Origin of the sequence: Aeromonas sp. R10-2 (assembly GCF_040908445.1) — a bacterium.
Taxonomy (GTDB): Bacteria; Pseudomonadota; Gammaproteobacteria; order Enterobacterales; family Aeromonadaceae; genus Aeromonas; species Aeromonas veronii.
This window is the reverse complement of the sequence record NZ_JBFODS010000028.1, coordinates 1-45,187: the sequence shown is the minus strand read 5'-3', so window position 1 is coordinate 45,187 and position 45,187 is coordinate 1. Positions and strand designations below refer to the sequence as shown.

Genomic DNA, 45,187 nt, shown 5'->3' with positions numbered 1-45,187 from the left:
GGGCCATCCCGCGGGATGGCCCTTCTGCATTCTGAATCACTCTGACGAGTGGTTATTCCACCACTCTGCGCATCCCCATATGGGGGATATCATCTTCGAGATAGCCTTCCCCTTCCGCCACAAAACCGTGCTGGCCGTAGAAGCCCTGCAGATGGGCCTGAGCACCAAGCCAGATGCTGTGGGTCGGCCAGTGTGCCTCGCACGCTTTGACCGCCTCGCTGATCAGCTGGTGACCGAGACCACCGCCACGCGCCTTGGGTGAAGTTACCACCCGGCCGATGGCGGCACCGCTCTCATCACCTATGCCGGGCGCCATGATCCGCGCATAGGCGGCCAGCAGCTCGCCCTGATAACCGAGCAGGTGCCAGACCCCCTCGCGGCGATCGAGCCCGTCCAGATCCTGAAAGGGGCAGGTCTGCTCCACCACGAACACCTCGGCCCGCAGCGCCAGCAACTCATACAACTCGTCAGTGGTCAGTTCAGACCAGGGTTTCAGGATCCAGTTCATCGGCAACTCCTTATCAGTTCGGCCTGCCAGCATAATCGTGGCGCCAGCGCCCCGCATTAACCTTTGTTAAGTTCTTTCAGCCGTTTGCGAATGCGGCTCAGGCTGATGGGTGTGATACCGAGATAGGCGGCGATCTGGTGGTCAGGCACTCTGGCATCAAGTGCGGGAAAGCTGTCCAGAAAGTGCTGATAGCGTGCCTGCGGGCTGCCGGTCAGCAGCAACTGCTCCTTCTCCTCCTTGATGCGCAGCTGCACCTCCAGCAGGTGCTGATACCAGCGCGGCCAGCCGGGCAGCTGGCGCAGGTCGGCCAGACTGAACAGCTGCAGACTGCAAGACTCCAGCGCCTCCACGCTGTAGCGGGCCGGCTCGCCACTGAGCAGGTGGTGGAAATCGAGAAACTCGTCCCCCTCCCAGTAGAACTCCTTGATGTACTCGCGGCCATCCTCCAGCACCAGCTTGGCCCGCAGCAGCCCCTGCTCCACCCTGACCAGCAGATCCGGGCTGTCGCCGGCGTGCCAGAGGCAGCTTTTCGGGCTGAGGGTCAGCGGGCGGGCAAAAGAGAGGAGGCGCGCGGCCTCCTCTTTATCTGCGACCTGCGCCCAATCGAAGGGGGGTCTGTCAGTCAGCATGATTAACCGCGACGCTGACGCACGGCTTCAAACAGGCAAACGCCGGTTGCCACCGAGACGTTGAGGCTGGATACCGCCCCCGCCATCGGGATGCTCACCAGCTCGTCGCAATGTTCGCGGGTCAGACGGCGCATGCCTTTACCTTCAGCCCCCATCACCAGCGCCATCGGGCCGGTCAGTTTGGCCTGATAGAGGTCGTGATCGGCCTCGCCAGCGGTGCCGACAATCCAGACGCCGCGCTCCTGCAATTCGCGCAGGGTGCGGGCCAGGTTGGTGACCTGAATGAGCGGCACCACTTCGGCCGCGCCACAGGCAACCTTGCGCACGATTGGGGTAAGACCCGTGGCCTTGTCCCGCGGCACGATGACAGCATGAGCCCCGGCAGCATCGGCGCTGCGCAGGCAGGCGCCGAGATTGTGCGGATCGGTCACGCCATCCAGCACCAGCAGGAAGGGCTGGTTCTGTTGTGCCGCCAACTCATCCAGCAGGCTAGCCAGATCGTGCTCGGCGAGCTTCGGCGCCTCTTTCACCCGGGCCATAATGCCCTGGTGATTGTTGCCTTCCGCTTTGTCATCAAGGGTCTTGCGGTTCACGCTCTGCACCTTGAGGCCGAGGGATTCCAGCTCGGTCAGCAGGGGTTGCAGCCGGTCGTCATCGCGCCCCTTGAGGGCCCACACTTCGATAAAGCGCTCGGGTGTGCGCTCCAGCAGCGCGGTGACAGCGTGAATGCCGTAGATCAGTTCAGTACTCATTTAGTGCTCTTGGCCTTATCGCGAGCCTTTTTGCTCGGTCGTCTGTTGCTGGGTTTGGCGCGGCCACCCTTGTCGGATTTGCCGTGATCCTTGCCCTCTTTACGTTTTTCGTGGCGCTGGGCGCTCTTGGCCTTCTCTTTCTTGATCTCGGCCTGCTTGCGCGCCATCTCTTTGGCGTTCTTGCCGGTGGCCTTGAGCGGCTCTTCCACCATCACGAAGTCGATCTTGCGATCATCCAGGTTCACGCCCATCACCTTGACCCGCACCTTGTCGCCCAGACGGTAGCGACGGCGGAAGTTCTCGCCAATCAGCTGCATGTGCAGGGGATCAAACTGGTAGTAGTCGTTGGTGAGGGTGCTGACGTGCACCAGACCATCGATGTGGATCTCCGCCAGACGCACGAAGAAGCCAAAGCCGGTGACGCTGGCGATGACGCCGTCAAACTCGTCACCCACGTGATCCAGCATGTACTCGCACTTGAGCCAGTCGGCCACGTCGCGAGTCGCATCGTCGGCACGGCGCTCGGTCATGGAGCAGTGCTCGCCCATCGGGTCCACTTCTTCCAGCTGGTAGTGATAACCACCGCTCGGGGTCCACTTGTGGCGCAGGTTGCCCTGCTGCTCCTTGGCGGTCTGATACTTGATCGCCCGGTGCAGGATCAGGTCGGGATAGCGACGGATTGGCGAGGTGAAGTGCGCGTAGGACTTCAACGCCAGACCGAAGTGACCGATGTTGTCGGCCTGATAGATGGCCTGACGCATGGAGCGCAGCAGCATGGTGGAGAGCAGCTCCGCATCGGGGCGCCCTTCAAACTTGGCGGCCAGCTCGGCAAAGTCTTTCGGCTCGGGCTCGAGTCCGCCTTTAAGCTCCAGACCCAGTTCGGCCAGGAAATCGCGGAAACCGGTCAGACGCTCTTCGCCCGGACGGTCGTGGACCCGGAACAGGGCAAAGGCTTCGTTCTTCTCGATGTAACGGGCAGCAGCCACGTTCGCCTGGATCATGCACTCTTCGATGATCTTGTGGGCATCGTTGCGCACCAGCGGCACGATGCGGTCGATCTTGCGCTGGGCGTTGAAGATGAAGCGGGTCTCTTCGCTCTCGAACTCCACCGCACCACGCTGGTGGCGGGCATGCTTGAGCGCCTTGTAGAGGTTGTTGAGTTCCTCAATATGGCCCACCAGCGGGTCATACTGCTGGCGCAGCTTGGGATCCCCGTCGAGGATCGCCGCCACCTTGGTGTAGGTCAGACGGGCGTGAGAGTTCATTACCGCTTCGTAGAACTTGTAGCCAGACATACGGCCAGCGGCGGAGATGGTCATCTCGCACACCATGCAGAGACGGTCAACTTGCGGGTTCAGGGAACACAGGCCGTTGGAGAGCACCTCCGGCAGCATGGGCACCACGAACTCGGGGAAGTAGACGGAGTTGCCGCGCTGATACGCTTCGGCATCCAGCGCCGTGCCGGGCTTCACGTAAGCGGAGACGTCTGCAATGGCAACCCACAGACGCCAGCCACCACCGCGTTTGGCTTCACAGAAGACGGCGTCATCGAAGTCGCGGGCATCTTCGCCGTCGATGGTCACCAGCGGCAGGGCGCGCAGGTCGATGCGGCCCTCTTTGGCTTTCTCCGGCACCTGCTCGCCGAGACCGGCAACCTCTTTGGTCACCTCTTCCGGCCAGGTGTGCGGGATACCGTGGGTACGCAGGGCAATTTCGATCTCCATGCCCGGCGCCATGTTCTCGCCCAGCACTTCCAGTACTGTGCCGACGGCATTGATGCGGGAGGTGGCGCGCTGATTGATCCGCACAACCACGACCTGGCTCTGACGAGCCCCTTTGTTTTCCCCTTCCGGGATGATGATGTCCTGGCCGATACGGCTGTCATCCGGCACCACGAAACCAACGCCATTCTCGACGAAGTAACGGCCGACAATATCTGCCTCACGGGACTTGAGCAGGCGCACCAGACGCGCTTCCTGACGACCCTTGCGGTCGATCTCGGTCGGTTGCACCAGCACGTAATCGCCATGCATCAGGCGTTGCATCTCTCGGTTGTTCAGATACAGATCCGGACCACCACCTTCCGGACGCAGAAAACCGAAGCCATCCTTGTGGCCGATTACATAACCTTTGACCAGATTCAGGCGATCCGGCAGGGCATAGCATTGGTTGCGAGTGAATACCAGTTGTCCATCACGCTCCATGGCGCGCAGACGACGACGCAAGGCTTCCAACGGCTCTTCATCTTTCAGCTTGAGGACCTTGGCCAACTCTTCACGGGACATGGGCTTTTCATGGCCCTTGATGAGTTCCAGGATCAACTCGCGACTGGCGATGGGGTTATCGTATTTTTCGGCCTCGCGTTCGAGGAAAGGATCTTTTTGAGACATAAGCAGGCCTTAGGGTAGGTGGTAACGGTGCCATTATATCGGAGGGGGGGGCGAATGGCATCCATCGGCTGCCTTTTGGCCAATCTCTCTGTCATACTATCTTCAGTTCGCTGGCATGATGAGACACAGAACTCATGAGTAAGGATACATTTGCCCAATCCGCCGCCTATCTCAAACAGGCGGTTCCTTTGATGATCAAGTACCAGATCCCCACGACGCCGGACAATTACCACCTGTGGTACAACTATGTCTCGGCCAGCATGCCCGAGCTCAACCAGGCGATCGATCAGGCAGTCAAAATGCAGGGAACCTGCTCGCTCACCACCTGCGAGCGACTCTATCACCAGTATCTGGCCGCTCAGGACGAGAAGCAGATGGAGGCGATGAAACTGAGCCTCGCCGCCATGGCCAACGAGCTCGGCCACTCCATGCAGGACGCCATCTCCGATACCGGCATGTTTCAGGAGATGCTCGACAAGAGTTTTGACAAGCTCAGCCGCATTGATGACGAGGGCTTCAGCCTGGAAGACACCATGGGGATCCTGCGGGAGCTGGTGCGCGAATCACGGGACGTGCGCATGTCCACCATGCACTTTCGCAACCAGCTCAGCAATGCGGAGAAAGAGATCAAGGAGCTGCGGGCGGCGCTCAACGAGACACGCAAACTGGCCAACGAAGATGCCCTCACCAACCTGCTCAACCGCCGCGCCTTCGATCTGGAGCTGGAGGGGTTGATCCGCAGCCAGCACCCCTTCTCGCTGATCCTTGCTGATATCGATCGCTTCAAGAACTTCAACGACGAATATGGGCACCTGCTCGGCGATCAGGTGCTGCGCGCCTTCAGCAAACGGCTGCGCGATGCCTGCAAGGAGGGAGTCACCGCCTATCGGCTGGGTGGGGAGGAGTTCGCCATGCTGGTCCCCCATCGCTCGCTGGCGCTGGCCAGACAGATGGCGGAAAGCATGCGCCGCGCTATCGAGCGGATGTCGATTCTGGATCGCAAATCGGGCCGCCGCATCGACCACATCACAGCCTCGTTTGGCGTGGGTGAGTTCAACGGTCAGGAGAGCGCAGACTGTCTGGTCGAACGTACCGACAAGCTGCTCTACAAGGCCAAGGAGCTGGGGCGCAACCGGGTGATGCCGCTCCCTTCCTGATTTAGTCCCCTGCCCGACCGCAATGCCAATGTAAAAAGCCAGTCAGATCAACTGACTGGCTTTTTGGTCTCTCTTGCTCCGACAGGGGCTGTTCATTCCAGTCCCAGTGGAACGCTGCTCAGTGTGAAGGATTACTCCTGCACCTCGCTAACACCTTCGACTTTCACATCAACACGGCGATCCGGAGCCAGGCAGACGATCAGCTCACGCTTGGACTTGCTGACGCAGCTGTCGCCGGTAACCGGTGAGGATTTACCACGCCCTTCCACATTGATCTTGGCGGCCGGGATCCCTTTACCAACCAGATAGTTGGCAACGGTCTGGGCACGCTGCTCGGAGAGCTTCTGGTTGTAGGCATCGGAACCGATACGGTCGGTGTGCCCAATTACGGTTGCCACGCCATCTTTGGGTCGTGCTTCTTCAATCTGGCTATAGAGGCTATCCAGTGCCTGACTGGCCTCTGGCTTGAGAGTCGCCTTGTTGAAGTCAAACAGCACATCGGAGCTCAGGGTGAACTGCTTCTCAACCATCACAGGTGCAGGAGCAGGTTCCGGAGCCGGGGCGGGCGCCACAGGGGCAACCTGACCAAAGCGATAAACCGCTGCCAGCGAGAGCAGGCCGTTATCCATTCTCAAACCGGTATCATCACGACTGCCATACGGGGTGGTGTACTGATACTCCAGGCGAGCTGCCCAGTCGAGGTTGAATGCATACTCGGCACCCAGCGCGCTGACAAAGTTGAACCGGCCATCACCCCCTTTCAGGTCACTGTTAGCGGCCGCATAACCACCGCCGATACGTCCGTACAGGTCGAGGCTATCAGTTACAGGGAAGCCCAGCTTCAATGATAAATGAATAAGTTGGGCCTGAACTTCATCTTGAAACGCTGCGCCCGTGGCTGAGCGGGCATCATATTTGTACTTACCCAGATAATCGTAGCCATATTCGATGCCCAGGTTCTTGTTAAGTTGATAGCCGGCAAATACACCAGCCCCAAGAGCATCATTGGTCTCATTGCCGAGGGTAAAGCTGTTGCTTTCATCAATGCCGTAGAAGTTGGACCAACCCAGTTTGGCACCGCCATACCAGGTGTTGTCTTGACCGGCAGCCTGGGCATTGGCCGCCAGCAAGCCGGTAACCAGCAAGGTAATCAATGATTTTTTCATGTTTGAGCCTCTGCAACTTTATGTAGGAGGAGGTTGATTGATATCACCTCGTCTTATAGGTGCAACCACCCAAAAGCGATCGCAGCATATCAACGTTAGCCTATTTTCAAGTCACTGATATCAATTAACAAAAAACACTCTAACGCAACCACGTTACAAAAACAGCAACAAACGTTTGTTATTTGAACTGAATGTGACGCAAAAAGACGCACAAATGAGGGCAGATAGGAGAAAAAGGCCAGCAACATGCTGGCCCGAAGCGATATCAGTGACGAACAAACTCGTAGTGCTGATCGATAAAGTCGGCAACACGCTGGCTCAGTACCTTGTGCACCGTCCTGGTCGGATGCACCTGATCCCAGAACATATGCTCATCGCAGTTGAAAGTCGCTGCTCGCCCTTTTGCCTGCCCGCTCACCACCGCCTGCGCCAGGATCGGGTTACCGGCAATAGCCACTCTTTCGGAGACGCTCAAAGCCGGGGTCGCAGCCACCTCGGCGGCGCTGCCGGAGAACGGCTTCCACGTATAGCCGCCACCGTAGCAAGCGTGTTCTGTGTCACTCAGCCCGAACTGCTGAGGATCGCGCATCATCTCGTCAAACTGCTTGTCCACTTCGAACAGCTTCACGATGCCAAGGGGAGCCAGCTCGCGAGTGAGGTTCTGCAACTTCTGGTTGTGGTAACTGGCCACATGGCGCACCTTCTCCACCACCTTCATGCTGCGGGCTGACGGGGTCTGCCCCAGATCAGGAATGTTGAACAGCAGGATCTGCTGCGCGCCGTTGAGCACCAACCGGTTGGATGCCAGCCGGATGGTATCGATCACCCGATCCGCATCCCGCTCGGTGTTCCAGCCATAGGCCAGATAGTCGTTGGCACCGACCCAGATCACCACCAGATCATCGGGACGGAACTTGTCCTTTTTCAGGAACTGATCGATCTCGTAATCGAGATTGTTGATCACCTGATATTTGGGATCCCAGGACCAGAAACCGAGCCAGCCATTCAGAGCCCCCAGATGGTTATAGGCCACCGCGGTTGCACCGCCTTCCGCCTCGTTGGCCACGACCAGACCGGGGAAACGCTCGTCACCCAACTGCTCCAGCCACACTGGGCCGTTGCTGAAGCGCCCGTTGAAGTAGGGTGGGCTGGAGGGGAGATACCCTCGCATCTTTTTGTACATCTTGCCGGTGTCGGAGAGGCTGTCACCAAACATCACAACCCGGGAAAAAGGTTGGCGTCCCTCTGCCGCTTGCGCGGTCAATGCCATTAACCCCAATAAACAAACAAGCCATTTTTTCATATTATTATGCTCTTCGATTAAGCAGGTGAGACCTGCGGACTTCTCCTCGAGTGGCGACAGGCATGGGAAGAGTCTGCTGCCACTGACTTCTGGTGAAGGCGACAGATTACAGTTCCAGATGAAATCACACATGTTCCGACACCGATGAAATCGCTTGCGCTCACAAAACAGACAATCACACCAGCCTATTTCTTTCACGCTTGTTTCACGCCCCCCCCGGCACAATGCACTCATACCAACGACAGGAGTATGAAATGAACAAGGCAAGCGCAAGCGTAATCGGACTGTTGACCCTGATGTCTGTCTCCTCTTTTGCCATGGCGGCCTATACCGGCCCGCAGGAGCAGAACAAGGTTTCCGTTGCTCAACTGAAAGATCTGGCCGATGACAGCTGGGCCACCCTGGAAGGGAAACTGGTCAAGCACCTGGGCGGCGAGAACTATCTGTTCCGTGATGCCAGCGGTGAAGTGGAGGTCGAAGTGGATCAGGATGTGTGGCGTGGCACCGAAGTGGGCCCGGATGATCAGATCCGCATCCGTGGTGAAGTGGACCACAGCTGGAACAAGACCGAAGTGGAAGTGAAAACCCTGGAGAAAGTGGGCGCGGCCCCGCAGACCAAGGGCGGCTTTATTGCCAAATAAGGCCACTTCAACGACGAACTGGCCAGACGTTAAAAGGGCGCTTGATATCAAGCGCCCTTTTGCATGGTTAACCCAGCGTCACCGCTTAACCGGCCCGACTTGCAAAGGCTCTCTTGAACCCCTTCTCGGCCTGATTGACCTTGTAGAGGTAACGGCGCGCCTCCTCTTTGGGATGCTGCTCGGTCAACACCTGATAGACCGCCTCGGGGGAGAGCCGGTTGATCCGGCCCGGCGCCGCCTTGCGATCGCTGGAGAAGGTATTGAGTACCCCGCCCGCACCACCGTTATAGGCGGAGATCACCGCATAGCGACGGGAGCGCGGATCCTGAATATCCGCCAGATAGACGGTCTGCAACAGGTGCAGGTAGGCGGTACCGACATCGATGTTGTAGGCCGGGTTGAACAGCTCCTCCCGGGTTGGCTGGCCGTTCTTGCCCTTGACCCGCACATAGACGTCACGACCGGCGGTAGCCGGGATCACCTGCATCAGGCCATAAGCGTTGGCATGGCTCACCGCATAGGGGTTGAAGCTGCTCTCGGTCTTGATCACCGCATAGATCAGGCTCTCCGGCACGCCGTATTTGCGCGACGCTTCCCGGATGATCCCCGCATACTTGTAGCCCCGTCGGTCTTCATGGTTGGCCACCATGGGAATATCGACGAAGAAGATGGTGCGAATCCCCAAAGTGCGCTTCTTCATCGCAGTGTTGAGCAGGTAATCGGCATAACGCTCGGCGCGCCAGGAGGCGCGGATTGGCTGGCGCTGATTGTCCAGCACCTGACCGTAGAGGAAAGGCTCGCCGCCGGTCAGAATTTCCCGATCGGAGTAAAGATCCACTTCCGCCGGATCGTCCGGGGTCAGCAGGGTCTCGATGATGGCGCGACGCAGGTGAGCGCGGGGATCGATGCCCGAGACCGTCTCCACCATGATGTGGCCGCTGGAGAAGTCGATGTGGGCCCGGCTCTTGTACTGATCCGTGTATTTTACGTAGTCAAACTTGCCCGCAAACAGCGCCTCCCGCCCCCATATCTCGTTCACGTTATGGGAGAGCGCGCTGATCATGTGTTCAAAACCGCGGATGTCCTTGCCGTTGACCAGATCGTCATCCTCACTCCCGCTGGGCTTGGGGGAAGATGAGCAGGCAGAGAGAAACAGCAGGGTGCACAGCAGCCAAAAAATTCGGCCCATAGGATCCTCAAACCGGGCAGCAGAGCTGCCCATCATTCATTTGCTGCGACTTCAGGAGCGGTAACGCCAGTGTGGCGCCATTCCCGCACCTGTTCACACGTACAACAGCCGGAGAGCTTACTGGGCAGGCGGGGTGTAACCTTCGATCTGCACTTCACCTGCATCAAACAGGTAGCTGACCATCTCTTTTTCCAGCAGTTGGCGATGCTCAAGATTCATCATGTTGAGCTTTTTCTCGTTGATCAGCATCACCTGCTTCTTCTGCCACTCGGCCCAGGCTTCCTTGCTGATGTTGTCAAAAATCCGCTTGCCGAGCTCACCGGGATAGAGTTGGAAATCCAGACCCGGGCCCTCTTTTTTCAGGCGTTGGCAAAATACAGTACGGCTCATGTTGACCTCTATGGTTGTAACTCTGGATAGGCGAGCAGACGGGCCGTGGCGGCCGCCAGCCCCACCTCGGCAGGATGGCGTAAGTTATACCAGAGTCGGTTATCTGCTTCCATGAGCCGCAGCGGCTGCGCCTCATCAATGTCAATCAGCAGCGGCTGAATATCGAGATGGAAGTGGCTGAAGGTATGGCGAAAACCGGCCAGTTCACGATAACCGTGATGGCTCAGGCCAAGGGACGCCAGCAGACCATCCACCTCCGCCAGCGAGGCCACCTGCGGGAAGCAGTAGAGCCCGCCCCAGATCCCCTGCGGCGGCCGCTTCTCCAGCAATAACTCGTCACCATGGCGGATCAACAACATGACGCCATCGCGGGCCGGAATGCTCTTCTTCGGCTTGCTGTTGGGGTAGGCAGTGGGGTTGCCTTGCGACAGCCCCTGGCAATCGGCCCGCACCGGACAGCGATCACAGGCAGGCTTGCTGCGGGTGCAGATAGTGGCCCCGATATCCATCATTGCCTGATTGTATTGCGCCACGCCCAGTTTGGGAGTCAGCCGGATGGCGATCTCCCACAGTTCGTTCTCCACCTGTTTCTGGCCGGGCCAGCCCGGCAGCGCCAGCCAACGGGTGAGTACCCGCTTCACGTTGCCATCAAGGATGGCATGAGGCTGACCAAGAGAGAGCGACAGCACGGCCCCGGCGGTAGAACGACCAATACCCGGCAGCGCCATCACCTCGTCAAAACGCTCGGGAAAGAGACCATAGTGATGATCGCGGATCTGCTGGGCCGCCTTGTGCAGGTTGCGGGCCCGGGCGTAGTAGCCAAGCCCGGTCCAGTGGTGCAGCACCTCGTCGACAGGGGCATCGGCCAGCGCCACCACATCGGGGAAGCGCGCCATAAAACGCTGGTAATAGGGAATCACGGTAGCGACTTGGGTCTGCTGCAGCATGATCTCCGAGACCCAGACCCGGTAAGGGGTCTTCTCCTGCTGCCAGGGCAGGGTTTTGCGGCCATGAAGCTCGTACCACTCCAGAACCCGGCTTGCGAAGGTTGATTGATTCACGTTGTTCTCATGTCGTTGATATAAGGGGAACTCTGCGGTTCCTTCGGCTCATCTGGCCTGCGCGGGCATAAAGTCATCCCGCAGCACAGCGCCAGCTGTCTGGTGCGGCAGCGTAAGGCCTCGTCACGCCCAAGTCAAAGCCGCGCTGACTGGCGCTGCGGGCAGGTGGTGCTCAGGCAGCAAAGCGGTAACAAAGACGATATACTCGGCCCCACGATTGATGACGGGAGAGACGGTTTGCAGACTTATCTGGTTGGGGGCGCAGTGCGGGATCGCCTGCTGGGATTGCCGCAGGGCGACAGGGATCATCTGGTGGTCGGCGCCACCGTGGAGCAGATGCTGGCGTTGGGTTTTACCCAGGTCGGTCGCGACTTTCCGGTATTTCTTCACCCCAAAACCCAGCAGGAGTATGCCCTCGCCCGTACCGAACGCAAACAGGGTCAGGGCTACACCGGTTTTGTCTGCCACGCCACCCCCGATGTGACACTGGAACAGGATCTGCTGCGCCGGGATCTCACCATCAACGCCATCGCCGAGGATGATCAGGGCCAACTCCACGATCCCTACGGTGGCATCGAGGATTTGGAAAAACGGCTGCTGCGCCACGTTTCCCCTGCCTTTGCCGAAGATCCGCTGCGCATCCTGCGGGTCGCCCGCTTCGCCGCCCGCTTCCACGCTCAGGGCTTTACCATAGCGCCGGAGACCCTCGCCCTGATGAGCGAGATGACGGCCGCTGGCGAGCTGGCCCACCTCACGCCGGAGCGAGTCTGGAAGGAGCTGGAGAAGGTGCTGCTGGGGCCGACCCCGCAGATCTTTATCGAGGTGCTGCGCCAGTGCGGCGCCCTCAAGGCGCTCTTCCCCGAAATCGACGCTCTGTTCGGCGTCCCCGCCCCGGCCAAATGGCACCCGGAGATCGACACCGGCATCCACACCCTGATGGTGCTGGAGCAGGCGTGCCGGATCTCCCCCGAGCTGACGGTACGCTTTGCTGCCCTCTGCCACGACCTTGGCAAGGGAGTCACCCCCAAGGAGTTCTGGCCAAGCCATCACGGTCATGGCCAGAAGGGGCTGCCGCTTATTCGCGCCCTGTGCGAGCGGTTCCGGGTTCCCAACGAGTGCCGGGATCTGGCGCTGCTGGTGAGCGATCTGCATACCCACATCCACATCGCCTTTGAGCTCAAGCCAGCCACCCTGCTCAAGGTGTTCGACAAGGCCGATGCCTGGCGTCGCCCCGAGCGCTTTGCCCAGCTGCTGGATGCCTGCCGCGCCGACTTCCATGGCCGCACCGGTTTCGAGGAGCGGGTCTACGCCGAGCCGGACTATGTGGCCGAAGCACTGGCTGCCGCCCAGGCGGTGCCGGTGAAAGAGATAGTGGCGGCCGGTTACAAGGGAGAAGAGATCAAGGAGCAGCTCGCCAAAAAGCGGACCGATGCCATCAGCCGCATCAAGGATGAGTGGACCTTTATCGAGGAGTAACCTCGGCCCCATAACAGACGGCCGCCCTGATGATGAGCTCCGCAAGGAGAGCATCGCCAGGGCGGCCGTTTTGCATCCAAGTTTATATGTAAAGGGGCGCTAACCCCTGCTGGTGCCGTTATGCCGGACCAATTCGCTCCATCAGGCTCATATGGGATGAGCCATCGTGACGCTTGAGATTCTGGCGATATTCGAACTGGCGCTGGCTCTCCTGCTTGAGCCCCAGCATCAGCGAATAGCACATCGCCAGCATGATCACCGAGAAGGGTAGCGCCGCTATGATGCTGGCCGCCTGCAAGGCTGCCAGACCGCCGGAGACCAGCAGGATGGCCGCAACCAGCCCCTGCCCCAGACCCCATACTGCGCGGTGCAGTACCGGCGGCTCCTGATCACCGATGGAGAGCAGGGTGGTGATGACCAGCGTGCCCGAGTCACTGGAGGTGATGAAGTAGGTGCAGATGAGCAGGGTCAGCACAGCTTTGGCAATCCAGCCGAAGGTATCCCAGTGCAGCAGCTCGACCGTCTTGTAGAGCGCCAGCGTCACATCCTGATTGACCGCAGCGACCACGCCGCCGCCACCAAACAGCTCCAGATTCATCGCCGTGCCGCCAAACACGGTGAGCCAGAACATACCGAGCAGCGAGGGTACCAGCAGCACGCCGAGCACAAACTCGCGAATGGTGCGCCCCTTGGAGATGCGGGCGATAAACATGCCGACAAACGGCGCCCAGGCAATCCACCAGCCCCAGTAAAACGCCGTCCAGCTCGACTGCCAGGCCGAAGTGCCGTTGGCCTCGGTGTTGGTCCAGAAGCTCAGTTTGACGATGTTCTGCAGGTAATCACCGATGTTCTGCACATAGGCGTTGAGGATATAGGTGGTCGGCCCCAGCACCAGAAAGAGTGCGAGTACGAAGACGCTCAGCCAGATATTGAGCTCGGAGAGAATTTTCACTCCGCGCCCGACCCCGGAGACCGCCGAGAGGGTCGCGATCAGACTGATACCGCCAATCAGCCAGAGCTGGTTGGACTGCGACACCGCCATGCCAAACATCTGGTTGAGGCCGGTATTCATCTGGGAGACCCCCAGACCAAGGGAGGTCGCTACCCCGAACACGGTGCCGAACACGGCCAGCACATCGGCCGCATGGCCCCAGAAACCGTAAATCCGCTCACCGAGGATGGGGTAAAGCACGGAGCGAATAGCCAGCGGCAACTTGCGGCGATAACTGAAAAAAGCCAGCGACAAGCCAACGATCACATAGATGGCCCAGGGGTGCAGGCCCCAATGGAAAAAGGTGAGGCGCATGGCGATCTGGGCCGCTTCCGGGGTCATCCCTTCGGTAATGAACGGATTGCCCTGCAGATGGTTCATCGGCTCGGCGATGCTCCAGAACACCAGACCGATCCCCATGCCAGCGCTAAAGAGCATGGAGAACCAGGCGAAGTAGCCGAACTCCGGTACCTGGTCGTCGTCACCCAGCCGGATGCTGCCAAAACGGCTGAACATCAAGTAGACAGCGAAGAACAGGAACAGGGCGACCACCAGAATGTAGTACCACTTGAACCCGGCAATAATTTGATCCTTGGCACCGACAAACCAGGCGGCCGCGGTATCGGGAACAAATACGCCAAACAGCAAAAACAGGGTGATCACGGTGAGGGCCGTCATGGCCATGGTGGGGTTGAGGCCTTTCAATAGCCCTTTGCTTGCTCGCATCCAGCCTCCTTAGTCGTTGTTGAAAAAGTCTTCGCCCACATGATCACCGGCCCCGCCGATGGCGCGATAGACCAGTTTGCCAGCAGCCTGTTCGCGGTGATCCACCAGCGAAACCGAGGGCTGGCCATTCACGGCGTGACGCTTGCCAAGGAAGATGGCCATGGGGACACCCAGATTGGAGACACCGCTGGTGATCCAGAGGCGGTTGAAGTCGTAAGAGCCGCCGATGAACTCCAGCTGGGCCAGGCCGGTATCGAGGCCGGTCAGATAGAAGTTCATGGCACTTTCGTCAGGAAAGAGGTGCACCAGCACATAGGCGTAGCGCAATTCGTTCACCAACTCCTTTAGGTTGAAAGTACCTGTCTCACTGCAAGAGAGGGGTAACTCACCATCATAGTGGTGTACCTTGAGGTTGTTCGGGTCTTCATCATAGGCAGGCTGATAGCGCACAAAAGCCGAGGTATCCGGCAGTTCATAGCGCACTCTGACCACACGTAACTCGGCCACCAGAGACTTGATATCCAGCTCGTCATTCATCATTTCGCTCCTCAAATGTCAGGGTGAATTCCGTGAAATGCCCGTCAACCTAACACAAAATTAGTTAGAGCAGAAATTATTACAGCAAAAACCATATTGACCTTGTGACGAATTAGGCGGAAAATTTTGCCCCTCTCCATAGCCCTCCAATGACGCACACCCCATGGAAAAACATGATGAAGTGCTGGTCGCCCTGCGCCAGATTATTCGTGCCATCGACATGCACTCCAGGCGCTTAATCAAAGAAGCCGGGCTAACCTCCCCGCAACTCTTGCTGCTCAAAGGGATCGACGAGTTGGGACAGATCTCCATGCGCCAGCTGGCCGATCACACCAACATGAGCCAGGCCACCGCCACCACCATCATGGACCGATTGGAGAGCCGCCAACTGGTGCAGCGCGTTCGCAGCAATACCGACAAGCGCAAGGTTCACGCGACACTGACTGACGCAGGCCGCGCCCTGCTGGCTCAGGCCCCGACCCCGCTGCAAGAGCGCTTCATCCAGCGTTTTCAGGCGCTGGAAGCGTGGGAGCAGACCCTGCTGCTCTCATCCCTGCAACGCATCTCCTCCATGATGAATGCAGACGAAATCGACGCGGCCCCGGTGCTGAGCGTCAGACCCCTGACCGAAGAGCAGGCATAAACTACTGAACAATTTCAGGCATAAAAAAAGCTCCCGAACGGGAGCTTTTTTCGATCAGGAGCCGCAGAGGATTACTCTTCCAGGCTGATCCCGATATTGGAGACGCCATCCTGAGAGGCGAATACTCTGATGGCCAGAATACGATCGCTGTCGCGTTCATGGGCAACCCGCTTGAGCAGTTCAACCTGGAACTCCAGCTCAGCTTCCATGTACTCGTGCTCGTAGAGCTCCTCTTCGGTCAGATCCCGCTCTTCCAGCAGCTCGATAAACCCGGCCACGGTACCCACTGACGCATGGCTGGCATCGTTGGCCTCTTCGCCGACCCGGCAGATCACCGAGTTATAGGCGCAGCCCAGCGCAACACAGGCATCCAGCGCCGGATAGGCACCGTAGGATTCAAACTTGCGGGGATCCGGAATGTGAGACTCGAACTCTTCGAGAATGGCACCCAGATTGACCCGGGATCCCTTGACGGTGAGGTAGACCCACATCTGATCCAGCGCATGCCGGAAAGCGCCAGCATTGCCAAAGCCGGAGGCCTGGCAGAATAGGGCATAGTTGGGGTACATGCGCTCTGCCAGCGCCAGGGTGTAGACGGTCTGTTGCCAAGGCTGTAGCTCGGCCAGTCGCTTATAAAACTTGTCACCAAACACTGGAGTCGGATCCTTTGCAAAATGTGGGGCAGATTGTAGCCCACGAGGCGCGCGGCGAAAACGAAAAAGCGCCCTGGTCGGCTATGTTGCGATATGAAGTCAGGTAAGATGAGTCGAGAGCGGCATCTTGTTGCGCCGCAAATTCTGATAAGGAACAAGAGTATGAGCCAACGTACCCTTCTTTTGCTCAGCCAGGATAATGCTCACTACGAACGGCTGCTCAAGGCCGCCAACCTCCCCCATCTGCGCATTCTGCGAGCCGATAATCCGGGCGATGCCGAGAAGCTGATCGGCGAGGCTCATATTCTTATGGCCGAACCGGCCCGTGCCAAACCGCTGCTGCCCAAAGCCAACAAGCTGAGCTGGTTCCAGTCCACCTATGCGGGAGTCGATGTGCTGCTCGACCCTGACAGTCGCCGTGATTATCAGCTCACCAATGTACGCGGCATCTTCGGCCCGCTGATGAGCGAGTATGTCTTTGGTCATCTGCTCAGCCTGATGCGCCAAATTCCCCTTTATCGGGAACAGCAGAAACAGCGACTGTGGCAAAGCCACCCCTATCAGGGCCTCAAGGGGCGCACCATGCTGATCCTGGGGACCGGCAGCATTGGCCAGCATATCGCCCATACCGGCAAACATTTTGGCATGAAGGTGCTGGGCATCAGCCGCAGCGGTCGGGAGCGGGCTGGGTTTGATCAGGTTTATCAACTACCCGCGCTCAACAAGATGCTGGCGCAGGCCGATGTCATCGTCAGCGTGCTGCCAGCCACCCGCGATACCCGTCATCTGTTCAATGCCGCCCGCTTCGAACACTGCAAACCGGGCACCATCCTGTTCAACGTCGGTCGCGGCAGCGCCGTGCACTCGGGCGATTTGCTCACCGCACTGCGTACCGGCAAGCTGGCGATGGCGGTGCTGGATGTGTTCGAGCAGGAGCCACTGCCCGCCGACAGTCCGCTGTGGGGCCAACCCAACCTCATCGTCACCCCCCACAACAGCGCCTACAGCTTCCCGGATGATGTGGCCCAGATCTTTGTGCGCAACTACATCCGCTTTATCGATGGCCAGCCACTGGATGGCAAAATCGACTTCGACAAGGGTTACTAACCCTCACAGCGCATGTAAAAAGGCCCCGCCAATCTGGCGGGGCCTTTCATTTCAGGCTGTGACGACAGGTATCAACCCGCGGCCAGCTCCTTGCGGTAGCTCTTCACCTTGGCAAGGAACTGACGACGCTCCTTGCCGCTGAGCGGTTCAGCCATCGGCAGCTTGGCTGTCATGGCATTGACCGGGCGGTTGTTGATCCGCAGCTCGTAGTGCAGGTGAGCACCGGTAGAACGACCAGTGTTGCCGGAGAGGCCGATCTTGTCGCCCATCTTCACTCGCTGACCGGTTTTGACCAGCAGCTTGCTCAGGTGCAGATAACGGGTAGAGAGAGTACGGCCATGCTTGATGACGATATAAGTGCCCGCTAGCGGGTGGCTGGTTGCCTTCTGGACGATACCATCGCCAGTCGCCAGCACTGGCGTGCCCACCGGCACCGCAAAGTCGGTGCCCTCGTGAGGACGCACCATACCGGTTACCGGATGTTTGCGCGCCGGGTTGAAATTGGAGCTGATCCGATAGCGGCTGTGGGTCGGGTAGCGGCGGAATCCGCGCTCCAGACTGTTGCCCTGACCGTCGTAATAGTTGCCGTCATCGGAGAGCCAGGCCGACACCGTCTTGCCCTGGCTGGTCACTTCCACACCTAGCAGCTGGCTGTTGCCAGTGCTCTTGCCTTCCACCGTCTCCTGGCGTACCAGCACTTTGAACTTGTCGCCCTTCTGCAGATCCTTGGCGAAATTCATCCGCCACTGGAACAGGTTGGCAATTTTCTGGATATGGTTGGCCGGAATCCCCGCATTGCGGGCACTGACATAGAAGCTGCCGTTGATCACGCCGTTGTAACGCTGCGGTTGCCACTCAACCTTCTCATTGATCATGGAGGCGGTATAGGCATCGTCGCTGCGCGCCATCACCAGCGTCTGCTTGATGTTCAGGCGGATTTTGAGTTGCTGCAGGATGTTGTCCTGATCGATCAGCAGCTCGATATTCTGGCCCGGCTTGAGGCGCGCCAGATAGTTCTTGTTGTCCGCGTCCAGCACCTTGTAGAGGGTGGTGGTGGAGAGACCGAGATTGTTAAAAATAGCGGTCAGGTTTTCGCCGTTGCGGACCCGGTAATCCTGCCACTGGGGGGTGGTGTCGACCGGGATGTCGTCATCCGGCGCACTCTGATCAACCAGTTCGTGATCGGGGATTTCGTTAAAGTCGGTGTTGTTTTCGTTGGTTGCCGTACCTGCGGTATCAATGGGCAACTCAAGACGCAGCGGCCGCTCAAGGATGTCACCCGGAGCTGGCAATAATGCCACTGCTGACAGGGTCATGGCCGTCAGCATCAGCATGGCGTAAAAGTGTTTGCGGGGAACCGGTGGTTCCCAATTGGCAGCCTGTACTACCAAGGGACGGAGACGTTTCATCCGCTATCCTGTATTTAGATCTAAAGGGTGTGAGTTGCGATGTCAGTTGTGACAAAACCGTATAAAACTGTTTGTTGGACACAAATAGTTACAAATAGTTCATCACAATCTGCATGAACCTCACATTTTATGCATAACCCGCCCGGATGGGCAGAAATGATCGTCTTTTTTAACCATTTTTTCCTATTTTTAAGAACCGGGTCGGATTCGATACTGAATAGAAATCTGAAATGTTGCGATAACTTTTCCATGGAGTGGATATGTCGTTAGCAAAACTGTTAATCAGAATAATTGTCGTCCTGTTCCTGATCGGTGCAGCGCTGCTGTTTGCACTGGAAGTCACGACGGTCCGCCAATCCATCCTCGACCAGATGTCAGCCAACCTGGAAACCGCCATCACCGCTCTCGGGCTGGTGCTGCAAGGAACCCTGCTTAATGACGACAATGTACTGGCCGAGACCATAGTCAATGCCATGTTTGATGGCGGTTTCGTCAGCTCGGTCATTCTGGTGGATCCGGATGGTCAGGTGCTGTTTCAGAAGGTATTCCACTCTACCCAGCAAAATGTCCCCGGCTGGCTTCCCTCGGTTATCGGCATGCCCCCTGTCAAAATTGAGCAAGAGTTGACCGATGGCTGGCGCATGCTGGGCACTCTGACCCTTGAGGGACATAGCGGCTACGCCTATCAGCATCTGTGGAATGCCATCAGTCGCACCGGTCTGGCGCTGCTGGCGGGCCTCGTCGTATTTACCCTGATCATCTCCCTGGTGTGCAAACGCCTGCTGCAGCCCCTGGAGCAGATCAACCTGCAGCTGATCCGTATCCGCAAACACCAGTTCAACAACCCCCTGCCCACTCCCTGGTTGCAAGACCTCAAAGAAGTGGCTCTTTCCATCAACCAACTGGTTTCCGAACGCAAACGGGATCTGCTGCAACAACGACTCAAAATCACCCAGCTGGGAAAACAACTGCCACTGACGCCCCCACAGCCGCTGCAAGGAGTGAGCCCGCTGCCGGAAGGCGGGCAACTGCAAAAATTTGTCTCCACACAAGGGGAGATCGCGCTCTATCAGCGTTTCTTGCCCAGTCAGCCCCTCGGTGCCGACAGCGATCTCGCAACCATCCAGAGCGCCCTGCAACAGTGGCAGCACTCTCATATAGAGGGGATCTTGCTGCCCCTCTCCCTGCTCAATCACCCGCAATGGTCCGAGATCGCCCCTCTGCTAAGCCAGGGCCGCGGCAAAACACTGGATTGGCGCTGGGATGTGGTCACCTTTCCCGCCCACGGCCAAGCCACATTGGCTGCGTTGCAGGAACAGGGGTGTGAGCTCGCCTTCAGCGCCATTCCCCTCAATGCGGATACCTTCAATCAACTTGACCCGCTCAATCCCATCTTTATCAGCTGTCAGCTGACCGATGCGCCGCTTTACTGGAATCTGCTCTCCCAAACCATGCATGCCGCCAGTTATACCCTGCTGGCAGAATCGGGAGAGTGTCGCGACATCGACAAACTGCGGACCTGGGGTATCGATGGTTATGCCAAGGAGGCGCAATCATGAAGAAGATCGCCATGCTGTTGCTCCTGCTGTGGCAACCCGGCCTGATGGCTGAAACCGTCACTATCGCCACCGGGGGTGAGCAGGGGATTTATCACCAGATAACCAAAGAGTTTTGCCGTCTGGCCCATGAGGTCGATGAGCAACTTACGTGCACATTGCAGAGCTCATCGGGTTCAATAGAAAACCTGACGCGGCTGAAGAGTGGCGAGACCTCCTACGCCATGGTGCAGTCAGACTGGCTATATCAGGCAAGCCAGGGCTTGGGCCCTTTTGCCACACAGCCGCAACCTGAGCTGCGCACCCTGTTTGCCACCCATGCCGAGCCCTTCACCATAGTGATCCGTGCCGATGGCGATATCACGTCACTGGAACAGCTCAAGCTCGCCCCCATCGACATGGGGTTGAAGAACTCGGGAACCCGCCAGACGGCGCTGACCCTGTTCAACATCTTGGGAGCGAAAGAGCAGGATCTCGATCTGAAAAGCATGGCCAACCTGCCGGATGCGCTCTGCAGCAAGCAGATCGACGCATTTGCATTGGTGATGGGACACCCTAACCGGATTGTGCTCGACACCGCCAAACGTTGCGCGGTCAGTTTCCTCCCCATCGATGGGGCTACCCGTGATCAGCTACTCAAGGGGGTCAAATATTACCAACGCAGTCAGGTGCCCGCCCGCATCTACCCCGGCAATCTGAAGGCAACTCCCACCTTTGCCATTGCCGCCACCCTGGTTACCAATGCCACCATGCCGGAAGAGTCTGTCTATCGTCTGACCAAGGCCATGCTGACCCAGCAGACCAAGTTCAATGAGCAGACTTATGGCTACGCCAATATGTTTCACCGGGCACGCAATAAAACCGGCCCGGTGCTGAGTATTGAACAGCATCCGGGCGCGGCGAAATATTTCGATGAGTTGAAAGCGGCGGGCAAGCTATAACTGACGACGGGGAGAGCGCAGTTGCTCGCTGGAGAAACGGGTCTTCATCGATGTCCACTGCGCCAACCGATCGGCACTCCCCGCCAGCGTCCCTTCCCGCCGTGACTTCATGATCCAGATGCTTTTGGCATCGAAACTGTAAACGGGAATGAGATCGGTTCGCTTGCTACCCGGCAGGATCCGGCTGTTGATGTTGTCGAGCACCAGTGGGTCAGCCTTGGGCGTAGGGAAGTAGAGCGTCACCATGTGGAACTGGTTGTAACGCACCGCCTTGACGTAGGCCAGCCGCAGCTTCTTCTCATCCACCCCCAGCTCCATCAGGGTGTAGTACTTGGAGATGCTGTAATCCTCGCAATCCCCACCTCGGGCACCGATGAACTCCAGCGGATTAGCCCAGTAATCCTCATCTCCCCACAGCTTGGGGTCTTCACTGTAGGTGAGATTGTTGAAGTAGTTGTTCACCAGCTCGATCTTCTGCTGGTCGGTTGTACCCGCTCTGGGGGTGAGCAAGCGAGAAAATGCCTCGGCCCGCTGGATGGCCCGGCCACCATACACTTCCTGCAGCTTGGCCCGCAGGTCCGGACTGGCAATATATTCAGAAAGACGCGAAGCCTGCACGTTGGCGCAACATAGCGCCAACGTGCAAGCCGGGATCAACAACCATTTCATACCGGACACTCCATGTCAGATGCTGGAGGTCAGTATAGCCCCTCCGGATGAGAGGCTCAGCCGCTGATCAGCGACATTGGGCAAATGCGTCTGCCAGTTGCTGCATGAATTGGGGATAACCCTCCGGGCCGAGCGGTACCTGTTCACCCACCTCATCAAGCAACAGTACCTTGGCGCCGGTATTGCGTGCCACCGATTCGATCACAGCCGGTGAGAATTGCGGCTCGGCATAAATGCAGCTCGCCTGCTTCTCTTCCAGTGCCTTGCGGATATCCACTAGCGTCTTGGCGCCCGGGCGACGCTCAGGACTTACGGTAAAGTGACCCTTTGAACTCATGCCGTAGTGGCGCTCCCAGTAGCCATACGCCTCGTGGAATACAAAGTACCCCTTCTCATTCACCGCCTTCATCTGGCCAGCAATCACCTTGTCTTTGGCATCCACCTTGGTATCAAATGCCGCGAGGTTGGCGTCATAGCGAGCCTGATTGGCCGGATCCAGCTTGCCCAATTCACTTGCGATCGCCTTGGCAATCACTTTGGCCTGCGTTGGGCCAAGCCAGATATGGGGATCGACCCCTTCGTGATGATGTCCCTCATGCCCTTCATCATGGTCACCGTGCTCGTGGGCGGCATGATCGTGATCATCATGGTTATGGGAATCGTGACTATCCTGAGTCGCGTAGTTGAACAGCGGCATCCCCTCAACCTGAGTCAGGGCCAGAGCATGGGGATGGTTGGCCAGCGGCTTGGCCATAAAACCTTCCAGCTCGGGGCCAACCCACACCACCAGATCGGCACTGTTGATGCTGCGAATATCGGACGGACGCAGGGAGAAATCGTGGGGAGAGGCACCGGTCGGTAGCAATACCTTGGGCTCGCTCACCCCGTCAGTGATCGCTGCTGCGATGAAGCCAAGGGGCTTGATGGTGGTCAGTACCTCAATGGCACGAACAGGCAAACTCACCGCCAGCAGGGCAGTGAAAAGCGCAATAATTCTCATTGGTGAATCTCGTCAGGGGGTGAGTATGTGATAATATAACAGCCGCTTTTTGTTATATTATAACTCTCACTGGCTGTAAACCCCGGAGTTGTCATGAGCCAACTGGTAGAGCTGAAAGAGGTCTCTCTCTCGTTTGATGGACGCTCTGTGCTCGACAAGGTCTCCTTTACCCTCAATAAAGGCAAAATCACCACGCTCGTCGGCCCCAACGGGGCGGGCAAGAGCACCCTGAGCAAGCTGGTGCTGGGCCTGCTCACGCCGGATTCGGGCAAGATCACCCGCAGCCGCGACCTGCGGGTTGGCTATGTGCCCCAGCGCCTCTATCTGGATCCCACCCTGCCGTTGACAGTGCGTCGCTTCCTGCAACTGGGCAAAAATAGCCGCCTCTCCATCGAGGAGGCGCTAACTCGGGTGGGCGCAGAGGGATTGCTGGAAAACCGGATGCAGAAGCTCTCCGGCGGCGAGATGCAGCGGGTACTGCTGGCCCGCGCTCTGCTGGTCAAGCCCGAGCTGCTGGTGCTGGATGAACCGGTGCAGGGTGTGGATATCAACGGTCAGATCGAGCTCTACGCCCTCATCGGCAAGCTCGCCGCCGAATTCAACTGCGCCGTGCTGATGGTCTCCCACGACCTGCATCTGGTGATGGCCAGCACCCACGAAGTGATCTGCCTCAATCGCCACGTCTGCTGTCATGGCGAGCCGGAAAGCGTGGCACGCCACCCCGAATTTGCCCGCCTGTTCGGGCGACCGGAGCAGGAGGTGCTGGCGGTCTATACCCACCATCACCACTGCGACGGCGAACACCATCATCATGAACCGCAGGCTCCCGTCATCCGCCTGCCCTCTCGCAACAACGCTCACAGCAAATAGCGCAAGCAACAGGACATTCAAGTGGACAGCTTTCTGTTATACGCCCTCGCGGCCGGTCTCGGCATCGCCCTGCTGGCTGGCCCCCTTGGCAGCTTCGTGGTATGGCGCAAGATGGCCTATTTTGGCGACACCCTCTCCCATGCCTGCCTGTTCGGCATCGCGCTGGGCATCCTGCTGCAGGTCGATCTCACCCTGGCGGTGGTGGTCTGCTGCCTCGCCATGGCAATGCTGCTGGTGATCATGAGCCGCAACCAGCAGGTGGCGACCGATACGCTGCTCGGCATTCTCGCCCACAGCGCCCTGTCCCTCGGTCTGGTTACCTTGAGTTTTATGGATAACGTGCGGGTGGATCTGATGGCCTACCTGTTCGGCGACCTGCTCTCGGTGCAACCGATGGATCTGCTCTGGATCTATGGCGGTGGCGCACTGGTGCTGCTCACCCTGTGGCGACTGTGGGATCCCCTGCTCTCCATGACCATCTCGGAAGAGCTGGCACGGGTAGAGGGGATCCGGGTCGATGTGCTGCGCTGCGTATTGATGCTGCTGATCGGGCTGGTGATCGCCGTGGCGATGAAGTTTGTCGGGGCGCTGATCATCACCTCCCTGCTGATCATTCCCGCCGCCACCGCCCGCCGCTTCAGCCAGACGCCGGAGCAGATGGCCGGCTTTGCCGCGCTGATTGGCTGTCTCGCCGTGCTGGGTGGATTGACCCTCTCCTGGTATCAAGATACTCCGGCAGGGCCTTCTGTCGTCGTCTGCGCCACCAGCCTGTTTGTGCTGAGCCAGTTCAAAAAAGCCTGATAACCCGGGCAATTACAACGGCATGCTCTGGCGTGTCTCCATCATCAGCCACTGGCGCAACCGGCTGATGGCGGGCTCATGGGCCCGCGAGCGCTTGCAGGTAAAGTAGAAGGCATCCCCCGTCTCCAGCTGGTGTACCGGCAAGGCCACCAGCTGGGGATCATCGGGCCGCAGCATGTAGTCATTCACGAATGCCACCCCCTGATCCCAGGCTGCCGCCTCCATCGCCAACAGCACATGGCTGAAGTGGTGCATCCGCGCCTCGTCCGGAATCACCAGCCCACCCGCCTTGGCCCAGCGCTGCCAATCCTCCCCCCGCGCCTTGTAGATGGACTGCACCGAAAGCAGCGGCAGCTGCCAAATGGCCTCAGGCCACTCCCCGCTGATCTGCTGCAACAGGCGGCGACTACAGACCGGAAAGAGCCGCTCCTGATAGATAAGATCGTGGCAATAGCCACGCCCGTGGGGTGAGACTGTGATAAAGCAGTCCGCCACTCTATCGGAGAGTTCGGGGTCTTCCGCCACCATCTCCAGACTCAAATCCAGCTCGGGGTAGAGCTGGCGCAATCCAGCCAACCGCGGGATCAGCCACTTCACCGCAAACGAGCTGTAGACCGCGAGCCGGACTCGCATCTCGCCGCCCCCGCGCAACTGTTCGCTGCTCTGGGCAATCTGGCTGAGCCCGGCGGCAATTCCCTCGAAATAACTCTCCCCCTGGGTTGTCAGCGAGAGCAGCCGCCCCTGACGCAGCAGCAAGCGCTCACCCAGAAAATCCTCCAGCAGGCGGATCTGGTGGCTGACCGCACTCTGACTGACGTTCAATTCAAGGGCGGCACGAGAGAAGCTGAGCAGCCGGGCCACCACCTCGAAATATTGCACCGCACGCAGGGGAGGAAGCTTCATTATCTAAATATCTCATGAGTGGTCATTTTTTATCATTTTACTGGATATCAACCGGCACGCTACCCTCCGCTCATCTGAAGTGGGAGGTGGTATGAATGCAGTAGGGATCGGCATCCTTTATCTGGTGCTGGGCAATATGGTGGCGGTTTTTTCCGATGCGCTGGTCAAGGTGCTGGAGCCGGATCAGCCCATCTTCCAGTTTGTCTTTTTCCGCCAGCTCTCGGCCGCCATTCTGCTGATGCCCTGGCTGCTCTGGTCATGGCGCCGCAACCCACCGGTGGCCATCAAGTGGCACCTGCTGCGGGCCCATATTTGGGCGGTCGGCGTCTGCCTGATGGTGGTGGCCCTCACCCGCTTGCCGCTCGCCACTGCCAATGCCCTCTTCTATGCCGCCCCCCTGATGATGGTGCCGCTGGCAGTGTGGATGGCGGGGGAAGCGATCTCGCGCCAGAAGGTGCTGACCGCTGTTATCGGGTTTATCGGGGTACTGATCGTGCTGCGCCCGACCGAAGTGAACTGGGCCGCGCTGGCGGCGCTCGGGGTGGCACTATCGATGGCGCTCAACAACCTGCTGATCAAGCGGATCCCGCTCAAGCAGCCCATCGCCCAGACCCTGTTTTTCACCAACGTGCTGAGCATGCCCTTTATTCTGGCGCTGGCATTGTGGGAAGGGGGCGACTGGCAGTGGCAGATGTGGTGGCCCGCCTTCGGTTCTTCGGCGCTGATCATGGTCTATGCAGGATTGTGCGTGGTGGCCTATCGCAAGGCGGAGGCGAGCAAGATCGCCTCGGCGGAGTACACCGGTCTGCTGATGGCGGTGGCCATCGGGGTGTGGCTGTTTGACGAGCAGCCCGGTCTGCCGCTGCTGCTGGGCTGTATCTGCATCGTCCTGCCGCTCATCGCCATGGCGCGCAGCAAGCCAAAACCGCTGGCCGAGCCGGCGGTTTAAGCACTCAGGGTCGTGCCAGCAAAGGGGCGACCCTTTGCTGCAGATGGGGGACGATCTCCTGCTCGAACCAGGGATTCTTCCTGAGCCAGAGGGTATTGCGCGGGGAGGGATGCGGCAGCGGCAGCCAGCCGGGGCCATAGTCGGCCCAGCTACGCACCGTGTCGGTGAGCGATCCCTTGGCTGCCCCCCGCAGATAGTAGGCTTGTGCATACTGGCCGATCAGCAGGGTCAGTTCGATATTGGGCAACAGCATCAATACCTTGTCGTGCCAGGTGGGCGCACATTCGGGGCGCGGTGGCAGATCGCCGGATTTTCCCCTGCCGGGATAGCAGAGCCCCATCGGCATGATGGCGATGCGGGATTCGTCGTAAAAGGTGGCCTTATCGACACTGAGCCACTGGCGCAGCCTGTCACCGGAGGGGTCATCCCACGGGATACCGCTGGCATGCACCCGGGTGCCGGGCGCCTGACCGATGATCAGCAAGCGGGCACTCTCGGCCCCGCGGATCACCGGACGAGGCCCCAGCGGCAGATGAGCCTCGCACAGACGGCAGGCCCTGATTTGCTCAAACAACTTATCGATTCGCTGCATGACGTTGATAGTACCAGCATTTCCCTGTTTTCCCTCTTGTGGAAACAAGGCGCGCCCCCTACTATCGCCATGAGCGTTTAATTTAATAAACGGAAAATAATGAAAAACTGGCTAGGTACCGGCACCGCGACCCTCTCCTTCATCCTGTGGGGGATGCTGCCGCTCTATTATCAATTCATGCCCGAGGTCAACATGTGGGAGCTGATCTCCCACCGGGTGCTCTGGTCTGTGGTGCTGCTGGGTGCCCTGTTTTTGCTGCTTGGCCACAAGGTGCCCTGGGCACAACTGCGCAGCGAGCCGCGCCAGCTCGGCCTCATTCTGCTGGCGGGCCCCGTCATGTCCATCAGCTGGTGCATGTTCACCTGGTGCCTCACTACCGGGCAGGTGCTGACCACCAGCCTCGCCTTCTTTATGACCCCGCTGTTCAATATCGTATTCGCCGTCATCTTCCTCAAAGAGCGACTCACCCCGCAAAAGCATCTGGCGGTCGCCCTGGCGCTGGCGGGGCTCGCCTACATGCTCTTCTGCTACGGCCAACTCCCCTGGTTCTCCCTCATCATGGGGGCCAACTTCGCCTGCTACGGCCTTATCAAGAAGAAGATCCACTACGACACCGGCTCCAGCCTCTATCTGGAAGCCATGGTGCAACTGCCCGTCGCGCTGATCATCATCGGCACGCTGGCGTGGCACGGGGAAGGGGCATTCGTGAACGGGGATCTGGCCGACAAGCTGCTGCTGATGGGCAGTGCGCCCGCCACCCTGCTGCCGGTGGGGCTGTTCTGCTACGCGGTGGCGAGAACCCGGATGAGCACGGTGGGGCTGCTGCAATATATCGAGCCCAGCCTCGCCTTCCTGCTCGCCATCTACTGGTTTGGTGAGGCGCCGGACCCCATCAAGGCAGTCGGTTTCACCTTTGTCTGGGCAGGTCTGCTGGTGAGCCTGTTGCCGCTGCACCGACTCAAGCGCCGCCCTCATGGCGTACCGCGATAAGACTCCAGCACCTTGTGCCAGCGGGGATCTCTGTCCATCTGCTCGGCGATGTCGTTGAGGGTGGCATGCAGCTCGGGACGGGATTTGGGCAGCAGGATATGGCGGGTATAGCTGGATTGGGGGAAGGGTGAGATAAACAGCTTGCCCTGATAGTGCTGTGCGTCGATGAAAAAGCCCAGCGATGAACCACTCACCAGCGTCACATCAATGCGGCCGCGCACCAGCAGCTCGAGGTTGGTCTTCACCTTCTTGGCATCCTGACGTACCAGCTCGCCGCGGCTGGCCGCATCATCGATCCCCTGATAGCGGTAGCCCTCCACCCCACCAAACACCAGCCCCTTGAGGGAGTCAGGCCCGCGATAGGTGACCGGGTTGTCGATGTTCGAGACCAGCTCGTTGGTGTCGCACATCACCGGAAAGGTCCAGAGATAGCGCTCGCGATGGGGATCCCCCACCCAGGCGGGATTGACCCAGACCACCAGACCATCAAAGTCGGGATCCGCCATCTCCAGCGCCAGCCGGGCGCGATTGACCAGCCAGAGCTCGATTCTGGGTTCACCCCCCAGCTTTTCATTGAGATACTTGACCAGCTCGCGGCTCAGCCCTGCATCCACTCCGGTGTTGAAGGGGGGATGCTGATGGTAATCGTAGAGACGGATCGTCTCCCCCAGGGCTGGGACCGACAACAGTAACCACAACCAAAACCAGACTCTCATCGCACCTCCTTGAGCTGCCTCTGAGTTTGGCACAGAGAATTTGAATGAGAGAACCAGCGACCACCACTCCAGCGCCGCAACCATCCGCCCCTTCCCGCTGGTCTGTCTATATGGTGCGTACTGCCACCGGCCTGCTCTATACCGGGATTAGCACAGATCCGCTGCGCCGCCTGCGCCAGCACCAGAGTGGCAAGGGCGCTCGCGCCCTGCGCGGCAAGGGGCCACTGACGCTCGCGTGGCAACAGGAAGTCGGCGAGAAGGGGGCAGCCCTGCGCATCGAATATCGCCTCAAGCAGCAGCCGAAATCCTTCAAGGAGCAGCTGATCCACAGCCCGGCACTCTGGCAGAGCTGGAGCCCCCAGTGGTTACCCGCAGCCACCCAGCCTTGAGGACGACAGGCAAAAAAAGGCCACTCGATGAGTGGCCGGAAAGGGGAAATCAGGGAGCATCACACAACGTCTTGCACAACCTCAGGCGGGTTAGAGGTAGGTATTGGAACGCTTGCTGCGGTTACTGATCAGCCAGCAAACTGCCAGCACCAGCAACAACCAGGGGGCCAGCTTGATGATCAGAGCAAGCATGCCGCCCAGTGCCCCAAGCAGCACGAACAGGCCGCTCACCAGCAACATGGCTACCAGGGTAAAACCGGTCAGGGCCATGACCAGCAGCACCACCAGCAATATGAAAAATTCCAGCATAACTTGCTCCTTATCAGTACCTTGTCTGCCGGCTGATCAACCCTTTGGTCAATCCAGCCAGCGCTTCAATTCATAACGGGGCGGCATCATCAGCACCGCCAGCAGATAGGCGGCCAGTGCCAGCGGCGGCATCAGGATCAGGGCGAGCAGTGCCACCACCCGCACCGTGACTCTGGAGACCCCCAACCGCCTGGCAATACCGGCGCAGACCCCGGTCAGCTTGCGATGCACCAGATCCTTGGGCCAGGGGCTCATGATTACACCTCCGCCTTCTGGCCTTTGAGGCGAGCCAGCTCGCGCTCGATCTCGTCATTGAGCTCCAGCTCGCGGAACTGGGCCTCCAGCGAGGGATTCTGCCCCAGGGTGGCCGCCTCCAGCTGGGCTTCCAGCTGATCGACCCGGCCCTGAAAACCGTCAAAGCGCGCCATCAGCTCATGCATACGCTGGTTGTCCACCTGAGCGCGGGCACGAATGCGGCTGTGGACGGTCTGCTCGCGCAAGGTCAGCAGTTTCTGCTTATCGCGCGCCTCGGTCAGCTTGGCAGCCAGCCGTTCGCTATCGGCGGTGAGCTGGGCCAGCACCTCGGCCACCCGGGCCTTGTCCTGCTCCAGCTGTTCACATTTTTTGACCTCCGCCAGCTTCTCGGTGAGGGCGGCGCGGGCCAGATCCTCACGTCCCTTCTGGATGGCGAGCGCGGCCTTGGCCGACCACTCCAGGATCTGCGCCTGCAACCCCTGCTGGTGACGCTCCAGCTGTTTCTGTTCGGCAATCACGCGGGCGGCCTGGGTACGCATCTCGACCTGCACCTGCTCCATCTCTTCGATCATCAGGCGCAGCATCTTCTCCGGCTCTTCACTCTTGTCGAGCAGGCTGTGCAGGTTGGCATTTATCACGTCGGTCAGGCGGCTGAATACGCTCATGGTCTGGCTCCTTGTTGATGGGATGGCTATCTCTTCCCATAGCATTACAAGAGCCGTGCCAAGAAAAATTATTGTTGTTTTACATATAGATGGAAATTTACCGAGGAAATTCAAGGAGGGTTTATTGGTGAGAATAGCCAACCAGGTGGTGATTTTTACCAACAAAAAAGGGAGCCTGTGGCTCCCTTGTCGATTCGTCTGCGCTATCCGTCAGGCGGCGTGGCTGTGGCCCAGCTTGCTGTCCAGTTCAGTCAGCTTGGCATCCATCCGGGCGCGGCAGGTGTCGGAGAGATCGCGAATGCCGCTGGCACCGTGCTCCTTGCTGCAGACCGGCGCCATCACTTCCACCAGCACTTCGCCATTGTCCCAGCGATTGAGGTCGACCTGACCGAAGTAGCTGGAGCAGACGATGGGCACCACGGGGACTTCAGCCTGTACCGCAGTGTGGAAAGCGCCCGCCTTGAATGGCAGCAGGCCACGTCCCTGAGAGCGGGTCCCTTCCGGGAACATCCAGATGGAGGTGCCGCGGTTCTTGATGCGATCCACCACCTGACCTATGGTGCCGATGGCACGGGAGCGGTTGGAGCGGTCGATCAGCACGTTGCCGGAGAGCCAGAAGATAAGGCCGAACAGCGGCAGCCAAAGCAGGCTCTTCTTGCCCACCGCCACCACACCGGGCTGCACCGCACCGGTCACGGTGAAGATGTCGAAGTTGCTCTGGTGGTTGCAGACGTAGACTGCCGGGCCGACCGATTTGACCTCGTCGGCCACCGTCACCTTGACTCGCAGCCCGATCAGCGGGCAGACCGCGTGATACATGCGGGCGAAGACATAGACGTTGTTGGGATGGCGCGGACGAACCAGACAGAGCAGCAGGCCGAACAGGAACCAGAAAATGAGCAGCAGACCAAGCAGCAGCACACGGGCAATTTTGAGCATCGAACACCTCGAGTTTTAACTCGGCGCAGTATACTGATCCCCCTTTTAGCGAACAAGCGTTCGCCAAACAGAACCGACCACCCTCCCCGTCGCGCCACCCACAGTCCTGCTCATCAATACGTCGCCGACTTGCCCCACCCGCCATTGGTCGTTAGGATGGCCCCATCTTGATGGACGGGGCGAACATGATGTTGCAACAACGGGTAGCGAAACATCTCCTGCTGCTGGTCTGCCTGCTGGTGCTCAATTGTGCTGCCCAGCCGCTGGCCCGGCTTGCCCTGCTCGATCACGCCCTCAGCTGTCAGGCACTGCCTGTTCCAGGCTCGGCAACGGATCAAGAGGATGCCAAACCGGCCAGCCCACAGCCCACCAGCTGCCAGCTCAACGGCAAGTGGCTGAGCGCCGCCACCCTGCTCTGCGTCGAACAGCTCTTCTTTGCCGTGGCCGTGCTGATCGCCCTGCTGGCCCCCCTTTGGCGCTACACACCGCCACTGCCCCCTCCCAGAGTCATCTCGCCGCCCGAGCGGCGTCTGCACCTCACCCTGTGCGTCTGGCGGGAATGAGTTCGGCAGCGTTCTTTCGTTAGCTGTCACTCATTTTTGCGAGACTAAAAAGATGTCGAATCTCTTCAAGGCGGCCCTGCTACTGGGCGGTCTGCTGTGGCAATCCATGGGATTGGCCAGCGACACGGGCTGGCTCACCAGCCCACAGAATGATCACGCCCGGGTACGGCTGCAGGCCGACCGCAGCACGGCAGATCAGACCCGCATCCTGCTCGATGTCGAGCTGGAGTCAGGCTGGAAAACCTACTGGCACAGTCCGGGAGAAGGGGGCATTGCCCCCCAGATCCTGTGGGATGAGCCGGTCGGTGCCTTTCAGTGGCGCTGGCCGGCGCCACGCCACTTCGAGGTAGCCGGGCTCAGCACCCAGGGTTATCAGGGTGAGGTGACCTTCCCCCTCAGCCTCAACTATCCTGCTGGGCAACCGCTCAAGGGAACTCTGCGCTTATCGACCTGCAGCAACGTCTGCATCCTGACCGACTTCCCCTTCACCCTGGCGGTGGATGGGCGAGCGCCAGCCGGTTTCGACTTCGGCTGGGCCAAGGCCATCAGCAACCTGCCCCAGCCGCTGCCTGCTGAGACCCGGATCGAGCTCGGTTATCAGCACAACCAGCTGCAACTGCGCGCCGAGCGGGCAGAAGGCTGGCAATCACCAGCGCTCTTTATCGACGCTCTGGAGGGTGCCGAATTTGGCAAACCGGCGCTTGAGGTCGAAGGCAACACCCTGATCGCCCGGGTGCCGGTGAGCGATGGCTGGCAGGGGGATGCGCCGGATCTGCGCGGCCAACCCCTCGGCCTGCTGCTCACCAGCGGCGAACAGGCGTGGCAGGGCAAGGGGACGATCGGCGCACCACTCGCACTGCCCAACCAGAGCCATTCGCTGTTCTGGTTGCTGGGAGCAGCGCTGCTCGGCGGCCTTATCCTCAACCTGATGCCCTGCGTGTTGCCGGTGCTGGCGCTCAAGCTGGGAACTGTGTTGCAACATCAGGAGCGTGAACAGGGAACAGTACGTAAGCAGTTCCTCGCCGCCAGCGCCGGGATCATCGCCTCCTTCTGGGTGCTGGCCGCCATGAGCAGCCTGCTGCGCGCCACGCAAGGGGCCGTCGGCTGGGGCATCCAGTTCCAGAGCGCCGGTTTTATCGGCTTGATGGTGCTGGTCACCCTGCTGTTTTGCGCCAACCTGTTGGGGCTGTTCGAGATCCGCCTGCCCAGCGCCCTCAGCACCCGCCTCGCCACCAGCGGCGGCAACGGCCTCGGCGGTCACTTCCTGCAGGGGAGCTTCGCCACTCTGCTGGCGACCCCCTGCTCGGCCCCCTTTCTCGGCACTGCAGTGGCCTTTGCGCTGGCGGCGCCGCTCGGCCAGCTCTGGCTGATTTTCACGGCATTGGGGATTGGCATGAGCCTGCCCTGGCTGCTGGTGGCGGCCCTGCCACGGCTCGCCCTCTGGCTGCCGAAACCGGGGCGCTGGATGAACCATCTGCGCATCCTGCTCGGCCTGATGATGCTGGGCTCCAGCCTCTGGCTCACCAGTCTGCTCGACAACCATCTCGGTCGCTATGCCACCAGCTGGCTGATGGTTGCCATGCTGCTGGCACTGCTGGCTGGCATTATCTGGCGTTACGGCATCCGTGGCTTCACGCTGGCGATCGCCCTCGCCGCCCTGATTGGCAGCCCCCTGCTGCTGAGCGGTGCCTTTAGCGCACAGGACTCGGCCAGCGTTGACAAGGTGGTCTGGCAGCCGCTCTCTGAGCGCGCCATCACAGATGCGCTGGCCCAGAACAAACGGGTCTTTATCGATGTCACCGCCGACTGGTGCGTTACCTGCAAGGCCAACAAATACAACGTGTTGCTGCGCGATGAGGTACAACAGGCCCTCTCAGCCCCCGATGTGGTGGCCCTGCGCGGCGACTGGAGCAAACCGAACGACACCATCGCCACCTTCCTGCGTAAGCGGGGCTCGGCGGCCGTCCCCTTCAACCAGATTTACGGCCCGGAGTTGCCGCAGGGGGTCACGCTGTCACCCCTGCTCGACAAGGACGATCTGCTTACCACATTGCACAAGGCTGGCCTGCTTCAGGCTGGCACCACCCGATTTTAAGGAGCAACCATGAAACCGACTCTGAGCGCCCTGACCCTGCTGGCCTCCCTTTCCGCAGCCCTGCTGGCTCCGGTCCTGCACGCCGCCCCCTTCACCCCGGAGCAGGAGGCGCGTATCAAGGAGCTGATCCGCGAGACCCTGATCGCCAACCCCAAGATCCTCGACGAGGCCGCCGAATCCTGGGAGAAACAGAACGCGGCAGCCCAGGAGGGGCAGCTTGGCAACTTCATCAAGGGCAACAAGGATGTGCTGTTCAACAGCGCCACCAGCCCGCGCCTCGGCGCCAAGAACCCCAAGCTGACGCTGGTGCTGTTCACCGACTACAACTGCCCCTACTGCAAGCAGTTCGATCCCCAGCTGACCAAGCTGCTCAAGGCCTATCCGGACGATCTGGGGCTGGTGATCAAGCTGCTGCCGTTCAAGGGGCAGACCTCCGCCAAGGCGGCCCAATACAGCCTGACCCTGTGGCAGCAGGATCCCGCCCGCTTCCTCACCCTGCACGACAAGCTGATGAGCAAGCAGGGAATGTTGACCGAGGCGGACATCAACAAGGCGCTGGCAGCCACCGGCAACACCGCGCTCAAACCGGCCGCCAAGGCGACCGAGGAGCTGCGCAACAGCCTGCGTATCGGCACCATTCTGGGGGTACAGGGCACACCGGCGACCCTGATTGGCAACCAGCTGGTGCCGGGCGCCATCCCCTATGAGGAGCTGGAGCAACTGGTGCAGGCCGAACTGGCCAAGCAGGGGTAAGCGATGACCACCAACCCTCAACCCCGCTGGCGCCGCTGGGGCAAGGAGGCGCTCTGGCTGCTTCTGATGGCACTGGTCATCTCGACGTTGCTGGATCTGTGGCGCAGCCCGACCCTGCCAGAGGGGGCGATGAGCACCCCCGTCACCCTGCAGGATGGCAGCAGCACGGATCTCGCTACCTTAAGCCAGGGCAAGCCGCTGCTGGTCTACTACTGGGCCAGCTGGTGCGGTGTCTGCCGTTTCACCACCCCGGCCGTGCAGCAGCTCTGGCAGGAAGGGGAAAACGTGCTGACGGTGGCACTGCGCTCCGGCAATTCGGAACAGTTAGGCAAAGGGATGAGCAAGAAAGGGCTCACCTTCCCGACCCACAACGACGAGTCGGGGGATCTGGCCGCCAAGTGGCAGGTAGGGGTCACCCCGACTTTTCTCGTTATCAAGGATGGGACGCTTGTGAGCAGCACCACCGGCTGGAGCTCGAAGTGGGGCTTGCAGCTGCGGCTCTGGTGGGCGTCGCTCTAGCCACGCAACAACATTGCCTCAACAGGGCCATCCCACCGGATGGCCCTTTTTTATGCCGACATCAGGCGGGGAGCTGCATCCCGCGCACCTGCTCCAGCAGGGCGGTCACCGCCGCCGAGCGCAACGCATCCGGGGCGTAGCAGAGCCCCACCCGCCGCTTGAAGGAAGAGGCCGCCAGCTCGGCGACTGTACAACCGGGCGGACAGAGGGAACGGGGCAACCAGCCGATCCCCGCCCCGGCGGCCACCATAGTCGCCGCCAGTCGCAGCGACCCTGCCCGCCGCGGATAGAGCGGCGCCTGATTGCCGAGGATGGCGATCAGCCGCAGGTGGGAGTCGTGGCGCGGGCAGGTGACCCAGGGCTCGTCCGCCAGCTCAGCCGGCGTTAGCGCCCCCTTGCCCGCCAGCGGATGATCCGGCGGCAGCACCAGCACAAACTCCTCTTCCAGCAGGGGAATAAAGAGCTCGTCGCCACAGCGCAGGGATTCACACCCCAGCCGCACATCGCCACAGCACCCCTCCTCCAGAGTCAGCAGGATCTCCTCGTGGGCGAGCGCCCCTTGCACCAACGCCCCCACCACACCATCGCCAAGGTCTGCCTCAATCCCCACCGTCAGCTCGAGGCAGGGGGAGGTTTCACGAAACTCGCGGGCGAGGGAGTCGGTGTCGGCGATCAGCCGCTTGGCGCGGGGATAGAGCCGGTGCGCCGCTTCGGTCCCCTCCACCCCGCGCGCCTGCCGCGCAAACAGGGTCACCCCCAGCTCATCCTCCAGCGTTTTGATGGTGGTGGAGAGGGTGGGCTGGGTAATGAAGAGGCGGGTGGCGGCCGCCGTGATGTTGCGCTCCTCGAAGACAGCCACAAACGCACGCAGGGTTCGCACATCCATAGAATTCACCTATACCAGACAGTCATAAAAGCCATTTTTCACGGCGAAACGGGGCAAATATAGTGGCTTACCTGCCACAAGGCATCCCAATTTTCTATGTCAGCGTCTATCAACACAGCCAGGAGCCATCATGCGCCATCTCTCTGTCATCGGCCTCGGGGCCATGGGCTCCGCCCTCGCCACCACCTTGCTCAAGGCGGGCCATCCGGTCACCGTCTGGAATCGCAGCGCCGCCAAGGCAGCACCGCTGCAGGCGTTGGGTGCAACACTCGCCCCCTCGGTTGGCGCGGCCATCGCCGCAAGCGATATCACCCTTGTCTGCGTCGATAACTACGCCGTCAGCCAGCAGTTGCTGGATGAGGCAAGCGATGCGGTGGCGGGCAAGCTGCTGGTGCAGCTCTCCACCGGCAGCCCGCAGGGGGCCAGAGCGCTGGAGAGCTGGAGCCACGCCCGCGACGCCCGTTATCTCGATGGCGCCATCCTCTGCTTCCCGGATCAGATCGGCACCACTGATGCCAGCATCATCTGTTCGGGGGCCAGCGATGCCTTTAGCGACGCCGAGCCGGTGCTGCGCCTGCTCGCCCCTACCCTCGACCATGTGGCCGAGGCGGTGGGCGCCGCCGCGGCGCAAGATTGTGCCGTCGCCGCCTACTTTGCCGGTGGTCTGCTCGGTGCCCTGCACGGCGCCCTGATCTGCGAGGCGGAAGGGCTGCCGGTGGCCAAGGTGTGCGCCCAGTTCAGCGAGCTCTCGCCGATCTTGGGGGGCGATGTGGCCCACCTTGGCAAGACGCTGGCGAGCGGCGATTTCGATCACCCCTACGCCAGCCTGAAAACCTGGAGCGCCGCCATCAGCCGCCTCGCCGGTCATGCCACCGACGCCGGGATCGACAGCCGCTTCCCACGCTTTGCCGCCGATCTGTTTGAGGAAGGTGTGGCACAAGGATTTGGCCAGCAGGAGGTCTCGGCCCTCATCAAGGTGCTGCGGGCGCGCAATGGAGCGGCGCAATGAACGAGCTGACCAACCAACCCCAAATTGCGCTGGTCACCGGCGCCGCTGGCGGGATTGGCCGCCAGCTCTGCATCGGGCTGGCCGAGGCGGGCTATCGGGTGATCGCCACCGATCTGGCCCCTCACGCTTTCGACCATCCCGAGATCCACTTTCATCCGCTCGATCTGCGGGATGAGCAGGCCATCGAACGCCTCTTTGCCGAGATTCGCGCACAACATGGCGGCGTCCATCTGCTTATCAACAACGGCGCCATCAGCAAGTTCCACACCCGCTTCGAGGAGCTGAGCGCAGCCCAGTTCGATCAGGTGATGATGGTCAATGTGCGCGGCGCCATGCTCTGCGCCCGCGCCTTTGTGCAGGTCAACCGCGGGTTGCCCTATGGCCGCATCATCAATATCGCCTCCACCCGCTGGCAGCAGAACGAACCGGGCTGGGATGCCTACGGCGCCTCCAAGGGGGCGCTGGTCGCCCTCACCCAGTCCCTCGCCAACTCGCTGGCCGACTACCCCATCACGGTCAATGCTATCAGTCCGGGCTGGATCCAGGCAGAGGATTACCACACCCTGACCGAGGCGGATCATCGCCAGCACCCGAGTGGCCGGGTCGGGCGCCCCGACGACATCACCCGCGCCTGCCTCTTTCTGGCGGATCCCCAGAACGACTTTATCAACGGCGCCAATCTGGTGGTCGATGGCGGGATGAGCAAGAAGATGATCTACCACACCTCTGCCTCCTTCTGGGAGGAGTAACCCCTGCGGCGGCAGCCCGATTTGCGCTGCCGCTGACATATCCCGCCATCTCACCCCACACTTGCCCTGCCCGTTTTTTCATCGCTTTTGCCCCGCCGCCCTTGCACTGGCCAGACCGACTGGCAACAATAGACGCTCAACTGACACCTCTTCATCTCGCCCGTTAATTGATCGCCCAACTCATCGCGTTGGCGGGCTGTTTCCGTTAAAATGACGGGTTTTTGCCGAGCCTGGTTTGCCGACGTTGCGCCACCAGGTCGACACAGGATGAATTCCACCATGCCAGTGAGGCAGGATCCGTCATGAACAACTACTTCCGGGTGCTGGGCGTCAAGTCCAACGCCAGTGAAAACGACATCAAAAAAGCCTATCGACGGCTGTCGAACCAGTACCACCCCGACAAGCTGCACGGGGCGAGCGAAGAAGAGAAAGAGCAGGCAGCCGCCCGGCTGCACCAGGTAAAGCAGGCTTATGAAGTGCTGTCCGATCCGAAACAGCGGGCCGCCTTTATCAAGGATTTCAACAACGTCATCGTGACCGATCCCGCTGCTGCCATGCAGGAGATGTGGGACCAGTTCTACCCCTGAGCCACCAGGCAAGAAGAGCGACTATGCAAAAAAAATGGGACCAGGCACGGCTCAAGGCCCTGCAAAGCGATGCCAGCGAGAACATCGAATCCTACCGGGATCAGGACGACCCCAAGGGTCTCGAGCAGTTCACCGACCAGATGAAGACCCTGCTGCTGGCCGACATGAGCATGCTGGAGTTCATGCCCGAATACCTGCCGCTTGCCCTCTATGGCCGGGTGCAGTTCCCGCCCAAGGCCAAGTCGCAGTGGAACAAGTGGCTCGCCAGCGGCGAGCAGCCCTCCTGGGACGAGTTCAAGGTGAGCGTCGGTTTCAACAACGCCATCCTGCCGCTGGTCAAGGCGGTGCGGGCCCAGAGCGAAGATCAGCTGATGGAAGCCTGCGCCGTGCTGTTCTTGCTCGACAACCCGCTGCCGCGCGGCAGCCACCGCGGTGATGACGACTATGAGCTGCGGGACGAAGAAGAGGAAGACGGGGAAGATGCCGACGCCGACTACCACGGCGGCAGTGACCGCTATGGTGATGACGACGGCGATCAGGATATGTACGACGAAGTCCGTTTCTAATTGGGGCAAGGCATGAGCAACAGTCTGATAGAAATTACCGCCATCGAGATCAAAGAGCTGGCCGTCATCGAGCCGAAGCAGGCCAGCGAGAAGTTCGAGCTGATCGCCAAGACCATGTCTGACGACCAGTTGGCAGAAGTGATTGAAAATATTGATATCGTTACCCTGACCCAGATCAACGGCCAGCACGACATCTCCTTCCCCTCCATCATCTCCGAGCTGATGACCCCGGAGCGGATCCGCGACATCGTCTGCCAGCAGCCCCTCTACTGGGAAGAGGCGATCAAGAACAACGCCGACGAACTGCAACAGCACACCTTCGACTTCCTCAACTACCTGATCCGCACCCAGGAGAGCGAGACCAAGCAGCGGGAGATCCTCGAGTGCGTGGCCGAGGATCCGGCCGGCCTCTTCTACCTCGCCATCCCCTTTATCGAGTTTTATCGCGGCGATCGCTATGAAGAGGACGAGGGCTATCGCGACGTGCTGCACGCCGAAGAGGAAGATCTCGAAGAGTCCCTGCGCTACAGCGAGCGCCAGCAGGCCGAAGACAGCCACGACTATGCGCTGGACGACCCGCGCAGCCTCTTGATGCTCATTCGCGAGCTGGCCCCCGAGGTGGAAAAATCCATCAAGTCGCTGCTGCGCAACGAGCACTCCACCTGGGACGGCATCATCAACAAGTTTGCCGCCGAGCTGGTGATGCAGGCCAAAGAGAAGAACAAGGTCGAGGAAGACGAGTACGGTGACGTCGACGACATGTTCAGCTTTCTGGATTAAGGAGCCCATTCATGCAGTTAGTCATTCGCGATGCCAACCAGGGCCCCTTTCTGACCCAGGTGCTGCGCTTTGGCCGCGACAACGAACTCTTGAGTCAGCAGCAGCTCGCCTCCATCAAAGGCAAGGCGGTGCTGATGAGCCTCAAATTCGCCGACAAGTACTACAACAAGTACAAGATGCACCTGCTGGAGCAAGCGGCCCACGACGTCATCGGCGTGGTGAGCCTCGGTCTGCAGGAGCTCTCCCAACGGGATCCGGCCAAGGCACTGGCCCTGTTGCAGGCGCCGGAAGGCCCCATCAAGCCGTTCCAGAAGGGCTGGTCCATGCTCATCACCGTCAGCCCCAAGCAGGCTGGCAACAGCCTCTACGGTGACGTGGATGCGCGCCTGCTGGACAAGATCTCCAGCCCCCCCGATGTGGAGGAGTGGCAAGGGTGGCAGGAGTACGAGAAGGCGCTGACCGAGCACAACAAGAGCCGCCTGATGGCGCTCATCGACCAGCACTTCTTCGCCTGCGAGAGCGACCACCCCACCATGGAGGACAAGCTGGCCGAGGCGCTGCTCTACCGCATCCTCTGCGGCAAGGGCAGCGGTGCAGCCCCCCTCAAGGTGAAGCAGGATCTCAAGCGCAAGCTGGCGCGGGAGATTGAGCTCGACGAGAGCTGGTACGACACCGACTACCTCGCAGCTCAGCTCACGCTGATGCTGGGCGCGCTGCCCGCCGACATGGCCGCCGCCCTGCGTCAGGAGCTGAGCCCGGGCTTTGTGCCCAACCTGCTGCATACCCTCGGCTTTGTGCGCCAGTACCAGCAGTTGCAAAAAGAGGACGCCTCGCCGGAGAAGCTCGACAACATGGAGATGCGCGCCGGGATCCGCCACCCCCTGCTCGGCTGGCCCCTCTACCACGACTTCTGATGACAGGCTTTCCCCTTCACGCTGTTCCAACGCCCGGCTTGCCGGGCGTTGTCATTTTTGCAGCTCGCAGATGGCGGCGCCGACCCTATCGGGCAATGGTCCACATGGCGCTTTGCATCCCGGTCTCCCGAAAATCGATCACCACGGGATAGACGTTGTCACAGCCCGTCACCGTCCAGCGCTCCTGCCAGTGGCGACTGCCCGGCTCCCCCTCGGGAAGTTGCAACACCACGGGCACGAAGCGCTCCGGCGCGTCACACCCCTTGGTGGCCACCCAGGATGCGACCCCCACCATGGCATCCCGGATCAACTGCTGATTGGCCAGGGTACCTTCCTGCACGGGTTCACTCGGGCTGGCCTCGGCCTGGCACACCACGGGAAAAAGCAACAGCAGGGCACAGGGTCTCATCACACCTCCAAAGGGGTCAGTCAAAAAGTGGTTCGTTCGGGGCTTTCATCATGACCCGAAACGGCGCCAGACAGAAGAGGCCACCAGGGGGGAAGCAGGCGCAGGATCCGGGGCGCAGTGGCTTGCACGCAAGGCGGACTACCTCCTAAGCGTCATTGGCCCACATTTTGTCAGGGATATAATGACTCCCCCATACAAACCGCCGGGGAACGAGCCGTGAGCAGAAAGCCGGACCGCATGACCGCCATGCAGCAGATCATCGACGCCGTGAAGGCGGAATTTCCGCTCTACCAACCGGATACCTTCAAATGCGGGCCGGACAACACCTGCATCGGCTGCCCCAAGAAGCTGATGGAGCTGGTGGATACGGACCTCTGCTACTGGCAATATCAGATCGATCGCGGCATCCCGCCCAGCTTCGACGAGCTCAACCGCTTCGGCAAGATGTGCAAAAATATCCGCCGGGCCCTGGTGCGCAATGGCCGCATTCCCGCCTGACGAAAAGCAATATGCTGCCTTCATCGGTTTTTTGTGATGATTTTATCCGCCAGAATGAATCACCACCTTATTTAATGGCTAGGCACGCCTTGTTCACCACCTATCGTGCTGATGGCCGACGCAGGTTCATTGCCCCAAGGAGCACAATATGACTCAGGAAAGCATCCAGACCCGCTACACGCTGGATCCCGCCCTTGCCAGCGCCACCGAGCTGGAGCAGGCCATCGCCCGGGCCATCGAGGCCAACAAGCAGGACTTCTTCCCCCTGCTGGAGCGGCTGGTGGATGTGGGTGACAGCCGGGTCAAGCTCAGCCAGAAGGATCCCCTGCGGGTGCTGGGGGTGGAACTCGACGAGGCTCGCACCGGCGGCACTGCTCGCCTCGGCTACGAATCCAACTTTTCCGAGAGCTGCCGCCTTATCGACGAATACGACCAGCACCAGACCAGCGTGGATTTTACCCTCAACGGGGATCAGCTCGTCTTCGATCTTGAGCTGCCCATACAGTGGAATTTCGACAACTAGGGCTACTCCCCCGCCTTCGCTCAGCGTCCTGCCCATCACAAAAAAGGAGCCTTGCCGGCTCCTTTTTCAATAATTCACCGCATCGCGCGGCTCCTCCCGCCCTCTGCGTCACCCCTCAGGTGAGGTAGTTCAGGTGAGGTAGTAACGCCACGACCGGACCGGTTCGGCGAAACCGACCCGGATGCAGAAGGGCGCCAGATCGTGATTGGCCTGCTCCAGGCTGAGGGTCTGGTGGGTATCTTCCTGGCACCACTGCACAAACTCGCCGCTGTTGAAGCTGTAGTGATCCCCGTGAAAGACTCCGTGGGCCTCGATCAGCCCGATGGCTTTGTCGATCTCCATGATTGGCCTCCTGGCACTGTGCTGATCCCTTTAAGCTTAGCGAGCAGAGGCGAGTAGGGTCGATTAGCGAAGCGTAATCGTCCACGCCATTGGCCCCGTGGTGATTGGAAAAAAGGGAGATAAGAGGGGTTGCAACAGGACAGTGGAAGCCTATTTTCGCGAACGTCTGATTTTGCTTGGCTAAGCAGACCTGCATCCCTTCGTGTAGCAAAATTCAGCACGGATCACGAAAAGAACCATTCGGTTCTGATAAGTTATCAAAAATATTAATTTGTTTTCAGATGTCGGGCTTCGTCAATTTAAGCCAACCTACCAACTTCAATTAGAATTAAAGGCTACACATGAAAGATTTAAATGATCAGAAAAAAATAGCTGTTCTCATTGACGCGGACAATGCACAGTATTCGAAAATCAAACTTATTCTTGATGAAATATCAAAACATGGACATGTAATAACCAAAAGAGCTTATGGTGATTGGTCAAGTGAATATCTTAAAAATTGGAAAACAAGCCTCAATGAGTTAGCTATCCAACCGATTCAACAATTTGCGTACACCACTGGAAAAAACTCAACTGATTCATCATTAATCATTGATGCAATGGATTTACTATACGCAGAAAAATACGATGCTTTTGCAATTATATCTTCAGATAGCGACTTCACAAAGTTAGCATCTCGGTTGCGTGAATCAGAAATGTATGTTTTTGGCGTTGGAGAAAAGAAAACTCCTATATCATTTAGAAACTCATGTGATGACTTTATTTTCACAGAAAACCTCGGTGAACCAATCCCTTCAATAATACATACCGGTCTTGTTAATGTCTCACCTTCTACAGATAACGAAAAAATTCCTCAGGAAATAATCGATGCTTTGTTACAGGGTTGGCTTCAATATAAAGAGGATGATACAGAAAATTGGGCAAATGTAGCCCCAGTGGGAGGCTTGCTAAAAAGGTTAAAGCCAGATTTTGACCCTCGAACTTATGGAGTAAGCAAAACTCCAGAGCTAATTTCAAAAATAGATATATTCGAAATGACAAGATATAAGGGTAAAGGAGGGGTTAATATCGTAGCCTATCGACCTAGGAATATATCCTAGTTGAAATTTTATTCGATGTGACTGCTCACCAATATTTTGTTGAGAGAGCAGAGTTTGAGGCGATCATGCCATGATTTAATTTTGTAGGTTGGATTTATGAATCCATTAACTACTAGAAATAAATTATAAAAGGGAGCGATTTATTCGCTCCCTTCTCTATTAATTATCTGTACAGATCTAGTTATCACCTGACACCGGCCTCAAACCGGTGTCTTGTTTACGCTACTTTAGAGCGCACTCATATACAGGACCTTAAGAAAACACTTCATTTGAAATTCCTTCTAAGGTCCTGTTCTGTATCGATTTTCGCTGCTTGGTTCGACGGGCATTTTTCGCCAAGTAAACGGCAGCCCATTCCAGACGCTCTCTTATTTCCACCAACACCCGATGAGCCACCGCTTCCAATAACGGGAACCACCAGGTTCCGCTATTTTTCGCCGCTTTCAGTGTGGATAAACCGTCCCCCATCAGCGTCTGAGCTACCCGTCTTTTCATCACCAGCGACAACAGGCTGGCCCACACCAGCCCCTCGGCAATGGCTTTCTGACCTGTCACAAAGCCCTTGAGCCGGTTGTGCGACTTCCACTCCTTAAACAGCAGCTCCACCTGCCAACGACAGCGGTACAGGCTCATCACCCGCTCTGCTGGCCATGCCTCTCGTGGCAGATTGGTCATCCAGATACAGAACCGTTTCTCCTCGGCAAACCAGCGTCGGATCAGCCGATACTCGAACTTGCCCGATTTCACCACCATATCCAGTACCTCTGCCCGACAGTGCCGCCGTCCAGCATCCTTGAGTGACAGGCCCGCCAGCTTCGGCACTTCCCGTTCGTCACCGCGCCATGCCCGGATAATCTTCGGGTTCAGGCTCTTACTACCCCTGACCAGATAGAAACCGCCCGCCTCGTTTAGTTTCGCAAAGTAGGCCATATCGATGTAACCCGCGTCCGCCAACAGCAGGCTGTTATTGAGCCGCTCGGGCTCAGGCAGGAACTGGCGCTCTGACGCCGTATCGGCAGAGACCTGCATGCAAACTGGACTTTGCTCCAATAGAGACATGAGCATATGACACTCGATTGCCGCCGGGCTAATGGTCTTGAACCTTCCCGGAAACACTTCGGCCAGGCTTTTGTGGACGGCAAAGGAAGTACCATCCTGCAACAACACCTGTTTGAATGCGCCAAGGGATGCAGTCTTCATCTGTTGGCCGATACGCAAGGCGATAGCCCGTTCAACCAGCGCCTTCATGAACAGGGCGAACGACGCTTTGCGCAACTGGTTGTGAAAGGGCTTGTAGGAAACCTGATGGGCATCAACCAGTTGCAAGGCATTGAAATGATGGTGCAATCCAGCGATACCATCGACCTGGTCGCAGCCAAGTGCCCGCAAGAGTGCAGTCACCAGCATGGCAGGCGTAATGGCTCGTTTGCGCAAGCAAAATTGGCAGTCACGGGCAATGCGGTCGAGTTCGGCAGGAGAGAGAAGTTGCTCAAGATAGTGGTTGGCATCGATAATGGTCATGGCTTCGTGCGTGGCGGTTTTGTTTGGCGATAAAATCAGATCACAATCGAAGCCATTTTTATATCTATTTCAATTGGTTGCTGCTAAAGATCCTGTACATG

The 45,187-nt window shown here is 59.2% G+C and carries 51 protein-coding genes; 25 read left to right on the top strand and 26 right to left on the bottom strand.

Translation table 11 applies throughout. From position 1 onward, the window contains the following. Positions 1–52: 52 nt before the first annotated feature. From AB5Y97_RS06285 to rnr, 4 genes are read right to left on the bottom strand one after another with little or no spacing between them, the layout of a single operon-like run. Positions 53–508 carry a GNAT family N-acetyltransferase gene (locus tag AB5Y97_RS06285; protein ID WP_368157377.1) on the bottom strand — a complete coding sequence of 152 codons (456 nt, stop codon included), beginning with the start codon at positions 506–508 and terminating at the stop codon, positions 53–55. Positions 509–564: 56 nt separating this feature from the next. After that, entirely contained in the window at positions 565–1,137 is a 573-nt protein-coding gene (locus tag AB5Y97_RS06280; protein ID WP_201946734.1) for a Crp/Fnr family transcriptional regulator, read from the bottom strand. 2 nt (positions 1,138–1,139) lie between these two features. Next, positions 1,140–1,889 carry a 23S rRNA (guanosine(2251)-2'-O)-methyltransferase RlmB gene (gene rlmB / locus AB5Y97_RS06275; protein WP_069530024.1) on the bottom strand — a complete coding sequence of 250 codons (750 nt, stop codon included), beginning with the start codon at positions 1,887–1,889 and terminating at the stop codon, positions 1,140–1,142. Next, the gene (rnr, locus tag AB5Y97_RS06270) at positions 1,886–4,279 is read right to left on the bottom strand and encodes a ribonuclease R (protein ID WP_005354835.1); all 2,394 of its coding nucleotides are present in this window, start codon (positions 4,277–4,279) and stop codon (positions 1,886–1,888) included. Before rnr ends, rlmB begins: the two co-directional genes overlap by 4 nt. A 134-nt stretch (positions 4,280–4,413) precedes the next feature. On the opposite strand from rnr, the gene AB5Y97_RS06265 reads away from it, so the two are divergent. Then, positions 4,414–5,436, top strand: coding sequence for a GGDEF domain-containing protein (locus tag AB5Y97_RS06265; protein ID WP_019445736.1), 1,023 nt, complete (start codon positions 4,414–4,416; stop codon positions 5,434–5,436). A 131-nt stretch (positions 5,437–5,567) separates the two neighbouring features. On the opposite strand, the gene ompA is transcribed toward AB5Y97_RS06265, so the two are convergent. Together ompA and AB5Y97_RS06255 are read right to left on the bottom strand one after the other, a co-directional pair. Then, positions 5,568–6,602, bottom strand: a complete 1,035-nt coding sequence (gene ompA, locus AB5Y97_RS06260; RefSeq protein WP_139437008.1) for a porin OmpA — start codon at positions 6,600–6,602, stop codon at positions 5,568–5,570. A 265-nt stretch (positions 6,603–6,867) separates the two neighbouring features. Beyond that, entirely contained in the window at positions 6,868–7,905 is a 1,038-nt protein-coding gene (locus AB5Y97_RS06255) for an SGNH/GDSL hydrolase family protein (protein WP_274161119.1), read from the bottom strand. Positions 7,906–8,159: 254 nt separating this feature from the next. Between AB5Y97_RS06255 and AB5Y97_RS06250 the strand changes: the two genes are divergently transcribed. Then, on the top strand, positions 8,160–8,546 hold the full coding sequence (locus AB5Y97_RS06250; protein ID WP_005335826.1) for a YgiW/YdeI family stress tolerance OB fold protein: 387 nt from the start codon (positions 8,160–8,162) through the stop codon (positions 8,544–8,546). Between the two features lie 85 nt (positions 8,547–8,631). Here the strand turns inward: AB5Y97_RS06250 and mltC are convergent, their stop codons facing one another. The 3 genes from mltC to mutY all read right to left on the bottom strand — a co-directional run bounded on the left by mltC (position 8,632) and on the right by mutY (position 11,186). Next, positions 8,632–9,735 (bottom strand): membrane-bound lytic murein transglycosylase MltC, encoded by a 1,104-nt coding sequence (gene mltC / locus AB5Y97_RS06245; protein WP_005354839.1) that lies wholly within the window; start codon positions 9,733–9,735, stop codon positions 8,632–8,634. 117 nt (positions 9,736–9,852) lie between these two features. After that, entirely contained in the window at positions 9,853–10,125 is a 273-nt protein-coding gene (locus AB5Y97_RS06240; protein ID WP_005335828.1) for an oxidative damage protection protein, read from the bottom strand. Between the two features lie 8 nt (positions 10,126–10,133). After that, the gene (gene mutY, locus AB5Y97_RS06235) at positions 10,134–11,186 is read right to left on the bottom strand and encodes an A/G-specific adenine glycosylase (protein ID WP_201946740.1); all 1,053 of its coding nucleotides are present in this window, start codon (positions 11,184–11,186) and stop codon (positions 10,134–10,136) included. 237 nt (positions 11,187–11,423) lie between these two features. On the opposite strand from mutY, the gene AB5Y97_RS06230 reads away from it, so the two are divergent. After that, positions 11,424–12,662, top strand: coding sequence for a multifunctional CCA addition/repair protein (locus AB5Y97_RS06230; RefSeq protein WP_201946742.1), 1,239 nt, complete (start codon positions 11,424–11,426; stop codon positions 12,660–12,662). Positions 12,663–12,780: 118 nt separating this feature from the next. Here AB5Y97_RS06230 and AB5Y97_RS06225 read toward each other — a convergent pair whose 3' ends face one another. Next, a complete protein-coding gene (locus tag AB5Y97_RS06225) occupies positions 12,781–14,379 on the bottom strand; it encodes a BCCT family transporter (RefSeq protein ID WP_005335834.1) in 1,599 nt (532 codons plus the stop codon). Positions 14,380–14,388: 9 nt separating this feature from the next. Then, positions 14,389–14,916 carry a hypothetical protein gene (locus AB5Y97_RS06220; RefSeq protein ID WP_069526903.1) on the bottom strand — a complete coding sequence of 176 codons (528 nt, stop codon included), beginning with the start codon at positions 14,914–14,916 and terminating at the stop codon, positions 14,389–14,391. Between the two features lie 163 nt (positions 14,917–15,079). Here AB5Y97_RS06220 and AB5Y97_RS06215 point away from each other — a divergent pair, with 163 nt between their 5' ends. After that, on the top strand, positions 15,080–15,559 hold the full coding sequence (locus tag AB5Y97_RS06215) for a MarR family winged helix-turn-helix transcriptional regulator (protein WP_013723454.1): 480 nt from the start codon (positions 15,080–15,082) through the stop codon (positions 15,557–15,559). 71 nt (positions 15,560–15,630) lie between these two features. On the opposite strand, the gene AB5Y97_RS06210 is transcribed toward AB5Y97_RS06215, so the two are convergent. Beyond that, positions 15,631–16,212, bottom strand: coding sequence for a YjaG family protein (locus tag AB5Y97_RS06210; RefSeq protein WP_005335839.1), 582 nt, complete (start codon positions 16,210–16,212; stop codon positions 15,631–15,633). Positions 16,213–16,374: 162 nt separating this feature from the next. On the opposite strand from AB5Y97_RS06210, the gene AB5Y97_RS06205 reads away from it, so the two are divergent. Continuing rightward, positions 16,375–17,319, top strand: coding sequence for a D-2-hydroxyacid dehydrogenase (locus tag AB5Y97_RS06205; RefSeq protein ID WP_139408742.1), 945 nt, complete (start codon positions 16,375–16,377; stop codon positions 17,317–17,319). Between the two features lie 71 nt (positions 17,320–17,390). On the opposite strand, the gene mepM is transcribed toward AB5Y97_RS06205, so the two are convergent. Next, positions 17,391–18,728, bottom strand: a complete 1,338-nt coding sequence (gene mepM, locus AB5Y97_RS06200) for a murein DD-endopeptidase MepM (RefSeq protein WP_005354854.1) — start codon at positions 18,726–18,728, stop codon at positions 17,391–17,393. A 260-nt stretch (positions 18,729–18,988) separates the two neighbouring features. Between mepM and AB5Y97_RS06195 the strand changes: the two genes are divergently transcribed. Both AB5Y97_RS06195 and AB5Y97_RS06190 read left to right on the top strand, forming a co-directional pair. Then, a complete protein-coding gene (locus AB5Y97_RS06195; protein ID WP_201946743.1) occupies positions 18,989–20,287 on the top strand; it encodes a LapD/MoxY N-terminal periplasmic domain-containing protein in 1,299 nt (432 codons plus the stop codon). Beyond that, positions 20,284–21,225 carry a TAXI family TRAP transporter solute-binding subunit gene (locus AB5Y97_RS06190; protein ID WP_236563453.1) on the top strand — a complete coding sequence of 314 codons (942 nt, stop codon included), beginning with the start codon at positions 20,284–20,286 and terminating at the stop codon, positions 21,223–21,225. Before AB5Y97_RS06195 ends, AB5Y97_RS06190 begins: the two co-directional genes overlap by 4 nt. Here AB5Y97_RS06190 and AB5Y97_RS06185 read toward each other — a convergent pair. Further along, complete coding sequence (locus tag AB5Y97_RS06185) at positions 21,220–21,894, bottom strand: transglutaminase-like cysteine peptidase (RefSeq protein ID WP_005335848.1); 675 nt, start codon at positions 21,892–21,894, stop codon at positions 21,220–21,222. The two genes, AB5Y97_RS06190 and AB5Y97_RS06185, sit on opposite strands and share 6 nt — an antisense overlap. A gap of 67 nt (positions 21,895–21,961) precedes the next feature. Beyond that, positions 21,962–22,894: a zinc ABC transporter substrate-binding protein ZnuA gene (gene znuA, locus AB5Y97_RS06180; protein ID WP_201946747.1), complete on the bottom strand. Its 933-nt coding sequence runs from the start codon at positions 22,892–22,894 to the stop codon at positions 21,962–21,964. Positions 22,895–22,987: 93 nt separating this feature from the next. Here znuA and znuC point away from each other — a divergent pair, with 93 nt between their 5' ends. Further along, positions 22,988–23,764 (top strand): zinc ABC transporter ATP-binding protein ZnuC, encoded by a 777-nt coding sequence (gene znuC / locus AB5Y97_RS06175; protein ID WP_158109133.1) that lies wholly within the window; start codon positions 22,988–22,990, stop codon positions 23,762–23,764. Between the two features lie 21 nt (positions 23,765–23,785). After that, positions 23,786–24,565 (top strand): zinc ABC transporter permease subunit ZnuB, encoded by a 780-nt coding sequence (znuB, locus tag AB5Y97_RS06170; protein ID WP_033115078.1) that lies wholly within the window; start codon positions 23,786–23,788, stop codon positions 24,563–24,565. A gap of 12 nt (positions 24,566–24,577) precedes the next feature. On the opposite strand, the gene AB5Y97_RS06165 is transcribed toward znuB, so the two are convergent. Beyond that, entirely contained in the window at positions 24,578–25,468 is an 891-nt protein-coding gene (locus AB5Y97_RS06165; protein WP_107682801.1) for a LysR substrate-binding domain-containing protein, read from the bottom strand. 91 nt (positions 25,469–25,559) lie between these two features. Here AB5Y97_RS06165 and AB5Y97_RS06160 point away from each other — a divergent pair, with 91 nt between their 5' ends. Beyond that, the gene (locus AB5Y97_RS06160) at positions 25,560–26,417 is read left to right on the top strand and encodes a DMT family transporter (RefSeq protein ID WP_040067030.1); all 858 of its coding nucleotides are present in this window, start codon (positions 25,560–25,562) and stop codon (positions 26,415–26,417) included. Between the two features lie 4 nt (positions 26,418–26,421). On the opposite strand, the gene AB5Y97_RS06155 is transcribed toward AB5Y97_RS06160, so the two are convergent. Further along, on the bottom strand, positions 26,422–27,009 hold the full coding sequence (locus AB5Y97_RS06155) for a uracil-DNA glycosylase family protein (RefSeq protein ID WP_201946749.1): 588 nt from the start codon (positions 27,007–27,009) through the stop codon (positions 26,422–26,424). Between the two features lie 99 nt (positions 27,010–27,108). Here AB5Y97_RS06155 and rarD point away from each other — a divergent pair, with 99 nt between their 5' ends. Next, entirely contained in the window at positions 27,109–27,999 is an 891-nt protein-coding gene (rarD, locus tag AB5Y97_RS06150) for an EamA family transporter RarD (RefSeq protein ID WP_201946751.1), read from the top strand. Here rarD and AB5Y97_RS06145 read toward each other — a convergent pair. Beyond that, positions 27,981–28,715 carry a substrate-binding periplasmic protein gene (locus AB5Y97_RS06145; RefSeq protein ID WP_368157376.1) on the bottom strand — a complete coding sequence of 245 codons (735 nt, stop codon included), beginning with the start codon at positions 28,713–28,715 and terminating at the stop codon, positions 27,981–27,983. The genes rarD and AB5Y97_RS06145 overlap by 19 nt on opposite strands. Before the next feature lie 44 nt (positions 28,716–28,759). Between AB5Y97_RS06145 and AB5Y97_RS06140 the strand changes: the two genes are divergently transcribed. Next, complete coding sequence (locus AB5Y97_RS06140) at positions 28,760–29,104, top strand: GIY-YIG nuclease family protein (RefSeq protein WP_123172323.1); 345 nt, start codon at positions 28,760–28,762, stop codon at positions 29,102–29,104. Between the two features lie 90 nt (positions 29,105–29,194). Here AB5Y97_RS06140 and pspG read toward each other — a convergent pair whose 3' ends face one another. The 4 genes from pspG to AB5Y97_RS06120 all read right to left on the bottom strand — a co-directional run bounded on the left by pspG (position 29,195) and on the right by AB5Y97_RS06120 (position 31,272). Then, positions 29,195–29,413: an envelope stress response protein PspG gene (gene pspG, locus AB5Y97_RS06135; RefSeq protein WP_005335871.1), complete on the bottom strand. Its 219-nt coding sequence runs from the start codon at positions 29,411–29,413 to the stop codon at positions 29,195–29,197. A gap of 48 nt (positions 29,414–29,461) precedes the next feature. Then, entirely contained in the window at positions 29,462–29,668 is a 207-nt protein-coding gene (locus AB5Y97_RS06130; protein WP_043826074.1) for a PspC domain-containing protein, read from the bottom strand. Positions 29,669–29,670: 2 nt separating this feature from the next. Next, on the bottom strand, positions 29,671–30,333 hold the full coding sequence (pspA, locus tag AB5Y97_RS06125; RefSeq protein ID WP_201946753.1) for a phage shock protein PspA: 663 nt from the start codon (positions 30,331–30,333) through the stop codon (positions 29,671–29,673). A gap of 210 nt (positions 30,334–30,543) precedes the next feature. After that, a complete protein-coding gene (locus tag AB5Y97_RS06120) occupies positions 30,544–31,272 on the bottom strand; it encodes a 1-acylglycerol-3-phosphate O-acyltransferase (protein ID WP_201946755.1) in 729 nt (242 codons plus the stop codon). A 185-nt stretch (positions 31,273–31,457) separates the two neighbouring features. Between AB5Y97_RS06120 and AB5Y97_RS06115 the strand changes: the two genes are divergently transcribed. From AB5Y97_RS06115 to AB5Y97_RS06100, 4 genes are read left to right on the top strand one after another with little or no spacing between them, the layout of a single operon-like run. Then, positions 31,458–31,835, top strand: a complete 378-nt coding sequence (locus AB5Y97_RS06115; RefSeq protein WP_005354882.1) for a hypothetical protein — start codon at positions 31,458–31,460, stop codon at positions 31,833–31,835. Positions 31,836–31,887: 52 nt separating this feature from the next. Further along, complete coding sequence (locus AB5Y97_RS06110) at positions 31,888–33,930, top strand: protein-disulfide reductase DsbD family protein (RefSeq protein WP_368157375.1); 2,043 nt, start codon at positions 31,888–31,890, stop codon at positions 33,928–33,930. Positions 33,931–33,939: 9 nt separating this feature from the next. Then, the gene (locus tag AB5Y97_RS06105; RefSeq protein WP_227095305.1) at positions 33,940–34,683 is read left to right on the top strand and encodes a DsbA family protein; all 744 of its coding nucleotides are present in this window, start codon (positions 33,940–33,942) and stop codon (positions 34,681–34,683) included. A 3-nt stretch (positions 34,684–34,686) separates the two neighbouring features. Next, the gene (locus AB5Y97_RS06100; protein ID WP_368157374.1) at positions 34,687–35,202 is read left to right on the top strand and encodes a protein disulfide oxidoreductase; all 516 of its coding nucleotides are present in this window, start codon (positions 34,687–34,689) and stop codon (positions 35,200–35,202) included. A 61-nt stretch (positions 35,203–35,263) separates the two neighbouring features. Here AB5Y97_RS06100 and AB5Y97_RS06095 read toward each other — a convergent pair whose 3' ends face one another. Next, positions 35,264–36,088: a LysR family transcriptional regulator gene (locus AB5Y97_RS06095; protein WP_227095306.1), complete on the bottom strand. Its 825-nt coding sequence runs from the start codon at positions 36,086–36,088 to the stop codon at positions 35,264–35,266. A 130-nt stretch (positions 36,089–36,218) separates the two neighbouring features. On the opposite strand from AB5Y97_RS06095, the gene AB5Y97_RS06090 reads away from it, so the two are divergent. The 6 genes from AB5Y97_RS06090 to AB5Y97_RS06065 all read left to right on the top strand — a co-directional run bounded on the left by AB5Y97_RS06090 (position 36,219) and on the right by AB5Y97_RS06065 (position 40,693). Then, positions 36,219–37,097 carry an NAD(P)-dependent oxidoreductase gene (locus tag AB5Y97_RS06090; RefSeq protein ID WP_227095307.1) on the top strand — a complete coding sequence of 293 codons (879 nt, stop codon included), beginning with the start codon at positions 36,219–36,221 and terminating at the stop codon, positions 37,095–37,097. Continuing rightward, positions 37,094–37,846 carry an SDR family oxidoreductase gene (locus AB5Y97_RS06085; protein WP_335827264.1) on the top strand — a complete coding sequence of 251 codons (753 nt, stop codon included), beginning with the start codon at positions 37,094–37,096 and terminating at the stop codon, positions 37,844–37,846. Before AB5Y97_RS06090 ends, AB5Y97_RS06085 begins: the two co-directional genes overlap by 4 nt. A gap of 302 nt (positions 37,847–38,148) precedes the next feature. Continuing rightward, positions 38,149–38,433 (top strand): DnaJ domain-containing protein, encoded by a 285-nt coding sequence (locus tag AB5Y97_RS06080; RefSeq protein WP_024943298.1) that lies wholly within the window; start codon positions 38,149–38,151, stop codon positions 38,431–38,433. A 23-nt stretch (positions 38,434–38,456) separates the two neighbouring features. Continuing rightward, positions 38,457–38,999: a hypothetical protein gene (locus AB5Y97_RS06075; RefSeq protein ID WP_223919972.1), complete on the top strand. Its 543-nt coding sequence runs from the start codon at positions 38,457–38,459 to the stop codon at positions 38,997–38,999. Between the two features lie 12 nt (positions 39,000–39,011). Continuing rightward, positions 39,012–39,779 carry a hypothetical protein gene (locus tag AB5Y97_RS06070; RefSeq protein ID WP_200164329.1) on the top strand — a complete coding sequence of 256 codons (768 nt, stop codon included), beginning with the start codon at positions 39,012–39,014 and terminating at the stop codon, positions 39,777–39,779. An 11-nt stretch (positions 39,780–39,790) separates the two neighbouring features. After that, entirely contained in the window at positions 39,791–40,693 is a 903-nt protein-coding gene (locus AB5Y97_RS06065) for a hypothetical protein (RefSeq protein ID WP_200164328.1), read from the top strand. 85 nt (positions 40,694–40,778) lie between these two features. Here AB5Y97_RS06065 and AB5Y97_RS06060 read toward each other — a convergent pair whose 3' ends face one another. Then, positions 40,779–41,102, bottom strand: a complete 324-nt coding sequence (locus tag AB5Y97_RS06060; protein ID WP_200164327.1) for a hypothetical protein — start codon at positions 41,100–41,102, stop codon at positions 40,779–40,781. Between the two features lie 246 nt (positions 41,103–41,348). On the opposite strand from AB5Y97_RS06060, the gene AB5Y97_RS06055 reads away from it, so the two are divergent. Both AB5Y97_RS06055 and AB5Y97_RS06050 read left to right on the top strand, forming a co-directional pair. Then, positions 41,349–41,600 (top strand): hypothetical protein, encoded by a 252-nt coding sequence (locus AB5Y97_RS06055; RefSeq protein WP_039039818.1) that lies wholly within the window; start codon positions 41,349–41,351, stop codon positions 41,598–41,600. Between the two features lie 148 nt (positions 41,601–41,748). Beyond that, positions 41,749–42,123: a hypothetical protein gene (locus AB5Y97_RS06050; protein ID WP_200164326.1), complete on the top strand. Its 375-nt coding sequence runs from the start codon at positions 41,749–41,751 to the stop codon at positions 42,121–42,123. Between the two features lie 129 nt (positions 42,124–42,252). Here the strand turns inward: AB5Y97_RS06050 and AB5Y97_RS06045 are convergent, their stop codons facing one another. Continuing rightward, positions 42,253–42,465: a hypothetical protein gene (locus AB5Y97_RS06045; protein ID WP_210549439.1), complete on the bottom strand. Its 213-nt coding sequence runs from the start codon at positions 42,463–42,465 to the stop codon at positions 42,253–42,255. A 341-nt stretch (positions 42,466–42,806) separates the two neighbouring features. On the opposite strand from AB5Y97_RS06045, the gene AB5Y97_RS06040 reads away from it, so the two are divergent. Next, positions 42,807–43,565 (top strand): NYN domain-containing protein, encoded by a 759-nt coding sequence (locus AB5Y97_RS06040; RefSeq protein ID WP_201894588.1) that lies wholly within the window; start codon positions 42,807–42,809, stop codon positions 43,563–43,565. 252 nt (positions 43,566–43,817) lie between these two features. On the opposite strand, the gene AB5Y97_RS06035 is transcribed toward AB5Y97_RS06040, so the two are convergent. Continuing rightward, positions 43,818–45,086, bottom strand: coding sequence for an IS4-like element ISAeme4 family transposase (locus AB5Y97_RS06035; protein WP_041206016.1), 1,269 nt, complete (start codon positions 45,084–45,086; stop codon positions 43,818–43,820). Positions 45,087–45,187: the final 101 nt, after the last annotated feature.

Excerpts from the sequence above, each read along its gene's own strand:
- AB5Y97_RS06250 (WP_005335826.1), top strand. The coding sequence starts at position 8,160 with ATGAACAAGGCAAGCGCAAGCGTAATCGGACTGTTGACCCTGATGTCT.
- pspA (WP_201946753.1), bottom strand. The coding sequence starts at position 30,333 with ATGAGCGTATTCAGCCGCCTGACCGACGTGATAAATGCCAACCTGCAC.
- mepM (WP_005354854.1), bottom strand. The coding sequence starts at position 18,728 with ATGAAACGTCTCCGTCCCTTGGTAGTACAGGCTGCCAATTGGGAACCA.
- AB5Y97_RS06225 (WP_005335834.1), bottom strand. The coding sequence starts at position 14,379 with ATGCGAGCAAGCAAAGGGCTATTGAAAGGCCTCAACCCCACCATGGCC.
- AB5Y97_RS06220 (WP_069526903.1), bottom strand. The coding sequence starts at position 14,916 with ATGAATGACGAGCTGGATATCAAGTCTCTGGTGGCCGAGTTACGTGTG.
- AB5Y97_RS06215 (WP_013723454.1), top strand. The coding sequence starts at position 15,080 with ATGGAAAAACATGATGAAGTGCTGGTCGCCCTGCGCCAGATTATTCGT.
- AB5Y97_RS06095 (WP_227095306.1), bottom strand. The coding sequence starts at position 36,088 with ATGGATGTGCGAACCCTGCGTGCGTTTGTGGCTGTCTTCGAGGAGCGC.
- AB5Y97_RS06100 (WP_368157374.1), top strand. The coding sequence starts at position 34,687 with ATGACCACCAACCCTCAACCCCGCTGGCGCCGCTGGGGCAAGGAGGCG.
- pspG (WP_005335871.1), bottom strand. The coding sequence starts at position 29,413 with ATGCTGGAATTTTTCATATTGCTGGTGGTGCTGCTGGTCATGGCCCTG.
- AB5Y97_RS06240 (WP_005335828.1), bottom strand. The coding sequence starts at position 10,125 with ATGAGCCGTACTGTATTTTGCCAACGCCTGAAAAAAGAGGGCCCGGGT.
- AB5Y97_RS06195 (WP_201946743.1), top strand. The coding sequence starts at position 18,989 with ATGTCGTTAGCAAAACTGTTAATCAGAATAATTGTCGTCCTGTTCCTG.
- znuC (WP_158109133.1), top strand. The coding sequence starts at position 22,988 with ATGAGCCAACTGGTAGAGCTGAAAGAGGTCTCTCTCTCGTTTGATGGA.
- AB5Y97_RS06055 (WP_039039818.1), top strand. The coding sequence starts at position 41,349 with ATGCAGCAGATCATCGACGCCGTGAAGGCGGAATTTCCGCTCTACCAA.
- AB5Y97_RS06160 (WP_040067030.1), top strand. The coding sequence starts at position 25,560 with ATGAATGCAGTAGGGATCGGCATCCTTTATCTGGTGCTGGGCAATATG.
- AB5Y97_RS06280 (WP_201946734.1), bottom strand. The coding sequence starts at position 1,137 with ATGCTGACTGACAGACCCCCCTTCGATTGGGCGCAGGTCGCAGATAAA.
- AB5Y97_RS06040 (WP_201894588.1), top strand. The coding sequence starts at position 42,807 with ATGAAAGATTTAAATGATCAGAAAAAAATAGCTGTTCTCATTGACGCG.
- ompA (WP_139437008.1), bottom strand. The coding sequence starts at position 6,602 with ATGAAAAAATCATTGATTACCTTGCTGGTTACCGGCTTGCTGGCGGCC.
- rarD (WP_201946751.1), top strand. The coding sequence starts at position 27,109 with ATGAAAAACTGGCTAGGTACCGGCACCGCGACCCTCTCCTTCATCCTG.
- AB5Y97_RS06115 (WP_005354882.1), top strand. The coding sequence starts at position 31,458 with ATGATGTTGCAACAACGGGTAGCGAAACATCTCCTGCTGCTGGTCTGC.
- AB5Y97_RS06085 (WP_335827264.1), top strand. The coding sequence starts at position 37,094 with ATGAACGAGCTGACCAACCAACCCCAAATTGCGCTGGTCACCGGCGCC.
- AB5Y97_RS06140 (WP_123172323.1), top strand. The coding sequence starts at position 28,760 with ATGAGAGAACCAGCGACCACCACTCCAGCGCCGCAACCATCCGCCCCT.
- AB5Y97_RS06105 (WP_227095305.1), top strand. The coding sequence starts at position 33,940 with ATGAAACCGACTCTGAGCGCCCTGACCCTGCTGGCCTCCCTTTCCGCA.
- AB5Y97_RS06130 (WP_043826074.1), bottom strand. The coding sequence starts at position 29,668 with ATGAGCCCCTGGCCCAAGGATCTGGTGCATCGCAAGCTGACCGGGGTC.
- AB5Y97_RS06075 (WP_223919972.1), top strand. The coding sequence starts at position 38,457 with ATGCAAAAAAAATGGGACCAGGCACGGCTCAAGGCCCTGCAAAGCGAT.
- AB5Y97_RS06110 (WP_368157375.1), top strand. The coding sequence starts at position 31,888 with ATGTCGAATCTCTTCAAGGCGGCCCTGCTACTGGGCGGTCTGCTGTGG.
- AB5Y97_RS06265 (WP_019445736.1), top strand. The coding sequence starts at position 4,414 with ATGAGTAAGGATACATTTGCCCAATCCGCCGCCTATCTCAAACAGGCG.
- AB5Y97_RS06080 (WP_024943298.1), top strand. The coding sequence starts at position 38,149 with ATGAACAACTACTTCCGGGTGCTGGGCGTCAAGTCCAACGCCAGTGAA.
- AB5Y97_RS06145 (WP_368157376.1), bottom strand. The coding sequence starts at position 28,715 with ATGAGAGTCTGGTTTTGGTTGTGGTTACTGTTGTCGGTCCCAGCCCTG.
- AB5Y97_RS06255 (WP_274161119.1), bottom strand. The coding sequence starts at position 7,905 with ATGAAAAAATGGCTTGTTTGTTTATTGGGGTTAATGGCATTGACCGCG.
- AB5Y97_RS06070 (WP_200164329.1), top strand. The coding sequence starts at position 39,012 with ATGAGCAACAGTCTGATAGAAATTACCGCCATCGAGATCAAAGAGCTG.
- AB5Y97_RS06065 (WP_200164328.1), top strand. The coding sequence starts at position 39,791 with ATGCAGTTAGTCATTCGCGATGCCAACCAGGGCCCCTTTCTGACCCAG.
- znuA (WP_201946747.1), bottom strand. The coding sequence starts at position 22,894 with ATGAGAATTATTGCGCTTTTCACTGCCCTGCTGGCGGTGAGTTTGCCT.
- AB5Y97_RS06285 (WP_368157377.1), bottom strand. The coding sequence starts at position 508 with ATGAACTGGATCCTGAAACCCTGGTCTGAACTGACCACTGACGAGTTG.
- AB5Y97_RS06050 (WP_200164326.1), top strand. The coding sequence starts at position 41,749 with ATGACTCAGGAAAGCATCCAGACCCGCTACACGCTGGATCCCGCCCTT.
- AB5Y97_RS06205 (WP_139408742.1), top strand. The coding sequence starts at position 16,375 with ATGAGCCAACGTACCCTTCTTTTGCTCAGCCAGGATAATGCTCACTAC.
- AB5Y97_RS06060 (WP_200164327.1), bottom strand. The coding sequence starts at position 41,102 with ATGAGACCCTGTGCCCTGCTGTTGCTTTTTCCCGTGGTGTGCCAGGCC.
- AB5Y97_RS06185 (WP_005335848.1), bottom strand. The coding sequence starts at position 21,894 with ATGAAATGGTTGTTGATCCCGGCTTGCACGTTGGCGCTATGTTGCGCC.
- AB5Y97_RS06035 (WP_041206016.1), bottom strand. The coding sequence starts at position 45,086 with ATGACCATTATCGATGCCAACCACTATCTTGAGCAACTTCTCTCTCCT.
- AB5Y97_RS06090 (WP_227095307.1), top strand. The coding sequence starts at position 36,219 with ATGCGCCATCTCTCTGTCATCGGCCTCGGGGCCATGGGCTCCGCCCTC.
- AB5Y97_RS06120 (WP_201946755.1), bottom strand. The coding sequence starts at position 31,272 with ATGCTCAAAATTGCCCGTGTGCTGCTGCTTGGTCTGCTGCTCATTTTC.
- rnr (WP_005354835.1), bottom strand. The coding sequence starts at position 4,279 with ATGTCTCAAAAAGATCCTTTCCTCGAACGCGAGGCCGAAAAATACGAT.
- AB5Y97_RS06155 (WP_201946749.1), bottom strand. The coding sequence starts at position 27,009 with ATGCAGCGAATCGATAAGTTGTTTGAGCAAATCAGGGCCTGCCGTCTG.
- AB5Y97_RS06045 (WP_210549439.1), bottom strand. The coding sequence starts at position 42,465 with ATGGAGATCGACAAAGCCATCGGGCTGATCGAGGCCCACGGAGTCTTT.
- AB5Y97_RS06165 (WP_107682801.1), bottom strand. The coding sequence starts at position 25,468 with ATGAAGCTTCCTCCCCTGCGTGCGGTGCAATATTTCGAGGTGGTGGCC.
- AB5Y97_RS06190 (WP_236563453.1), top strand. The coding sequence starts at position 20,284 with ATGAAGAAGATCGCCATGCTGTTGCTCCTGCTGTGGCAACCCGGCCTG.
- mltC (WP_005354839.1), bottom strand. The coding sequence starts at position 9,735 with ATGGGCCGAATTTTTTGGCTGCTGTGCACCCTGCTGTTTCTCTCTGCC.
- rlmB (WP_069530024.1), bottom strand. The coding sequence starts at position 1,889 with ATGAGTACTGAACTGATCTACGGCATTCACGCTGTCACCGCGCTGCTG.